Source organism: Aequorivita lipolytica, from assembly GCF_007997135.1.
GTDB lineage: Bacteria > Bacteroidota > Bacteroidia > Flavobacteriales > Flavobacteriaceae > Aequorivita > Aequorivita lipolytica.
The window spans coordinates 56,430-114,100 of the sequence record NZ_VORU01000009.1; the positions used below are offsets into that span (position 1 = coordinate 56,430).

General features: G+C 36.9%; 57 protein-coding genes, 1 tRNA gene and 1 pseudogene (2 of these 59 cut by a window edge). 42 read left to right on the forward strand and 17 right to left on the reverse strand.

Annotated features, from left to right (window positions below; translation table 11 throughout):
- Positions 1–667: the 5' portion of a dihydropteroate synthase gene (gene folP, locus ESV24_RS10950; RefSeq protein WP_111816508.1), read on the reverse strand. It extends 170 nt beyond the left edge of the window; 667 of the gene's 837 nt are visible here — the first part of the coding sequence; its start codon is at positions 665–667; the stop codon falls past the left edge of the window.
- Between the two features lie 116 nt (positions 668–783).
- Here folP and ESV24_RS10955 point away from each other — a divergent pair, with 116 nt between their 5' ends.
- The 7 genes from ESV24_RS10955 (at position 784) to ESV24_RS10985 (ending at position 6,730) form a co-directional block, all read left to right on the forward strand.
- Positions 784–1,359, forward strand: coding sequence for a DUF1599 domain-containing protein (locus ESV24_RS10955; protein ID WP_111816566.1), 576 nt, complete (start codon positions 784–786; stop codon positions 1,357–1,359).
- Between the two features lie 30 nt (positions 1,360–1,389).
- On the forward strand, positions 1,390–3,096 hold the full coding sequence (locus ESV24_RS10960; RefSeq protein ID WP_111816507.1) for a BT_3928 family protein: 1,707 nt from the start codon (positions 1,390–1,392) through the stop codon (positions 3,094–3,096).
- A 1-nt stretch (position 3,097) separates the two neighbouring features.
- Positions 3,098–4,174 (forward strand): ABC transporter permease, encoded by a 1,077-nt coding sequence (locus ESV24_RS10965; protein WP_111816506.1) that lies wholly within the window; start codon positions 3,098–3,100, stop codon positions 4,172–4,174.
- Between the two features lie 63 nt (positions 4,175–4,237).
- Entirely contained in the window at positions 4,238–4,714 is a 477-nt protein-coding gene (locus tag ESV24_RS10970; RefSeq protein ID WP_111816505.1) for a TlpA family protein disulfide reductase, read from the forward strand.
- A complete protein-coding gene (gene tpiA / locus ESV24_RS10975; protein ID WP_111816504.1) occupies positions 4,711–5,466 on the forward strand; it encodes a triose-phosphate isomerase in 756 nt (251 codons plus the stop codon). The genes ESV24_RS10970 and tpiA overlap by 4 nt, the downstream gene beginning before the upstream one ends.
- 127 nt (positions 5,467–5,593) lie before the next feature.
- Positions 5,594–6,421 (forward strand): 50S ribosomal protein L11 methyltransferase, encoded by an 828-nt coding sequence (gene prmA, locus ESV24_RS10980; protein WP_111816503.1) that lies wholly within the window; start codon positions 5,594–5,596, stop codon positions 6,419–6,421.
- Positions 6,422–6,454: 33 nt separating this feature from the next.
- Positions 6,455–6,730 (forward strand): ATP-dependent Clp protease adaptor ClpS, encoded by a 276-nt coding sequence (locus ESV24_RS10985; RefSeq protein ID WP_111816502.1) that lies wholly within the window; start codon positions 6,455–6,457, stop codon positions 6,728–6,730.
- Here ESV24_RS10985 and ESV24_RS15345 read toward each other — a convergent pair.
- Both ESV24_RS15345 and ESV24_RS10990 read right to left on the reverse strand, forming a co-directional pair.
- Positions 6,727–6,885 (reverse strand): hypothetical protein, encoded by a 159-nt coding sequence (locus tag ESV24_RS15345; protein ID WP_170227888.1) that lies wholly within the window; start codon positions 6,883–6,885, stop codon positions 6,727–6,729. The two genes, ESV24_RS10985 and ESV24_RS15345, sit on opposite strands and share 4 nt — an antisense overlap.
- Positions 6,886–6,989: 104 nt before the next feature.
- Positions 6,990–7,063: transfer RNA gene (locus tag ESV24_RS10990), tRNA-Arg, on the reverse strand.
- A 72-nt stretch (positions 7,064–7,135) separates the two neighbouring features.
- Between ESV24_RS10990 and ESV24_RS10995 the strand changes: the two genes are divergently transcribed.
- A complete protein-coding gene (locus ESV24_RS10995; protein WP_111816500.1) occupies positions 7,136–7,648 on the forward strand; it encodes an adenine phosphoribosyltransferase in 513 nt (170 codons plus the stop codon).
- On the opposite strand, the gene ESV24_RS11000 is transcribed toward ESV24_RS10995, so the two are convergent.
- Entirely contained in the window at positions 7,645–7,797 is a 153-nt protein-coding gene (locus ESV24_RS11000) for an SsrA-binding protein (RefSeq protein ID WP_111816499.1), read from the reverse strand. The two genes, ESV24_RS10995 and ESV24_RS11000, sit on opposite strands and share 4 nt — an antisense overlap.
- 66 nt (positions 7,798–7,863) lie before the next feature.
- Positions 7,864–8,760 carry a hypothetical protein gene (locus ESV24_RS11005; RefSeq protein WP_111816498.1) on the reverse strand — a complete coding sequence of 299 codons (897 nt, stop codon included), beginning with the start codon at positions 8,758–8,760 and terminating at the stop codon, positions 7,864–7,866.
- Between the two features lie 131 nt (positions 8,761–8,891).
- On the opposite strand from ESV24_RS11005, the gene ESV24_RS11010 reads away from it, so the two are divergent.
- The 16 genes from ESV24_RS11010 to ESV24_RS11085 all read left to right on the forward strand — a co-directional run bounded on the left by ESV24_RS11010 (position 8,892) and on the right by ESV24_RS11085 (position 29,280).
- Positions 8,892–9,845 (forward strand): calcium/sodium antiporter, encoded by a 954-nt coding sequence (locus ESV24_RS11010; protein ID WP_111816497.1) that lies wholly within the window; start codon positions 8,892–8,894, stop codon positions 9,843–9,845.
- Positions 9,846–9,978: 133 nt separating this feature from the next.
- Positions 9,979–12,165 carry a glutamine synthetase III family protein gene (locus ESV24_RS11015; RefSeq protein ID WP_111816496.1) on the forward strand — a complete coding sequence of 729 codons (2,187 nt, stop codon included), beginning with the start codon at positions 9,979–9,981 and terminating at the stop codon, positions 12,163–12,165.
- A 407-nt stretch (positions 12,166–12,572) separates the two neighbouring features.
- Positions 12,573–14,639 carry a beta strand repeat-containing protein gene (locus ESV24_RS11020; protein ID WP_160110624.1) on the forward strand — a complete coding sequence of 689 codons (2,067 nt, stop codon included), beginning with the start codon at positions 12,573–12,575 and terminating at the stop codon, positions 14,637–14,639.
- 759 nt (positions 14,640–15,398) lie between these two features.
- A complete protein-coding gene (locus tag ESV24_RS11025) occupies positions 15,399–16,850 on the forward strand; it encodes a curlin (RefSeq protein WP_111816494.1) in 1,452 nt (483 codons plus the stop codon).
- A 1,250-nt stretch (positions 16,851–18,100) separates the two neighbouring features.
- Positions 18,101–18,910 (forward strand): hypothetical protein, encoded by an 810-nt coding sequence (locus ESV24_RS11030; protein WP_146743173.1) that lies wholly within the window; start codon positions 18,101–18,103, stop codon positions 18,908–18,910.
- A 44-nt stretch (positions 18,911–18,954) separates the two neighbouring features.
- Positions 18,955–19,512, forward strand: coding sequence for a hypothetical protein (locus ESV24_RS11035; RefSeq protein WP_111816492.1), 558 nt, complete (start codon positions 18,955–18,957; stop codon positions 19,510–19,512).
- Between the two features lie 183 nt (positions 19,513–19,695).
- The gene (locus ESV24_RS11040) at positions 19,696–20,235 is read left to right on the forward strand and encodes a hypothetical protein (protein ID WP_111816491.1); all 540 of its coding nucleotides are present in this window, start codon (positions 19,696–19,698) and stop codon (positions 20,233–20,235) included.
- The gene (locus tag ESV24_RS11045) at positions 20,236–21,039 is read left to right on the forward strand and encodes a CsgE family curli-type amyloid fiber assembly protein (RefSeq protein WP_111816490.1); all 804 of its coding nucleotides are present in this window, start codon (positions 20,236–20,238) and stop codon (positions 21,037–21,039) included. It begins immediately after the preceding gene.
- Between the two features lies 1 nt (position 21,040).
- A complete protein-coding gene (locus ESV24_RS11050; RefSeq protein WP_111816489.1) occupies positions 21,041–21,457 on the forward strand; it encodes a curli production assembly/transport component CsgF in 417 nt (138 codons plus the stop codon).
- A 9-nt stretch (positions 21,458–21,466) separates the two neighbouring features.
- On the forward strand, positions 21,467–22,846 hold the full coding sequence (locus ESV24_RS11055) for a CsgG/HfaB family protein (RefSeq protein ID WP_111816488.1): 1,380 nt from the start codon (positions 21,467–21,469) through the stop codon (positions 22,844–22,846).
- A 16-nt stretch (positions 22,847–22,862) separates the two neighbouring features.
- Positions 22,863–24,386: a carboxypeptidase regulatory-like domain-containing protein gene (locus ESV24_RS11060; RefSeq protein WP_111816487.1), complete on the forward strand. Its 1,524-nt coding sequence runs from the start codon at positions 22,863–22,865 to the stop codon at positions 24,384–24,386.
- A gap of 82 nt (positions 24,387–24,468) precedes the next feature.
- On the forward strand, positions 24,469–25,647 hold the full coding sequence (locus ESV24_RS11065) for an AIR synthase related protein (protein WP_111816486.1): 1,179 nt from the start codon (positions 24,469–24,471) through the stop codon (positions 25,645–25,647).
- Between the two features lie 65 nt (positions 25,648–25,712).
- The gene (locus tag ESV24_RS11070; protein ID WP_111816485.1) at positions 25,713–26,444 is read left to right on the forward strand and encodes a hypothetical protein; all 732 of its coding nucleotides are present in this window, start codon (positions 25,713–25,715) and stop codon (positions 26,442–26,444) included.
- A 114-nt stretch (positions 26,445–26,558) separates the two neighbouring features.
- A complete protein-coding gene (prfA, locus tag ESV24_RS11075; protein ID WP_111816484.1) occupies positions 26,559–27,635 on the forward strand; it encodes a peptide chain release factor 1 in 1,077 nt (358 codons plus the stop codon).
- Between the two features lie 63 nt (positions 27,636–27,698).
- A complete protein-coding gene (gene pyrF, locus ESV24_RS11080) occupies positions 27,699–28,520 on the forward strand; it encodes an orotidine-5'-phosphate decarboxylase (RefSeq protein WP_111816483.1) in 822 nt (273 codons plus the stop codon).
- Entirely contained in the window at positions 28,507–29,280 is a 774-nt protein-coding gene (locus tag ESV24_RS11085; RefSeq protein WP_111816482.1) for an ABC transporter substrate-binding protein, read from the forward strand. The genes pyrF and ESV24_RS11085 overlap by 14 nt, the downstream gene beginning before the upstream one ends.
- 7 nt (positions 29,281–29,287) lie before the next feature.
- Here the strand turns inward: ESV24_RS11085 and ESV24_RS15680 are convergent, their stop codons facing one another.
- The 5 genes and pseudogenes from ESV24_RS15680 to ESV24_RS11110 all read right to left on the reverse strand — a co-directional run bounded on the left by ESV24_RS15680 (position 29,288) and on the right by ESV24_RS11110 (position 32,959).
- Positions 29,288–29,470 (reverse strand): Lacal_2735 family protein, encoded by a 183-nt coding sequence (locus ESV24_RS15680; RefSeq protein WP_111816481.1) that lies wholly within the window; start codon positions 29,468–29,470, stop codon positions 29,288–29,290.
- Between the two features lie 134 nt (positions 29,471–29,604).
- A pseudogene (locus tag ESV24_RS15540) lies at positions 29,605–29,720 on the reverse strand (DUF4197 family protein); the annotation flags it as partial.
- Positions 29,721–29,830: 110 nt separating this feature from the next.
- Positions 29,831–30,748 (reverse strand): T9SS type A sorting domain-containing protein, encoded by a 918-nt coding sequence (locus ESV24_RS11100; protein WP_111816480.1) that lies wholly within the window; start codon positions 30,746–30,748, stop codon positions 29,831–29,833.
- Between the two features lie 518 nt (positions 30,749–31,266).
- On the reverse strand, positions 31,267–31,974 hold the full coding sequence (locus tag ESV24_RS11105; protein ID WP_111816479.1) for a DUF4197 domain-containing protein: 708 nt from the start codon (positions 31,972–31,974) through the stop codon (positions 31,267–31,269).
- Between the two features lie 82 nt (positions 31,975–32,056).
- Positions 32,057–32,959, reverse strand: a complete 903-nt coding sequence (locus ESV24_RS11110) for a T9SS type A sorting domain-containing protein (protein ID WP_111816478.1) — start codon at positions 32,957–32,959, stop codon at positions 32,057–32,059.
- A 165-nt stretch (positions 32,960–33,124) separates the two neighbouring features.
- Between ESV24_RS11110 and ESV24_RS11115 the strand changes: the two genes are divergently transcribed.
- The 3 genes from ESV24_RS11115 to ESV24_RS11125 are packed head-to-tail and all read left to right on the forward strand — an operon-like array spanning position 33,125 to position 37,566.
- Positions 33,125–36,550 (forward strand): methylmalonyl-CoA mutase family protein, encoded by a 3,426-nt coding sequence (locus ESV24_RS11115; protein WP_111816477.1) that lies wholly within the window; start codon positions 33,125–33,127, stop codon positions 36,548–36,550.
- Positions 36,551–36,604: 54 nt separating this feature from the next.
- Positions 36,605–37,105: a type II RES/Xre toxin-antitoxin system antitoxin gene (gene parS, locus ESV24_RS11120; protein WP_235004042.1), complete on the forward strand. Its 501-nt coding sequence runs from the start codon at positions 36,605–36,607 to the stop codon at positions 37,103–37,105.
- A 2-nt stretch (positions 37,106–37,107) separates the two neighbouring features.
- Complete coding sequence (locus ESV24_RS11125) at positions 37,108–37,566, forward strand: RES family NAD+ phosphorylase (protein ID WP_160110623.1); 459 nt, start codon at positions 37,108–37,110, stop codon at positions 37,564–37,566.
- A 67-nt stretch (positions 37,567–37,633) separates the two neighbouring features.
- Here ESV24_RS11125 and ESV24_RS11130 read toward each other — a convergent pair whose 3' ends face one another.
- Entirely contained in the window at positions 37,634–38,029 is a 396-nt protein-coding gene (locus ESV24_RS11130) for a hypothetical protein (protein WP_111816475.1), read from the reverse strand.
- Positions 38,030–38,154: 125 nt separating this feature from the next.
- Here ESV24_RS11130 and ESV24_RS11135 point away from each other — a divergent pair, with 125 nt between their 5' ends.
- Together ESV24_RS11135 and ESV24_RS11140 are read left to right on the forward strand one after the other, a co-directional pair.
- Positions 38,155–38,598, forward strand: coding sequence for an Lrp/AsnC family transcriptional regulator (locus ESV24_RS11135; RefSeq protein ID WP_111816474.1), 444 nt, complete (start codon positions 38,155–38,157; stop codon positions 38,596–38,598).
- 185 nt (positions 38,599–38,783) lie between these two features.
- Positions 38,784–38,981, forward strand: a complete 198-nt coding sequence (locus ESV24_RS11140; protein WP_111816473.1) for a DUF1328 domain-containing protein — start codon at positions 38,784–38,786, stop codon at positions 38,979–38,981.
- Between the two features lies 1 nt (position 38,982).
- Here the strand turns inward: ESV24_RS11140 and ESV24_RS11145 are convergent, their stop codons facing one another.
- Positions 38,983–40,206: an MDR family MFS transporter gene (locus ESV24_RS11145; RefSeq protein ID WP_111816472.1), complete on the reverse strand. Its 1,224-nt coding sequence runs from the start codon at positions 40,204–40,206 to the stop codon at positions 38,983–38,985.
- A gap of 252 nt (positions 40,207–40,458) precedes the next feature.
- Here ESV24_RS11145 and ESV24_RS11150 point away from each other — a divergent pair, with 252 nt between their 5' ends.
- The gene (locus ESV24_RS11150) at positions 40,459–41,064 is read left to right on the forward strand and encodes a DUF1684 domain-containing protein (protein ID WP_111816471.1); all 606 of its coding nucleotides are present in this window, start codon (positions 40,459–40,461) and stop codon (positions 41,062–41,064) included.
- Here ESV24_RS11150 and crcB read toward each other — a convergent pair.
- Both crcB and ESV24_RS11160 read right to left on the reverse strand, forming a co-directional pair.
- Positions 41,061–41,432 carry a fluoride efflux transporter CrcB gene (crcB, locus tag ESV24_RS11155; RefSeq protein WP_111816470.1) on the reverse strand — a complete coding sequence of 124 codons (372 nt, stop codon included), beginning with the start codon at positions 41,430–41,432 and terminating at the stop codon, positions 41,061–41,063. The genes ESV24_RS11150 and crcB overlap by 4 nt on opposite strands.
- The gene (locus ESV24_RS11160; protein WP_111816469.1) at positions 41,433–42,488 is read right to left on the reverse strand and encodes an SRPBCC family protein; all 1,056 of its coding nucleotides are present in this window, start codon (positions 42,486–42,488) and stop codon (positions 41,433–41,435) included.
- A 147-nt stretch (positions 42,489–42,635) separates the two neighbouring features.
- Between ESV24_RS11160 and ESV24_RS11165 the strand changes: the two genes are divergently transcribed.
- A complete protein-coding gene (locus ESV24_RS11165; RefSeq protein WP_111816468.1) occupies positions 42,636–44,675 on the forward strand; it encodes a dipeptidyl-peptidase 3 family protein in 2,040 nt (679 codons plus the stop codon).
- A 72-nt stretch (positions 44,676–44,747) separates the two neighbouring features.
- Here the strand turns inward: ESV24_RS11165 and ESV24_RS11170 are convergent, their stop codons facing one another.
- Complete coding sequence (locus ESV24_RS11170) at positions 44,748–45,548, reverse strand: hypothetical protein (protein ID WP_111816467.1); 801 nt, start codon at positions 45,546–45,548, stop codon at positions 44,748–44,750.
- A gap of 649 nt (positions 45,549–46,197) precedes the next feature.
- Between ESV24_RS11170 and ESV24_RS11180 the strand changes: the two genes are divergently transcribed.
- A complete protein-coding gene (locus ESV24_RS11180) occupies positions 46,198–46,599 on the forward strand; it encodes a pyrophosphohydrolase domain-containing protein (RefSeq protein ID WP_111816465.1) in 402 nt (133 codons plus the stop codon).
- A 105-nt stretch (positions 46,600–46,704) separates the two neighbouring features.
- Here ESV24_RS11180 and ESV24_RS11185 read toward each other — a convergent pair whose 3' ends face one another.
- Complete coding sequence (locus ESV24_RS11185; RefSeq protein ID WP_111816464.1) at positions 46,705–47,775, reverse strand: branched-chain amino acid aminotransferase; 1,071 nt, start codon at positions 47,773–47,775, stop codon at positions 46,705–46,707.
- Positions 47,776–47,886: 111 nt separating this feature from the next.
- Between ESV24_RS11185 and ESV24_RS11190 the strand changes: the two genes are divergently transcribed.
- From ESV24_RS11190 to ESV24_RS11200, 3 genes are all read left to right on the forward strand, one after another.
- Positions 47,887–48,402, forward strand: a complete 516-nt coding sequence (locus ESV24_RS11190; RefSeq protein ID WP_111816463.1) for a DUF4920 domain-containing protein — start codon at positions 47,887–47,889, stop codon at positions 48,400–48,402.
- Between the two features lie 3 nt (positions 48,403–48,405).
- Positions 48,406–49,071: a tRNA (5-methylaminomethyl-2-thiouridine)(34)-methyltransferase MnmC2 gene (mnmC2, locus tag ESV24_RS11195; protein ID WP_111816462.1), complete on the forward strand. Its 666-nt coding sequence runs from the start codon at positions 48,406–48,408 to the stop codon at positions 49,069–49,071.
- A gap of 211 nt (positions 49,072–49,282) precedes the next feature.
- Entirely contained in the window at positions 49,283–50,191 is a 909-nt protein-coding gene (locus ESV24_RS11200; protein WP_111816461.1) for a TIGR01777 family oxidoreductase, read from the forward strand.
- Positions 50,192–50,242: 51 nt separating this feature from the next.
- Here the strand turns inward: ESV24_RS11200 and ESV24_RS11205 are convergent, their stop codons facing one another.
- Positions 50,243–50,896, reverse strand: coding sequence for a YceI family protein (locus tag ESV24_RS11205; protein ID WP_235004041.1), 654 nt, complete (start codon positions 50,894–50,896; stop codon positions 50,243–50,245).
- A 152-nt stretch (positions 50,897–51,048) separates the two neighbouring features.
- On the opposite strand from ESV24_RS11205, the gene ESV24_RS11210 reads away from it, so the two are divergent.
- From ESV24_RS11210 to ESV24_RS11240, 7 genes are all read left to right on the forward strand, one after another.
- Positions 51,049–51,600, forward strand: coding sequence for a nucleotide exchange factor GrpE (locus tag ESV24_RS11210; RefSeq protein ID WP_111816460.1), 552 nt, complete (start codon positions 51,049–51,051; stop codon positions 51,598–51,600).
- Positions 51,601–51,629: 29 nt separating this feature from the next.
- A complete protein-coding gene (gene dnaJ / locus ESV24_RS11215; protein ID WP_111816459.1) occupies positions 51,630–52,745 on the forward strand; it encodes a molecular chaperone DnaJ in 1,116 nt (371 codons plus the stop codon).
- 245 nt (positions 52,746–52,990) lie between these two features.
- Entirely contained in the window at positions 52,991–53,917 is a 927-nt protein-coding gene (locus tag ESV24_RS11220) for an ABC transporter ATP-binding protein (RefSeq protein ID WP_111816458.1), read from the forward strand.
- Between the two features lie 6 nt (positions 53,918–53,923).
- Positions 53,924–55,231, forward strand: a complete 1,308-nt coding sequence (locus ESV24_RS11225; protein ID WP_111816457.1) for an ABC transporter permease — start codon at positions 53,924–53,926, stop codon at positions 55,229–55,231.
- A gap of 63 nt (positions 55,232–55,294) precedes the next feature.
- The gene (locus ESV24_RS11230; protein ID WP_111816563.1) at positions 55,295–56,242 is read left to right on the forward strand and encodes a hypothetical protein; all 948 of its coding nucleotides are present in this window, start codon (positions 55,295–55,297) and stop codon (positions 56,240–56,242) included.
- The gene (locus ESV24_RS11235; RefSeq protein WP_111816456.1) at positions 56,242–57,405 is read left to right on the forward strand and encodes a sigma-54-dependent transcriptional regulator; all 1,164 of its coding nucleotides are present in this window, start codon (positions 56,242–56,244) and stop codon (positions 57,403–57,405) included. Before ESV24_RS11230 ends, ESV24_RS11235 begins: the two co-directional genes overlap by 1 nt.
- A gap of 151 nt (positions 57,406–57,556) precedes the next feature.
- Positions 57,557–57,671, forward strand: the beginning of a protein-coding gene (locus ESV24_RS11240) for a PPK2 family polyphosphate kinase (RefSeq protein ID WP_111816455.1). Its footprint extends 764 nt past the window's final position; the window shows 115 of its 879 coding nt (coding positions 1–115); the start codon lies at positions 57,557–57,559; the stop codon falls past the right edge of the window.

The window sequence follows — 57,671 nt, forward strand, 5'->3', positions numbered from 1 at the left end:
ATTTTCTGGATACGCCCACTAAAACGGGAATATCTAAATTCTGAAAAAGCTCTAGATTGTTTAAGATCTGAAAACTTTGTTCACGTGTTTTTGCAAAACCAAAACCTGGATCGACGATTATATCATCAATGCCTTCGGCCCGGGCCAATGCAATTTTTTCAGATAAATTTTTTAAAACTTCAATGGTTACATTCATGTAATCATTGAGTTTCGCCATTGTTTTTGGGGTGCCGCGCATGTGCATCAAAATGTACGGAACTTTCAGTTTTGCAACCGTTTTATACATTTCGGCATCCAAAGTTCCGCCGGAAACGTCATTTACCATTGCAGCTCCGGCTTCCACAGCTTTTTTTGCAACTTTACTACGGAAGCTGTCTACAGAAATCAATGCTTCAGAAAAAATTTTCAGAATAATTTCGATCGCTTCTACAACCCTTCGCGTTTCTTCGCTTTCAGAAATTTCATCTGCACCCGGCCGTGTGCTATAGCCGCCAATGTCCAGGAACGTAGCGCCTTCCGAAAGCATTTTTTCGGCTTGCTTTAAAATTTCTTTTTCAGTAAAGGTTTTTCCGCCGTCATAAAACGAATCTGGAGTAACATTAATGATGCCCATCACTTTGGGCACAGAGAGGTCTATTAGTTTGCCGTGGCAATTAAGGGTCTGCAATTTTTTAAAATTTGTTTTTTTAAAATCAATATGCTAGTTGCTGAATAACTTTAAGCTTTGAACTTTGAACTTTGAACTATTTAAGCGAAATTTACGCAAAATCTTACACATCACTAATGGCGGATACTTCAAATCAATATAACGACCAGATTGAAAAATGCAGAGCGCTGTTTATCAATAAAATGCACGATTACGGAAGTGCATGGCGTATTCTCCGGCTTCCATCGTTGACAGACCAAATTTTTATAAAAGCGCAGCGCATCCGTGGTTTGCAGAAAAATGCCGAACAAAAAATTGAAGAAGACGAAGCCAGCGAGTTTATTGGCATTGTAAATTATTCAATAATGGCGCTTATTCAGTTGGATAAAGGCATTGTGGAACAACCAGATTTTTCTTTGGAAGAAGCAACACAACTTTACGATGAAGAAGTTTTTAAAACCAAACAATTAATGATGGACAAAAATCACGATTACGGCGAAGCTTGGCGTGATATGCGAGTAAGTTCGTTAACAGATTTGATACTTCAGAAATTATTGCGTGTTAAACAAATTGAAAATAATAGTGGAAAAACGTTAGTTTCTGAAGGAATTGATGCTAATTACCAAGATATGATTAATTATGCGGTATTTGCGTTGATTCATTTGGAAGAAAGACAAGAGAAGAAAGAAGAAAGAAGAAAGAAAAAAGAATAAGAAATTCATTACAGGATAGAAACAATACTTATGAAAATATTAGTTGGAATATCAAGAATAATAGTCGGAGTACTTTTTATTATAAGCGGATTAATTAAGTTGAACGACCCCGTGGGTTTTTCATTTAAGCTGAAAGATTACTTCGCACCTGAAGTTTTGGACCTTGGTTTTCTGGTTCCCTATGCACTGCTTATTGCAATCTTTGTTGTAATTATTGAGGTTTTGCTGGGTGTTGCTCTCATTTTGGGCTATTTAAAAAAGTTTACGCTTTGGGCGCTATTGCTGATGATTGTGTTTTTTACGTTCCTCACGTTTTATTCGGCATATTTCAATAAAGTGACAGATTGTGGATGCTTTGGCGACGCTATAAAACTCACTCCTTGGGAATCGTTTAGCAAAGACATCGTGCTGCTGGTTTTGATCTTGATTCTTTTCTTCGGAAGAAAATATATTCAACCCTTTTTCAGCAGCGCAACACGGAGTATTATCATTTTTGTATCTTTTGTGGGCTGCCTTGGTATAACTTATTACGTGCTACAACACCTACCGATTATAGATTTTCGTCCGTATAAAATTGGGGCAAACATTAAAGATGGGATGACAGTTCCCGAAGATGCACCCGGCCCCATTTATGAATATATGTGGAAATTCAACATTAATGGTGAAGAAAAAGTGATAACCACAAACGGTGAATATCCGCAAGTTGAAGGCGAGCTGATAAGCACTGAAACTGAAATGATCCAAGAAGGCTATACGCCACCAATTCACGATTTTTCTATGGAACGTGACGGAGAGGATTATACAACCCAATTTTTGGAAGAGGAAAATCTAGTTGTAATTATTGCTTACAGCTTAGGAAATACTGAAAAAGACGGTTACATTCCAATCAGGGAGGTTACCGATAAAGCCTTAAAAAATGGCTATAATGTGATCGGTCTATCAGCTTCATCGCAAGAAATGACAGAGGCGCTTGTAGAAAAATACAAATTGAATTTCAAGTTTTATTTCTGTGATGAAACTACGTTAAAAACTATTGTTCGCAGTAATCCGGGTATTTTGGAATTAGATAATGGAACCATTAAACAAAAACTTCATTGGAATGACGCGCAAAAATTGGAACTTCCTACAGTGGAAAATGCAAAGCCCAAACTGGATTTGGATATGAAACGCCGATTGGACAGTATTGCGGTTTTGGATCAAAAATATAGGAAACTGATGCACGAAGAGTCGCCTGAAGCTCGTGCAGAACTCGGAAAAAAAATGGGGCTTTCCGAAGCGGAGTACAGCGGAGATCTTTGGAAAATGCAAGTTGTCATTGACAGTGCGAATATGAATTATGTTGAAAGAATATTTCAGACAAAAGGCTATCCAGGCAAGTCCATGGTTGGTGAACCCACTAACACTGCCGCTTGGTACGTTTTGCAACATTCAACTAAAATAGCGCAATACCTTCCAATTATAAAAAAGGCAGGAGAAGAAGGCGAGATTCCAATGAATTTAGTAGCTATGATGGAAGATCGCTATTTAATGCATGAAGGCAAGCCACAAATTTATGGTACCCAAGGCCAAATGCAGCATGACGAGAAATTTATTTGGCCCATAGAAAACCCCGAAACTGTAAACGAAAGAAGAAAAAAAGCAGGATTTACTAGCACCATTGAAGAATACGCAAAAAGCTTATTTGGAGAAGATTTTGAATATAAAGTATTGACGGTAGAACAAGCAAACCAAATATAATTTGATAGGCTACATACTTCAAAAACTAGGTTATGCAGTACTCACGTTGTTTGGGGTTGTAACCGTGATTTTCTTTCTTTTCACTGTTCTTCCCGGCGATCCCGCACGAATGATGCTCGGTCAAAATGAAACTGCGGAACAGCTTGCAGTGGTGAAAAAAAAATATGGTTTTGATCAGCCAGTTTCCGTGCAATATTTAAGGTATTTGAATGACCTGTCTCCTATTTCGTTTCACAGTAAAACTCCAAACGATTATACTTACTTGGCGGAAGGAAAATACAATGCAGCGAAATTATTTTCAGTTGCAAATACAAACGTAGTTTTAAAAACACCGTACTTGCGCGAATCATTCCAAAAAAACGGAAAAGAAGTGAGCGAAGTAATAGCTGAAACCCTTCCCAACACATTTATTTTGGCAGTTTCAGCAATTGTTATTGCGATGCTAATTGGCGTTTTCCTCGGAATTATTTCGGTGCTTTTTAAGGATGGTTTTATTGATAAGATGATTCAATTAGTAAGCACTTTGGGAATGAGCGTTCCTTCGTTTTTCAGTGCAATTATTTTTGCGTGGATTTTCGGCTTTTTGCTTCACGAGTACACAAATTTAAATATGACTGGAAGCCTTTATGAAGTAGATGATTTCGGTGAAGAAAAATACATTCAGTGGAAAAACTTGATACTTCCCGCAATTGTTTTGGGAATTCGACCACTGGCAGTTGTTAGCCAATTAATGCGCAATTCGTTATTGGAAGTCTTGAACCAGGATTACATTCGCACGGCAAAGGCAAAAGGTCTTTCTTTTTATCAAATTATAAAAAGACACGCGCTTAAAAACTCATTAAACCCGGTGGTTACAGCTATTTCGGGCTGGTTTGCAAGTATGCTTGCAGGTGCAGTTTTTGTGGAATACATCTTCGGGTGGAACGGATTGGGTAAAGAAATTGTGAACGCATTGAATACGTTGGATCTGCCTGTAATTATGGGAGCAGTAATTGTTATAGCAACATTGTTTATTATTATTAATATTTTTGTTGATATAATTTATGGTTGGCTAGATCCTAAAATTAGTAGGCAGTAAATCAGTTATCGGTTATCGGTTATCGGTTATCATTAAATTTGCAATACTATCAAATCTCAAAATATGAAAACATTAATTGCCCTTCTATTATTTGTAACCTTTGCGCAGGCGCAACAAAAAACCTTCACGGAAGCAGCGTTGAGTGAAAAATTTCTTTCAGAAAATAGCGCAGAAATAAGCTTTTCAGAAATACTTCAGCAATACAAAGGCAAAACCGTTTTCATAGATATTTGGGCCAGTTGGTGTAAAGATTGTATTGTGGGAATGCCAAAAGTGCAAAAGTTGCGCGAGGAAAATCCCGAAGTTATTTTTTTATTCCTTTCGTTAGATAAAGAAACCGAGAGTTGGAGGCACGGCATTAAAAAGTATGGCGTAGTGGGCGAAAATTATTTTATACCAGCAGGGTGGAAAGGTGCCTTTTGTTCTTCTATAGATTTAGATTGGATTCCGAGATATATGGTGGTTGATACTGGAGGCGAAATAAGTCTATACAAAGCGATTGAAACGAACGACGAAAATCTTTTAAAAGCATTAAAATGAGAAGAAAAATAGTAGCAGGTAACTGGAAAATGAACTACGATTTAGCCGAAACTGAACTGTTTTTGGTTGAATTGAAAAAGCAAGTTTTCCCCGAAAATGTAATGGTAATGATAGCTCCGGCCTTCACAAATTTGAATCATGCTTTTAATTCGGTGCGTGAGCATCCCGTGACAATCGTTGCCCAAAATATGCATCAAAACAACGAAGGTGCTTTTACTGGTGAAATCTCTGCAAAAATGCTTAAAAGCATTGGGGTGACCACTGTCATTTTGGGTCATAGCGAGCGCCGCGCATATTTTAATGAAAACAGCACTGTTCTTTCCGAAAAAGTAAATACTGCTTTAGAAAATGAGATGACGGCTATTTTTTGTGTAGGTGAGGAGTTAAAGGATAGAAAGGAAGAAACCCATTTTGAATTGATAAAAACACAACTCTCTGAAGGAATTTTCCACATTTCTGACGATGCTTGGAAGAATATAGTTATCGCCTATGAGCCCGTTTGGGCAATTGGTACCGGCGAAACAGCAAGCCCAGAGCAAGCGCAGGAAATGCACAAATTCATCCGGAAAACTATTGCTGAAAAATATTCAAAAGAAATAGCAGATAAAGTTTCAATCCTTTACGGAGGCAGTGTAAAAGCAGACAATGCCACTGAGATTTTTGGACAGGAAGATGTGGATGGCGGATTGATTGGGGGCGCATCGCTGAAAGTAGATAGTTTTATGAAAATAATTAACGCCTTCGGGACTTAAATAACAAATTCCAAATCATAAATAAATTCCAAATCCCTAAAAAGCAAATTTCAACTTTGCTTTTTGCTTTTTATTTGGAATTTGGTGCTTGTAATTTGAGATTTTTTTTCGTCTAGAATTTAAAATTATGAATTATATAGAATACATTTTTAAAGTAGCTCCGCTCCAGCCAGGAACAGAAATCTTGATTGCTGAATTGGGTTACGCAGGTTTTGAAAGCTTCGTGGAAACGGAAGATGGCGTAACGGCATACATTCAAAAAGACGAATGGAACGGTACTATTTTGGACGATATTAATATTTTGGATTCCAAAGAATTTAAAATTGAGTTTACTTTTTCAGAAATAGAACAAATAAACTGGAACGCTGAATGGGAAAAGAATTTTGATTCAATTGAAGTTGATGGAAAATGTACCGTGCGAGCGCCATTTCATCCAACTAAAAATTTTGAGTACGAAATTGTAATCGAACCCAAAATGTCTTTCGGCACAGGGCATCACGAGACTACTTTTATGATGCTGCAGTTTATATTAGAAAATAATTTTGAAAATAAAACCGTGCTTGATATGGGCTGCGGAACTGCTGTGCTGGCTATTTTAGCAGCGATGCGCGGTGCTTCAAAACTAGATGCTATTGATATAGACGAATGGTGTTTTGAGAATTCAACCGAAAATATTGAAAGAAATAATTGTAAAAATATTTCAGTTTTTCTTGGTGATGCGGCATTGCTTTCAGGAAAAAAATATGATGTAATAATTGCTAATATAAACAGAAATATTCTTTTGAATGATATGGAAACATATCGTAAATGTTTAGATGAGGGCGGTGAACTTTATTTAAGTGGCTTTTATAAAGAAGATTTGACCATTATTACGGAGAGTTGCAATAATCTGGGATTCACTTTCGTTAAAAATAAAGAAAAAAACAAATGGGTTGCGGCAAAGTTTAAAATTTAGTAAATTTAAATTGTTAGGAATTTTAAAGATATTATGAGTACCAAAGAAAAAATACAAGAAGATGTTTCGGTTGCTGAAAAGGAAAGTAATCTCAACGAAATTGTGCTTTACAATGACGATGTAAACACTTTTGACCACGTTATAAGCAGTTTGATTTTCGCTTGTGAACACACACCAGAACAGGCTGAGCAGTGTTCCATAATTGTTCATTATAAGGGAAAATGTACTGTAAAGACAGGTGATTTCAACGAATTAAAGCCACGATGTTCAATGCTTTTGGAAGCTGGATTAAGTGCCGAAATAGTTTAAAACCATTCAAAATATACAGCCGAAATGATTACGGCAACTATTAAGATTATTAAGACGGTAATTATAAAACCTGCCCCAAAGCGGGTTTTTTTATTGTCTTGAAGAATATAATCTTTTTCTTTTTCGTTATCTGAATCTTTTACGATTTTAGTCATTTTGATGGTTTTTGAAGAGTACAAATTAATTAAAAATCTGGAATTGTTGTGAAATTTTAGCAATAAAAAAACCACGTTTTTTAGAACGTGGTTTTTTAATTTCGTGACCTTGCCAAGATTCAAACTTGGAACCTCCTGAGCCGTAATCAGGTGCGCTATTCAGTTGCGCCACAAGGCCAATTTATTTTCGCTTTAAGCGGGTGCAAATATATTTCTTTTTAAATTGCAAGACAAATTAAAATAGTAAAAAATGGATTTATCTAAATTTATTCGAAATGTTGAAGACTTTCCCAAGGCTGGAGTTCAGTTTAAGGACGTAACGCCATTGCTTGGTAATAGCGAGGCAATGGAGAGCTGTATTGAACAATTATTGGCTTTAATTGGCGACCAGAAAATTGATAAAGTTGCAGCAATAGAATCTCGCGGTTTTTTCTTCGGCACACTCTTGGCGCAAAGGCTCAATGCCGGTTTCGTTCCTATTAGAAAACCTGGCAAGCTTCCTTATAAAACGCTGAAAGAACCCTATCAATTAGAATATGGACTTAATGCTCTGGAGATTCATGAAGATGCAATTAAAAAGGGGGAGCGGGTTCTGTTGCACGATGATGTTTTGGCGACAGGGGGAACGGCTAGGGCAGCTTGTAATTTAATAGAACAATTGGGTGGAGAAATTGTGCAATGTAATTTTTTACTCGAAATTGAATTTTTAAACGGAATTCAAAAATTACGGAAACATTCGGTGCAATCGTTGCTCAAGTATTAGTTGGCGGCATTTTTTGTAACCCATAACTTATAGGCGAACAGGACCATTTGAAGTTTTGAAGCTTTCGCCAAATCAACTCCTTTTTTCGTGAAGCTGGGCAAAATCTTTTTGTTAGCCTTCGCCAGAAATTGAAAGAATTTCTTTTTCATCTAATTACAATTTGCTGTTGAAATTAAGTATTTTGAAATTAAATTGTTTTAAGAAGACGTTAAAAACTATTCTGCATTTTTTATAATCGTATTCTGTTTATCCACGGCAATGGAAATATTCTTTATGGCTTCTTGACCGTTTCCAAAACCTGAAGTGGAAACCGAACCGTTTTGGTTGTCTATGGTTATGGAAATATGTGTTATTTCGTTATTACCATTACGTTTTAAATCGTTGTAATAGAATGAAATTTTTTCAGCTTCATAGGTTTTTTGAAGTTGCGCTAATTCGGAATCCGTGCTATTTTTGGTTATAATGTGTGTATTTCCATTAAAGTTGGCAGCACTTTTTATAGGATGTTGTTTTTGCGTGCTAATGCTATCTCTTCGTTGTTGCATTCTATTTCTCATTTCAGCTTGTCTTTCTTTCATTGCATCCATTCGTTCTTGCATTTCCTTTTCCATTTGGTCACTTTTTTCCTGCATATATTGTCTGCGGTCTTCATAAGAATTTTCACTGCTTTTAGAAGTTTGTTCTCCACTCCCTTGACTTATAAAAGTTTGATTTGAGCTGCCTGCGCTTGTAACGAAAATTCTGCTTCCTTCAGAAACTATCACAATATCATTTATAGGGTTTTGGCTGCTCACGCTATAATTTCCAGAGTTGTTATTTGCATCCTTATATTGAATGGTGATGGAAATAATTTCATTGTTTTGATTATAATCTACATTCGCATAATTAAATTGTAGTCCTTCATCCACCATTTGTTTTTTGATCTTTTCAAGTTCTTCTTCAGTTGTGTTTTTGGTAATTACCACCTTGATTTGTTTTTCTGTTAAAAAATTATTTTCTGAAATTTTCACAATTAGGTTCTTCGATGCGAACGAAGAAAGCCCGAAAGCGGTAAAAAGCAGAATAAAAAAAAGTGAAAGTTGTTTTGGCGTTCCCATAATATATGTTTTCATAAATATTGTAAATCAAAGATTAGTCCAAAAATAGGATTGTGGTTTTAACAGGTTAAAATTTTTGGGGATAGTAACAAATATACGATTATTTCTTTTTGGCATTTAGTATCTTCGCGGGCAATTACATTTCAATGGATTACGTATTTGTTTTTTTAGGTTTAATTCTTTTGGTTGTAGGGGGCGAGTTTTTAGTTCGTTCTTCCGTTGCGCTTTCGTTCAAGCTACATCTGTCAAAAATGGTTATCGGGCTTACGGTGGTATCTTTTGCTACTTCGGCGCCGGAGCTGTTGGTAAGCTTGCAGGCGGCGCTCAATGGGTTTTCTGATATTGCTCTGGGTAACGTAATAGGTTCAAATATTGCAAACATTGGTTTGGTGCTCGGTATTACGGCTATCATTTCTCCTTTGGCTATCGATAAAGATTTTTACAAGCTCAATTGGCCTGTAATGATGTTACTTTCCGTAGCACTTTATTTTATTTTGAAAAGTGGTCTGCAAATTTCCCGTTCAGAAGGAGTTGCATTGTTACTCGTACTGGGTGTTTATTTATTTATATTAATTAAGCGGGCTAAGAATCAAAGAGGTACTGAGCCTGTTGACGACAGTATTGACGATGGGCTGTCTAAAACCTCGAATTTTAAAATAATTGTTTGGTTGCTAATTGGTGGAGTTGCACTTTATGGCGGTAGCGAACTGTTGGTGAGTGGCGCTGTTTCACTAGCCGAAGGTTTCGGCATTAGCGAGCGCGTAATTGCCGTAACTATGATTGCAGTGGGTACAAGTATTCCAGAATTGGCAGCATCGGTAATCGCCGCGCTTAAGAAGGAGAAGGCAATTTCGCTTGGAAATCTTATAGGTTCAAACATATTTAATATTTCATCAGTATTGGGCATTACAGCTATTATCCAACCCATTGCCGTAAAAAGTAGTGAGGTGTTGACAAATGATATTTTTTGGATGTTGGGCTTTGCTGCAATCTTGGTTCCGCTTGCATTTCTTCCCAAGAAATTTGAATTGGGTAGAAAAAGAGGGATCTTTCTGTTTATAGCTTATGCAATTTTCATAGGGCTTACCATAAAAAGTTAATTTGGGGTAATTGCCCCTAAATTTTAGGGGGTGTTTATAACTTATTTGATTATTTGCATAAATTTAATATTAAGTTTAGGGGGTGTGTTTATGTTTTTTATATTTTTGCGCCATCAAACCCAAAAAAAATATTATGCCAACGCTAAGATTTCATGCCATTAAGGAAACCTATAATAGAGTTCCTATTCCTGTTACCGAACCAGAAAGACGTTCTGAGATCTTCGGAAAAAACGTTTTTAATGAAGCTGCCATGCGGCAGTATCTTACCAAAGATTCTTTTAAGAGCGTAATGGATGCCATTGAAAACGGTTCTAAGATTGAACGCCATATAGCCGATCACATTTCTACCGGGATGAAGGAGTGGGCCATTGCAAAAGGCGCAACGCATTATACTCACTGGTTTCAACCATTAACGGGAGCAACTGCCGAAAAGCACGATGCTTTTTTTGAGACCATGGAAAATGGGCAGGCGATTGAAAAATTTGGGGGTGGACAATTGGTGCAGCAGGAACCGGACGCTTCCAGTTTTCCGAACGGGGGAATTCGAAATACATTTGAGGCTCGCGGTTATACTGCTTGGGATCCAACTTCTCCAGCATTTATTTATGGAACTACTTTATGTATTCCAACCGTTTTTGTTGCCTACACCGGTGAAGCTTTGGATTATAAAACTCCATTACTACGAGCGCTTCAAAGCATCGACGGTGCCGCGACTGCTGTTGCAAAATATTTTGATAAAAGTGTAACCAAAGTGATTGCTACTTTGGGATGGGAGCAGGAATATTTTTTAGTTGACAGTGCATTGGCAGCATCCCGGCCTGATATTACTTTAGCGGGAAGAACTTTACTTGGGCATTCCTCCGCAAAGGGGCAACAGTTGGACGACCATTATTTCGGCTCAATCCCTGCTCGTGTTCTTAATTTTATGCGCCATTTGGAAACGGAGTGTATGCTTTTGGGTATTCCTGTGAAAACGCGCCACAATGAAGTTGCGCCTAATCAATTTGAATTGGCGCCAATCTTTGAGGAAACAAATTTGGCAGTAGATCACAACTCCTTATTAATGGACTTGATGCACAAAATTGCAGAGAAGCATAACTTTAAAGTTCTGTTCCACGAGAAGCCTTTTGCAAATGTAAACGGAAGTGGAAAGCACAATAATTGGTCATTGGCAACCAATACAGGGGTAAACCTTCTTAGCCCAGGGAGTACACCAATGAAAAACCTTCAATTTTTAACGTTTTTCATAAACACGTTAAAAGCAGTAAATGAATATGAGGAATTGTTGAGGGCTTCCATTGCCAGTGCGAGCAACGATCACCGTCTTGGGGCTAACGAAGCTCCTCCGGCAATCATTTCGGCATTTATAGGTTCTCAGCTTACAAATGTATTGGACGAGCTTGAAAAAGTGACAAGTGGCAAACTATCACCACAAGAGAAAACCGATCTTAAGCTTAACGTAGTAGGTAAAATTCCAGAAATTTTATTGGATAATACAGATCGTAACCGTACTTCTCCGTTTGCTTTCACAGGAAATAAGTTTGAGTTTCGGGCGGTGGGTTCTACTGCCAACTGTGCAAATCCTATGACTGTACTAAACGCTATTGTTGCGCGACAACTTATTGATTTCAAAGCTGAAGTGGATGTGCTTATCAAGGATAAGAAGATGAAGAAGGATGATGCTATCTTCAATGTTTTAAAAGAATATATAAAGGATTCAAAAAGAATTCGTTTTGAAGGAGATGGTTATGGCGAGGCTTGGGAAAAGGAAGCGAAAAAACGTGGTTTAAGCAATCATAAAACTACGCCGGAAGCTTTAAAGGCAAAAGTTTCAAAGAAAACTATTGCCCTTTTTGAAGGTCTAGGCATTATGAGCAAGGTTGAATTAGAGGCCCGTCACGAAATAGAAGTGGAGGATTACGCCTTACGTATTCAGATAGAAGGGCGTATATTGGGAGATATTGCACGCAATCACGTAATTCCTACCGCTATACGTTACCAAAATATGTTGATTGAAAACGTTCAAGGCCTCAAAAACATTTACGGTACCGATTTCAAAAAATTCTCTGCAGAACAAATGAGTTTGATAGAACAAATAAGCGAGCATATCGCAAAAATCAACAAAGGAATTACAGATATGATCGATGCCAGAAAAAAGGCGAATAAAGTTGAAGATGCCGAGAAGAAAGCCTTTGCTTATTGTGATGACGTAAAACCATTTTTCCAAGTAATTCGTTATCACTGTGATAAGCTTGAATTACTTGTGGATGATGAGCTTTGGCCGTTAACGAAGTATAGGGAGTTGCTTTTCACGAAATAAATTTTAACTTTTTTTTAACTTTTAAATTTAATGAGCCGTCCAAATATGTTTTGGACGGCTTTTTATGTATTTGGCACCCTTAACACATATCTATCTTGGAATCCTTTTCTTACATGATTTTCTGTAAATTTTTTATAATTCAGAGCGCGGTTTTTTTTAATCAAATAGAGTCTCTACTTTTGAAAAAGTAAAATTTAAGGCAATATAAAATTGCTTTTCACTAATTAAAGTAATCGGTATCTCCCCAACGCCGATGAGACTTTTATCCAAAAGTCTATTTCTAAATAATTTTAAAAATAAGTACAATTTTCTAGGGATACGTATGTCCTTTAAGGAACAGATCTGTACGGCATTTTATGAATTTATTGAATCGGAATATTAACTCAAGTTTAAATTTTAAGTCTTTTATGAAAAAAGTAATTTTAAGTGCAGCAGCATTAGTGTGTGGAACAATGATTTTCGCACAATCAAATGTGAGCGATGTTAACCAGAATGGTAACAGTAATGGTTCCGTAGTTATGCAATCTGGAAGTGGTAATGACAGTGATGTTGTTTCAACAGGAGATAGCAATACTTCTAACGTTACCCAAACAGGGACCATTCACAACTCTACAGTAGAGCAGCGCGGGGAAAGCAATTCCAGTACTGTAACTTCTATTGGTAGAAACAATAATTCAAAAGTAGGTCAAGTAGATGAGCGCAATACAAGCGTGGTACTTCAACAGGGAGGTAACAACAACTCTTCTAGAGTAAGCCAAGGGCAGATTAGTAGTAACGGAACTGTAAGCAGAACTGGTAGAGATAACACCAGTGACGTTTCACAAGATGGAAACAGCAACAAATCTGTAGTTGAGCAGTGGGATTTAAATCTTTTAAGAGGTGAGTTTAATTCATCGACTGTGTCACAATTAGGTGACTCTAATGATAGTAAGGTAAGACAAACCGGCGACAATAATACTTCAGGCGTTGCGCAAGAAGGAGACGCGAATATTAGCGATGTTCTTCAAATCGGAAACCAAAATGGAAGTACGGGAAGCCAAGTAGGAAATGATAATAGCACTACTGTGAGCCAAACAGGCGATGATCACGCGTCAACTGTATCTCAAGAAGGGGATTCAAATGTTGGAAAACTTATACAGCGCAATGGAAACGATAGCAGCTCTGAATTAACCCAAACAGGTTTTGGAAACCATACCAATACAATTCAGGATGGAGACAATCACCTATCTACTATAACTGAAACTGGAGACCGTAACGGAGCAGGTGTTTCCCAATACGGTTCTGATAATGTTAGTTCCACTATCCAAACTGGAAACAATAACGGAAGTTTAGTAGCGCAATCTAGAATGAGCAACGACAGTGATGTGTTGCAAGAAGGAAATTTCAACAACAGCAATGTAAGACAAAATGGTGGAAACGATAATTCTTCAGATGTAGATCAAGATGGAGATAATAATGGATCTATTGTAGGGCAAAACGGGGCTTTAAATGAAAATATAGTTTCACAAGTAGGCAACTCTGGGGAAAGCGAAGTTTCTCAACAAGGAGATTCTAACTACAGTTATGTTAGACAGCGCAAGGATAACAATAAGTCTCTAGTGTCACAAACTGGTACTGATAATTACAGCAGTGTAAAGCAACAAAACGTAGGGAACAATGATTCTAACGTTTCCCAAAACGGTGATGATAACACAAGCCTAGTTTCACAGGAAGGTGGAGAAAATGTTTCCGCCGTTGTTCAAGATGGAATGCAAAACAGGAATGATATTAGACAGCATGGAGACCGCAATAGTTCCGATCTTTCACAAGTAGGTGATTTTAACAAGAGTAAATCCACAACGTTTGGTGATGACAATACGAATGTTGTTGCCCAATTGGGTGCATCAAACGAGGCACTACAAGCTCAAACAGGAAATGAGAATGAGGCTTCAATTATGCAAGGTGAAATTACTAAGCTGGCAACAGACAACGAAGCGACACAAACGCAAACCGGTAATTTGAACAAAGCATTTGTAGTTCAAGCTTCAATCTATGGAACCGGAACCAACAACTCGCTTGTTTCCCAGACCCAAATTGGTGACAGTAACTTTGTAAGAAGCGAGCAGCAAGGAAACAATCATGTTTCTACAACTACTCAAGATGGAAACAATAACGAAGCTCGCGATCTTCAAAAAGGATCAAGCGAAACTTCTACTGTAACCCAAAATGGGAATGGTAACATAAGCGATGTTGTTCAAAACGGTTGGGGTCATAACTCTACAGTTGCCCAAAATGGCGGCCAGAATGAAAGTGATGTTTACCAAACAGGTGGACAGAACACATCAGATGTTTCACAGATGGGAGACCTAAACATGAGTGATGTTATGCAAGATGGTAATAGTAATATGAGTACTGTTGGCCAGAACGGTTTAAGCAATTTGAGTAATGTAAACCAAATGGGGAACATGAATACTTCCACTGTATCGCAAAACTAAGCATCACATAAATATATAAGAAACAGTTTCTTTAAATAAAAGAAGTGTGGACATTGTAAAAAATGTTCCACACTTTTTTTGTTTTCAAAAGTTTTCAAGAAGAAATTGAAAACCCATTGCTTTCAAGAAGATACTAATCTTCGCTAAGCGCATTAATTATGTTCAGTAAATAATTAAACGAAAATCTATTTTAATAACCGAAACGGAGCCAAAATAACTTCAAAGGCCAAATCAATTTTTGTAAAATTTATTTTATTTCCATTGTTTTCTAGAAAAACTCTTTTTTTATTTAACAAAATTTTAACTTTTTTGTAGAAAAATTACTTTCTTTCCCTTAATCGGTATAATTTGGTTTTTTATCCTATATTCTTAACTTTATTGTAAGAGAAGCCTTTTTTTAAAGTGGAGTAAACCTTGTTTTTGAGGCTTGGTATCCCTAACAGCTTGTTTGTTAACATATTTTATTGCATATTTGAGATGTGATTGCAATAGCAAATCATTTACACTCTCCCCAAAAGTGTTAAATAACAAATCTAACCCCTAGTAATTGAGTTTTTTTGGTCTTGAATCAAATAATTCAGAAAACTTAAAATTTTCCCATTAATCCTGAAATGTATCTTTAAGTACATTTTGAATTCCATCCCCATAAATATATTAAAAACCACGTTTGTCGTGTTTTGTTATTTTCCCAAGGAATTAATTCCTTGCTAAGAACTGAATATTCTTTTAACCAAATATTAATCTTTAAATTTCTAACTTATGAAAAAGATAATTTTAGGTGCAGCAGCGTTAGTGGTCTGGGGCTTTGCATTTGCGCAAACACCGGCCCCAACCACGCCACAACAGGCTGAACACATTGCTATTATGCCAGGAGCAGCGTCTACAGCTAACTCTGGACAATCACAACAAAATGGTAATAATAACAAGGTAAAGGTTCTTCAAGCGGGAACAAACCAATCCGCTTCAACGTATCAAGGTGATGGGTCAGGTAGTGGCGGTAACTTAATGTACATAATCCAAGTAGGTGCTGTTTCTACATTTAGTGGAGTACTAAATAATGCTGAGGCACACCAAACGGGTACGGCAAATGAGCTTATTGTGGACCAACAAGGCGATTACAACAGCGCATTGAGCAACCAAGGAACAAATGATGATGGAAGTGCCAACAATAAAGCTTGGATCCGTCAGGGTGACAACCAACAAGCTGAAAACAATGCCTCTGAAGTTAACCAGGATGGAGATAATAACGTTGCAAAGTCACTTCAAACATATGATAACAGTGAGTCTTTGATCACTCAGTTTGGTGACGGAAACATGGCGTTTAATGAGCAAGATGCTGGACCAAATGGATCAGATGGCCACGCTTCAGAAATTAGTCAACTTGGAGATGCCAATCAAGCATATACATACCAAGAAGGAAACGGAGCACGTAATAATGCGGTAACCTTGCAAGAAGGAAACAATAATAAATCCTACCAAACACAAGATAATACAGCAGGCCCACTAGGAACCCAAAATGAAGCCTTCGTTGCACAAGGGGGTGTTTTCTTTAATACAAACTTAGATTTAACTATCGGTAACGATCTTCGTTTAATGGATGATGTGTATGTTGGAACTATTGGTTATCCTGGTTCTGAAGCTGGTGTTGCCTATCAAGACCAAGTAGGTACTGGCAACGATGCTGAAATTCAACAATTCGGCGATTCCGGTATTGCAGGCAATTATGCTGAGCAAAACCAAACTGGAAATAACAACGAAGCTTATGGAATTCAAAATGTTTACAACACAGGAGGTAATAACTATATGAGACAAGATCAACATGGCAATGACAACCAAGCTGGTATAGCGCAAAATGGTCAAGGCCATAAAGCCTATCAAACACAAGATGGTAGTGATAACATAGCTTTATCTACACAAAAAGGAGCTGACAATAAAACCAATATCCGTCAATTTGGGGACCAAAACGTTGGTAAAACCATTCAAGATGGTACTTGTAACGCAGCTTTTTTAGTTCAACACGAGGGACAGAGCTACACTATTAGCCAAAACTTTAACGATCCAACTGGTGGTGGAAATCAAGCGAATATTTTTCAAACAGATCCAGCCGGAACTAATTCTGATGTATCGTGTACATTCCCAGATATGAGAACCGATATGGGAGACTACAGTACTCCAGTACTTACTATAGAAGACGTTTGCCCGGGTTGCTAAGCCTATTATATAAAAATGAATATTTCTTAAAGGGGAGAGGTTTTACAACCTCTCTTTTTTTTATAAGGGTTTTATCTATGAACCAAATACTAATTTTTTAAACAAGTAATTTTAGATGCTACGGCCCTAATGATAGGGGGCTATGCTTTTGTGTAGATTCCATCCGTTGCTTCACCAGCTGACCATATTGCAATTTTTTCCGGAGCCGCTTCTACAGCTAATTCTGGGCAAACACAATATAAATAGGAATGGCAGTCGAAAACAGATTTTTTACAGATGCGGACTTAAACATAAGCCAGGTACGACAAAATTGTAACAGCAATGTAAGTTTGGTTGATCGCGAAGGTTGAAGTGATATGAGTAATGGCAACCAAATAGGGAACACGAGTAGTTCAACTATGACTCAAGATGAAGTATAGCAAAAATACTAACAAATAGTTGCTTTAAATAAACGAAGTGTGGGCATTTTAGAAAATGATCCACACTTTTTATTTTAGGGGTTATATAAGGTGACTTTTGAGAAACGCAAACCCAAAAGTCTTTATCACATAAATAAGATTGATTTTTCACGTTCAGCTTATGATTAATATTGAACAAATAATTGAATGAATTCTGTGAGCTTCCAAAAATATTATATGGTATCTAAAATACTTTTCGTACGATTGTAAATGAGAAGACATTTGCTAATAACAAGATATCCATCTATTTGACATTGTAAAAAACGCAAAATATTATTTTAACAAAATTTTAACATTTAGTGTTAAAGTTCATTTATTTGCATTTCACCGATATTATTTAGTTTTTCATCTAACAAATGGAATTTCTTTGTAGGTAAAAACCTATTTTGAAAAGGGGTTTTCCCCCTTTTTAGGGGGTCACGGTTTGTAACAGCTTGTGTATTAACATATTTTGTCGCATATTTGATTTGTCGTTAAGATAGTAATATCAGAAACGATTCTCCTCATAAGTGTTAAAAATACAAACCTATCCCCTGGTAAAAGAATCTTTTGGTTTTTAATCAAAGTGGTTCATCAAATTAAAGTATCCCTTATTTCTAAAATGTGTTTTAAATACATTTTAAAACATATCCCCTTAATATTTATAAATCATTTATAGTGGTTTATTGATTATCCAAGGAAGCAATTCCTTGCTGAAAATTGAATATTTTTTTAACCAAATATTAATCTTTAAATTTTTACATTATGAAAAAAGTAATTTTAGGTGCCGCGGCACTATTATTAACAGCGGGAATGTATGCACAAGCTCCAAACCCATCTACACCAGATGTGCCAACAAACGCAATTGGTGTTCCTAACAACAGTCCAGACCCACTAGCAAACCGAGGATTGTCAACGCAAAATGGTACTGCTAACAAAGTAATGGTCGTACAAGTCGGAACTCAAAATGGAGTTTGGACTGATCAAGATGACGGAGCTGGTAGTGGTGAAAACCTAGCTAGGATCAGGCAAACAGGACAGATTCAGCCTGGTGTAAGTGCTGAACTTAATCAAGCAGATGTTTATCAGAGAGGTTCAGATAACCAGTCCACTACTTTGCAAGAAGGGGATGCTAACGAAGCTGTAACCAACCAAGGGGCAACGAACACGGCCAGTGCAGATAACAAGGCGTGGATCCGTCAGGGTACCGGTAACCAAGCTCAAGATAACAAAGCAAGTATTAGACAGGATGGTGACGATAACCTTGGGTTAATACGTCAAACATATGACAGCAGTGAAGCAAAGACCACACAAGTGGGAGATGAAAACAAATCTTCCACCGTTCAGATTGCAAGTCCAAACCTAACAGATGGACACCGTGCTGAAACTTACCAGAATGGAATGGAAAATGAATCTTGGATAAATCAACAAGGTAATGGTGCTGAAAATATAGGTGATGTTTACCAAAATGGTAATAATAACTATGCAGATCAACAGCAATTTAACACTTCTCTTTCTGGAGGTACCTATAACGAAGCAGCAGTTAACCAGATTGTAGGAGTTTACGACGGTGATCAACTTGGACTTTTAGGTCAATACAGGGCTTACAAGCTGGGCCATTAGACGGTGCTGGAGTGGGTCAGTCATATGGTGGAATTGCTTTTCAAATGCAAAATGGTACAGATAATGATGCTGAAGCCTATCAAGGTGGATCAGCTGCAGAAGCCAGCAATTACTCAGAACAAAACCAAACTGGTGATAGAAATGTTGGGGTAGTTTTTCAAAACCCAACTACTGATGCCCTTTCCATTGGTGGTGGCAATTATGGTAGACAAGACCAGACTGGAAATGATAACACCGCAGGTTTAGTTCAAGGTGGTACAGATAATAAAGCTTACCAAAGACAATTTGGTAATAACAACATGGCATTATCCTCTCAAATAGGAGATTGCAACGTGGTAAACACTTACCAAGGTGGTAATAATAACTGGGCTTCAACTACTCAGTCAGGTATGGATAACAAGACTTTAATAGTTCAGAAAGGTGGTCACAGCTACTCAGCAGTTCAAGGTGGTAGCAGCAACATAACTAATGTTCTACAGTTAGGTCCAAATGGAAATCCTGCTACAGATGGTGAAGATTGTATAATTCCAGATCAGCTAATTCCTCAAAACCCTCTAACTATTCCTGGTTTTGATATTGCTGACCCATGCCCAGGTTGCTAAGCGACACGAGGTTAATACACTTATTTTAATTTCAAAAAAGGAGGGCAGGTTTATGCCCTCCTTTTATAATAAATTTAATATCTTTAGTGCAGTTTAAAATCAATGCCTGTATAACTTATTGTCTTTAAGTTATATGGTTTTAAAAAATAGATAAAGACAATATGAATAATTAAATTTCGCGTTATGAAGACATTATTTAAAAATTTAGCTTTCGGATTTCTTTTCCTATCAATTATACCAGTAGCGTCAGCCCAAACTTATAAGGAGAATGACGATAACACTGATGGTGAACAGGTTGTGGTGCAAGGACAAAAAATAAGTCCTGAAATGTTAGCAAACTTAGGAATTGTTGGTACACCAAATCCAAGAAACGCAACTGTTGAAGGTAATTCGATTTTTATAAGGCAGATTGGAGATTTTAATACCGCCAGCATCAGAACTGCTACAAATGCGAGTGAAATAAATTTGTTTCAAAATGGTAATTCTAACGATACACAGTTGGATTATTTGGCAAACACAGCAATTGCTGATCTTGTGCAAAATGGAAACAATAACAGAATAAAAGATTTTGTAAACGCTCCAAATGAAGACATATCCTTAGATCTTACCCAAAATGGTAATAACTTGAATTTTGAAAGAAACGGAGTGAATGAACTCACGAAATCTTTAAGGTTTAAGCAAACTGAGGCATCTCCAACCATTATAGTTAGAAGTTATTTCTAAATGAACCAAGTACAAGTACATAAACAAAAATTTTTAAAACATTTTGCAGCTATACTAATCCTTACAATAGGATTTAGCGCAAATGCACAATTCTACAATAAAGAATTTGTTGGTAAAATCTATGTTAAACAGGATAGTGAGTTCTTCACTTTTACAGCAACCGCTGAAAATTTAACGCCAACCGATGTGAATTTAAAGTATGACTTTATAGTTTATAAAACAGATGCAAACAATAACGTTTCAAAAAGTAATCAATCCAACCTTTTCTTTTTAAAGGGGAATGATAAAATAGCACTTTCAAATGCTATAATCAATTACAATGAAGAAGGTAAAATAATATTAGTACTTATTTTATATGATGATGATGGAAAACCTGTAGGTCAGGATAGAATTGAGCTAAATTCCCAAGGAGGCAATCAAGAATTTGTAAATGAAGAAATGACAAATCAGCAGCAAGAGGCAGAAAACTCCGACCAGGCCGCACCCCAAGACGGTGTAATTCTCGATGGTCTTGTTTTGGAAAAAACAATAACAAAAGCAGGGCGTGATTTTTATAAGTATTTTTATTCAGAATATTACAATAGACAAATAAGAACTAAAAAAAATATTTTGATAGAAGAAGTACCTGGTAGATTTCGTAACACGAGAATTTCGGTAAAGATTGATGATCAGTTGTTATGGCAGTTTTTTTCACAACCTAAAAAATCTTTTCTACAAGAAATGGCAACTACGGCATTAGATCGAAGTATTTCGTATCTTCAACAATTACAAAAGCAAAAGGCAAATACTTTAACACGCTATTAAAATGAAAACGATTAAACTATTTTTTGTTACTGTTGTGTTTCTCATGATTGGTTCTGTAGGTTTTGCACAACAATTTTCGTATTCTCCATTAAATCCAGCCTTTGGAGGAGATACATTCAATTACAATTGGTTGTTAAGCTCTGCCACTTCTCAAAATAAGCTTACTGCGCCTGCAAATCAACGCGATCAAGAATCGGAACTTCAAAAATTCGGATCAAATATAAACAGACAAGTATTAAGTCAGATTTCTCGAATTCTTTTACAACAGCAATTGGGAGGCTTGGGAAATCTTGATCAAGAAGGTACTTTTACATATGGCACATTGAATGTTGAAATATTCCAATCAGATGAAGGGTTGGTCATTAATATTCTAGATACTTCTAATGGTGAAGAAACACAAGTTATTGTCCCAAATTAAAAACATTTCATGAAAATATTTTACAAAGCAATTTCGTTATTGGGATTTTTTTTGTTTTCCTCTTGCGCGGCTTATCTTAATCAGCCAATGTTTCAGGCACCTTCAAGAACCGGAGAGTTTTCGAAATCTACACAAACTCTCTTGAATTTGCCACCTGCAGCACAGCCCGTAGAGGTAGCTGTTTATAATTTCAGCGATCAGACTGGTCAATACAAGGCGGTTGAAAATGGTAGCACTTTCAGTACAGCAGTTTCTCAAGGAGGAACCACTATGTTGATAAAAGCCTTGGAAGATTCGGGATGGTTTATTCCGATAGAAAGAGAGAATCTGAACAACCTATCCACTGAACGTAATATAATACGTAACACCAAGCAGGAATATATTAAAAATTTAAATCCGAACGAGCCGCCGTTGCCACCTCTTTTATACGCCGGTTTGATTTTGGAGGGAGGTGTAATTTCGTATGATACCAACATAATTACTGGTGGGGCCGGTGCCCGCTATTTTGGTGTGGGAGGATCTGCAAAATATAGACAAGATAGAATAACGGTTTATTTACGTGCAGTTTCTACTAGTAATGGAGAAATTTTAAAAACAGTTTATGTTTCCAAAACGATTCTCTCCCAAGCAATTGATGCCAGTTTTTTTCGGTTTGTAAAATTTCAAAGATTGCTGGAAGCAGAAACGGGGGTTACACAAAACGAACCTGTTCAGCTAGCAATGAAAGATGCCATAGAAAAAGCAGTGCATGATCTTATTGTTGAGGGAATTCAAAAACAATTCTGGAGTACACAAGGCGGAAAAGAAGTAAATGATCAATTAGTAGCTGAGTATATTTCAGAAAAAGAAAAAGATGAAGCAACGCTGCTTTTAGATAGGTTTAAAGTGGGTCGGGAAGCTCAAAATTCATTAGGAATTTCTGGAGGTGGAAATTTGCCGGACGGCGATTACAAAACTCAGAATTTGGGGTTTATGGGGCGTCTGGAATATAATAGATATTTTGGACATTTTTTTAACGCAAGCCTTGCGGGTACCGCTTTACGGCTTGATAATGGAAAACAGTACGATAACATTTTTGGAAGTGTTGATCTCAACGGTCAGTTTGCACTACTGCCCAACGATAAGTTATCCCCTTTTGTTTATGCAGGGCCGGGAATGATTATAGATATAGTGAAACCTGAAGGAAAGTTTATACGTTTTGGTGAAACTTATTTTAAAATTCAATATGGTGTGGGACTACAATATTTCGTTTCAAACAAAGTTGGAATTAAACTATTTGGTGAACAAAATATTGTTTTCAGCGATGAGCTGGATGGAATCGTCAATGGAAAAAGAGATGATTTTTACTACAATATAGGTTTAGGATTAAATTATTATTTCAAATTGTAATTTTAAAAAACTGATGATGAAAAAATATATAACCTTCATTTGTGCGATTGCCTTCATATTTTTTTGGAGTTGCAGCGAAGATACCCTTGATGTGGTTTTAAAGGGTAATATAACCGGAAAGGTTGTGGACAAAGTGAGTGGGGAAGCATTAAAAAATGCTAAGATTACCACCAATCCTGCATCAACAACTGTGTTTACTGATAGTCTCGGGAAATTTACAATGAACAATGTAGTCGTGGATGATTATTCGGTTCAGGCGGAAATTGCAGGCTATTCTACAGGTTTTGAATCGATAGCAGTTACAGAAGATAATACTTCTGTAGTTTCTTTTGAACTTACAGTTTCGAATACAGATAACCTACCACCTTCAACGCCGATTTTGGTTTCGCCAGAGGACGGTTCTGAGGAGTTGCCTCTTGAGGTCACTTTTATATGGCAGGCATCCGACCCTGAAAATGATGATCTTTCATACACACTCGATTTAAGGAATGGAACTACAGATGAGATGCAGGTTTTTGAAGTTGCCAGCGATACCACTTTTACTGTTGAAAACCTCCAATTGGCAACTAAATATTTTTGGCAAGTAACAGTAACAGATGATACTAATGATCCTGTAAGTTCTATTATAAGTGAGTTTAAAACCTTGACCTTACCAGACAATCCTTATCTATTTGTTAAGGAGAAGAGTGGAAATCTCGTAATATATTCTGGGGCACAGGACACAATAACCGGAGGTAATACGGTACCCGACTTTAATGTACTGCAGCTTACCAGTGAAAATACAAATAGCTTTAAGCCTCGGAAAAGTAACATTCTCAATAGGATCGCTTTTCTAAGAAATTCTGGAGGTAATACACATATTTTCACAATGAATTTTGATGGAACAGATATCAGGCAAGTAACCTCTCAAAAACCCGTTGCTGGTTTCCGTACAGAGGAATTAGAGTTTACTTGGGCGCAAAATGACAGCAAAATATATTATCCATATTTTGATAAATTATATTCCATAAACCCAGATGGTAGTGGGTTTAAATTAGAATACACTACAAGTGATGGTTCTTTTATTTCAGAGGTAGCCGTTCCAGAGTTTGATGATAATTTAGTTTTATTAAAAACAAATAATTCCAGTGGATACGGTGTACGCATTTATACAGCAACACTTAGCCCAGATTCAGAGGTGGATATAATTCTTGAGAATGTTGCTGGAGCAGCGGGAGGAATTGATATTTCTTCAAATGCCGGTGAAGTTTTATATACACTGGACAAGAGTGGAGACCAGAATACTTCATACAGGATTTCTGAAAGTCGTATTTTCATTTTTACCTTAGGAAGCCTTGACCCACCATTAGAGTTAGATACGGATGTTGTGGCTGGAGAAAACGATTTAGATGTTAAGTTTTCGCCTTCTGAAGGTGGGGTTATATTTACCAGAGTGAAGAGTAACTTTGGTGCCATACCTGCTATTTATTCGTACGAGTTTGGTCAAACCCAGGAGGATGAGTTGCTATTTACAAACTCATTTATGCCAGATTGGGAATAATCCAATTAAATATTAAAAAGCCTGAAAGCCCACCTTTGTGGGCTTTTTTTTAATCCGTACTTTTGCAACTTAACACAATCCAATGAATAAAGAAATTTCAAAAAGATATGCACAGCGCGGCGTTTCTGCAGGAAAAGAAGATGTACACAACGCGATTAAAAATGTGGATAAGGGACTTTTCCCAAAAGCATTCTGCAAAATTGTTCCCGATTACCTTACTGGCGATGAGGATTATTGCTTGATTATGCACGCTGACGGGGCCGGAACCAAATCGTCTCTAGCCTATACATATTGGAAAGAAACGGGCGATCTGTCTGTTTGGAAAGGAATTGCACAAGATGCCTTGATAATGAATATTGATGATCTTCTTTGTGTGGGTGCGGTTGATAATATTATGCTCTCTTCAACTATTGGACGGAATAAAAATTTAATTCCAGGTGAAGTTATTTCAGCAATTATTAATGGTACTGAAGAATTAATTTCGGAAATGAAAGAGTATGGAGTTACTATTCATTCAACTGGAGGCGAGACTGCAGATGTGGGTGATTTAGTTAGAACAATCATCGTGGACTCTACTGTAACCGCGCGAATGAAACGAAGTAACATTATCGACAATGCAAATATTAAACCCGGTGATGTTATTGTTGGGCTAGCTTCATTTGGCCAAGCTAGTTATGAAAAAGAATATAATGGCGGCATGGGCAGCAATGGTCTGACTTCCGCTAGGCACGATGTTTTCGAAAAATATTTAGCTAAGAAATATCCGGAGAGTTTTGATTCATCCGTACCGCAAGACCTGGTCTATTCAGGTTCAAAAAAATTAGATGATTCTATTGCTGATAGTCCTTTAAATGCAGGAAAATTGGTTCTTTCACCAACGCGAACCTTCGCACCAGTTATAAAGAAAATCCTATCGCAATTCAGCAAAAATGAAATTCACGGGATGGTGCATTGCAGCGGAGGTGCGCAGACGAAGATTCTTCATTTTGTTGAAAAGCTACATATAATTAAAGATAACCTCTTTGAAATTCCACCGCTGTTTAAACTTATTCAGGCTGAAAGTAAAACGGATTGGAAAGAGATGTACCAAGTTTTTAATATGGGCCATAGAATGGAAATTTATGTCCCGCGAGAGATTGCAAGTGCTATTGTTGAAATCTCCAAATCATTTAATGTTGACGCTCAAATTGTAGGCAGGGTAGAAGCTGCACCTACCAATAAGCTCACTATAAAAACCACAATGGGCGAATTTGTATATTGATATTTTGAACTATCTTCACGCATATTTTGAGCTTATTATGTTCGCTCTCATCTCATAAATAGCGAATGTCTGCGAAACTTTTCTTTAAAAATTACAAACTGGTCTTGGGAATTCTGGCCATTTTCTTCATTCTTTTAAGCATCACCGCTTTAATGTTTCAGAATTACTTTTTGTTCCGTTTATTACGGGGAATTATTTGCTACACAACATTACTTTATTTAATAATTTCCCATGGAAAAAATATCCAAAAGTGGTTGGTAGGGTTTCTTTTCTTTTATGGCGCATCTAGCATTACAACGGTTTGGTATGAAAATGGAACAATGGCGAGTATTTCAATGATATTAAATTTTATTGCTTTTTTAATCCTTCTCTTGTATATTGTTCCAAAAGTGAATTTAAAAAATCTTTCAAAAACGTTTACCTTTCTTTTTATTGTGATTGTAATGGTGAACGGTTATTTGTTTTTTCAATTAATTGAACTTATGAAAGAAATGATCTTGAGCAACACACAATATATCTTCATGATCCTAGATGCCCTCTGTGGAATTTTACTGATTTTTCTAGCTCTTTTATACAATCATTCCGTCAATACTGCACAGTCAATGAATTTTACGATTTTAATTTTTTTATTAATTTTTGGTGAAATATTTCGGGGTATAGCTTATTACAATCTTGTATACAGCACCACATTTGATTATTTGGCAAGAATTTTTTTGGTGCTTAGTCTTTATACGTTTGTGCACTTTTCCTTTTTGGACTTAAAGAATGCAAAGAATATAGAAACTTCTATTACATAACTACGCGTTTAAAATAATTGGGATTTTCTTAAAAGATGTTTAAAAGTTGAAACCCTGTACAATCGTTTTCATTCAACTAAAAAATTGTAAATTTGCACCCATTATAAAATCTATATGTTAGACAGGCTTCAAATAATAAAACAACGTTTTGACGAGGTGAGCGATCTCATTATTCAACCAGATATATTGAGCGATCAGAAGCGTTATATCCAATTAAATAAGGAATATAAAGATTTGAGGATTTTGATGGATAAAAGATCAGAATTTCTGGAACTCACCGACAATACTACTGAAGCCGAAGAAATAATATCTGACGGCAGCGATGCCGAAATGGTTGAGATGGCAAAGCTTCAATTGGATGAGGCAAAAAATCGCTTGCCAAAACTGGAAGATGAAATTAAATTTCTTTTGGTGCCGAAAGATCCGGAAGACGCTAAAAATGCTGTGATGGAAATTAGAGCCGGAACGGGCGGTGATGAGGCAAGTATTTTTGCTGGCGATCTTTTCAGAATGTACACCAAGTATTGCGAAGCAAAGGGTTGGAAGACAAACATCATGGATTTCAACGAAGGAACCAGTGGTGGGTTTAAGGAAGTTCATATGGAAATAGAAGGTGAAGATGTTTACGGAACCCTTAAATTTGAAGCCGGCGTACATCGCGTACAACGTGTTCCCCAAACCGAAACTCAGGGCAGGGTACATACCAGTGCTGCAACCGTAATGGTTTTTCCGGAAGCGGAAGAATTTGATATAGAGGTAAACCCCAAAGATGTTCGCGTAGATTTCTTTTGTTCTTCGGGGCCTGGTGGGCAATCGGTAAATACAACCTATTCTGCGGTTCGTTTAACGCACGTTCCCACAGGCATAGTTGCTCAGTGTCAAGACCAAAAATCGCAACATAAAAATAAAGAGAAGGCTTTTAAGGTACTTCGTTCCAGATTGTACGACATGGAATTGGCAAAAAAACAAGCCGAAGACGCTCTAAAACGCGGCTCGATGGTTACCAGTGGAGACCGTAGCGCAAAAATTAGAACATACAATTATCCACAAGGTCGCGTTACAGATCACCGTATAAATTTTACCTTGTACAATCTTAGCAATATCATGAATGGCGACGTTCAGGAAATAATTGATGAGCTACAATTGGTAAGCAACACAGAAAAATTGAAGGAGACGGGTGAAACCTTCTAAGGTTTCACATAAAATTTTTAGCAATTCTCCGCTTTTGGGAGATGTCATTAGGCAGAGGATATTATGACTACAGAAAATTTAATTTCAGAAATAAAAAAGAAGAAGTCTTTTCTTTGTGTGGGCCTTGATGTTGACCTCGAAAAAATTCCAAGTTTTCTTTTAGAGGAAGAGGATCCCATTTTTTCTTTCAACAAAGCGATTATAGACGCAACGCAACAATATGCTGTAGCTTACAAACCCAATACGGCTTTTTATGAAGCATACGGAATTAAAGGGTGGAAATCTTTAGAAAAAACAATCAATTATTTAAATCAAACTTATCCTGAAATTTTTACAATTGCCGACGCGAAACGTGGCGATATTGGCAATACATCTTCTCGTTACGCCAAAGCTTTTTTTGAAGATTTGGGGTTTGATTCGGTTACGGTAGCTCCGTATATGGGAAAGGATTCTGTGGAACCATTTCTGGCTTTTGAAAACAAACATACCATTCTTCTTGCACTTACTTCAAATGAAGGTGCGTATGATTTTCAAACTAAAAAGATAGCGAAGGAGGAGGTTTACAAGCATGTTTTAAAAATCTCCAAAAGCTGGAAGAATGCGCAGAATCTTATGTACGTTATTGGAGCAACGAAAGCTGAATATCTTGCTGAGGTTCGCAAAATTGTTCCAGACAGTTTTTTATTGGTTCCCGGCGTGGGAGCGCAGGGTGGAAGCTTGAAGGAAGTTTGTAAATATGGAATGACGAAAGATATTAATCTACTTGTAAATTCTTCTAGAGGAATAATATATGCCTCTAAGGAACAAGACTTTGCGGAAGCTGCAGCTGGGGAAGCAAAAATTATTCAAGTTGAAATGAAGGCTATACTTGATGGAATTTCTTGATCAATTAAAAAGAACAGTAAAACTCTCTAAAACACCCGAACGAATCATTTCACTCGTTCCTTCACAAACAGAACTTTTAGTGGATCTTGGTTTGCGAAATAATCTTGTGGGTATTACAAAATTTTGTGTACATCCGTCAGATTTGAAAAGCGAGAAGGCAATCGTGGGCGGTACCAAAAACGTAAACTTCGATAAAATTAAATCGCTTCGGCCAGATATTATTATTTGTAATAAGGAAGAAAATACCGAAGAAATGGTGAAGGTATTGGCAGATATTGCACCGGTTTGGATAAGCGATATTGCAAACATTCCAGAGAGCGTTGTGATGATTAAAAAATTGGGCGAAATTTTTGGAACAATTTCAGAAGCTTCGGAACTAATTTCACAAATTAGTAGCGAAGTGGAGAATTTTAGAAGTTACATTGAACACTCCAAGACTAGAAAAGTACTCTATTTAATTTGGAAAAATCCTTATATGGCAGCGGGAAAAGGAACATTCATTGATTCTCTGTTACGCGAAAATAATTTTGAAAACGTATTCACAGAAGATATAAATCGTTATCCGGAAGTATCAATTAATGATTTCGAAAAGGCAGATTTGATCTTGCTTTCTACTGAGCCTTACCCATTTAAAGACAGTGATGTGATAGCATTACAAAATGAATTTAAAACTGAAGTGAAAAAAGTGGATGGAGAATATTTTAGTTGGTACGGCTCCCGTTTAAAAGATGCTTTTAAATACTTCAAGACACTGCGTTAATACAATTTTACTTATCAGCATGCCTGAAGGAAAGATATTGAATTTCTTGAAAAATTTTCTCTGCCTGAGTGTGTATTTTTTCGCTTTTTTTTGGACTCTTCAATGCTATTTCAAAAGATCGTCTCATTAATGACCTGTATCTTTCTTTTAGTATTTCAATTCTAGATTTTTTCTTAAACCAACTATTCATAATATAATCTTTGCCTTTCACAAAGATAACTTACCAGTTGTTAACACAGGGCTAATAGGAGTTAAGGGTATCATAAAGTATGCTGATTTACAGTTGTTTCGAATATCCTTTTCCTCAACACTGATCATTTTTTAAACTCCATTTAGAGCGTGATTAGTTATATAATCTGTTAAGTCTGGATTCACTTTGGTAAAAAAGGCACAGCGTTGTATTTAGTAATGATACTATTCCAAATTTGATCTGCCCCGAGCATAAATGCAATACTTTTTTAAATATGATGATTGGATTTATGTGGAATTCAGATATAAAAAAGCCCTCCAATATTGAAGGGCTTTATATTAAATTTGACTTGTGTTAAACTTATTTAATAACCTTAACAGTATGAGAAGTACCACCTATAGTTACTTTAACTAAGTAAGCTCCAGCAGCAAGTCCGCTCATGTCAATTTTCGGAGAAACAACATCTGGCTGAATTACAAGAACTGATTTTCCTAAAACATCGTAAACTGTAACATTGTCAACAGCAGTTTTAGTGCTAATATTCAAAATGTCCTTTACAGGGTTTGGATATACGCTGAATGAATCGGTTGCGAAATCTTCAGTTCCGGCTGTATCACTAAATACCACATCATCAATGTAGTACTCATTATTAGCATCGAAAGAGAAAAAATCGATACCTCCTAGAATTGGAGCAGCATCCATTGGCTGCGTTGGAATTTCAACTCCATCAACAGTCATAGTCCAAGAAATGTTGGTTATATCAAAAATAATCGATACATCGAACCAAAAATCTTGAGGATAACTCCAAGTGTATAGAGGATCTGGATCATCAACATTTCCATAAGCGCCAGCTAAACCAGGAGCTCCACTAGTACTTTGAACGTTATTGAAAACTAAGTTTGGAGAAAGGAAAACGCCTGCGTTACCGCCACCTCCAGCACCACCACCTTCAGTTTGTCCTTGAAAGTTAAAATATCCAGATTTTCCACCTGGAATGTACATTTTAAAATCTACTTGCCAAGCACCCGTAGTTTTGTTGTCTAAAAGTAATAATGCGTCTTGAACCAGATCACCAGATACAAAACCTGATTGCGATCCAGAGTTCGCATACTCGTCACTAACGATAATGTCGCCAGCACCGGGAACACCGGTCCAGCTAGACCATTGAGCTTCATGAAGAGGACCTAAGTCATAACTCTCCATATCGTCATTAAATTGTGCATTTGCAGAGAATGTAAAAGCTCCTAAAACAAATGCTAATAAGTAAATTTTTTTCATAATGTTAAATTTTTAATTGTTTAATATTGATGCTGTAAGATACAAAAATATTAAACATCTCCATACATTTCTTAAAAGTTTATGATGCCAAAAGAGCTATCGGAGCACTTTGCTTATTATGTTTTCATTAGACTTTAATTCATTGAATTAATATACTTTACTGTACAATATAAAAAATCTGATAACCAAAAATCATAGCCCGCATTGTTACTGTCGCCTTATTGTTTGACGGCTACAAACTCGGAATCAATATTACTCGTTGTATTCAAAGATACTGCGCGCAGTGGTTGAAGTTATCCATTTAAGTTGTAATGTGAATTTGGAAGAGGTTATGAATACCGTCTGCAGTAAAAAATAAACGCAATCGTTCATACTTTCTATAAACATGGCGCAATGAGTATCTTGAATATATGTACGATTTGTTTATACGAAAAGGAAGTGTTGGTAAAATATTATCAACACGAGAGTAATGGAATGGTATAGTATTCTGATATAGCAATTAATATGTTTAATTTCGTTTAATCCTGCAGCGCAAAAACCTGTCGAAGAAGTGAAGTTGTTCTTGCCGATAGGTTGTTTCGAATATCCTTTTCCTCGACACTTATCATTTTGTAAACCCCATTTAAAGCTTGATTAGTTACGTAATCTGTTAAGTCTGAATTTACTTTGGTAACAAAAGGCACAGCGTTGTATTTGGTAATAATATTCGTCCAAATTTGATCTGCCCCCACTTTAGAAAAAGATTTTTTTATTACAGGGTTAAATTTTGAATAAAGAGCGTTATTGGTTCTTTGTTCCAAATAACTTGTAGCCGCATTATCGGGTCCCAGCAAAATATTTTTTGCATCTGTGAAAGTAATTTGTTTTACAGCATTTATAAATATGGGCGTGGCTTCCTTAACGGCATCTTCTGCCGCCCTGTTCAGTGCTTTTATACCTTCATCAGCTAGACTCCCCAAACCAATATCACGTAGGGTTTGATCTACTTTTTGTAATTCTGGTGGTAACATGATTTTTACCAACTGATTTCCATAAAAACCATCTTTTTGGGTGAGCTTGGTCACTTGTTTATCTATCCCAAAATTCAAGGCTTGTCTTAATCCGTTTCCAATCATTGATGGATCCATTGTTGTTTGATTTGGCAGTGTATTCACTACTTGCTGAAGTTCGGCGCAAGAGGTTAAAGCGAATAAGGAACAGAAAAGAAAGATTTTTTTGAATGTCATGATTTTAATTTATGTGGAATTCAGGTATAAAAAAGCCCTCCAAAATTGAAGGGCTTTATATTAAATTTGACTTGTGTTAAACTTATTTAATAACCTTAACAGTCTTAGAAGTACCTCCAATAGTTACTTTAACTAAGTAAGCTCCAGAAGCAAGTCCGCTCATGTCAATTTTCGGAGAAACAACATCTGGCTGAATTGCAAGAACTGATTTTCCTAAAACATCGTAAACTGTAACATTGTCAACAGCAGTTTTAGTGCTGATATTCAAAATATCTTTTACAGGGTTTGGATATACGCTAAATGAATCTGTAGCGAAATCTTCAGCTCCGGCTGCATCAGTAAACAATACGTCATCTACGTAATATTCGTTATTTGCATCAATTGAGAAAAAGTCTATTCCTCCAACAGTAGCGTCTCCACCAAAAGCAACTGGAACACCAGCTACACCATCAATAGATAGTGTATATGTAAGAGCGTCTACGTCAAATAGAAATTTCACTTCAAACCAAAAATTCTGTGGGTATGCATAAGTATTGTATACAGTTCCATCAGCATCAATGTCTTCAACAACTCCAGGAGCTAAACCCTCCAAGTTGAAAGTAATATTTCCTGAGTTGAATACACCAAGGCCACCATTTCCGGCACCTCCGTTTTCTGTAGCACCTTGAAAGTTAAAGTAACCCGTTTTATCTGAAGGAATGTACATTTTAAAGGTCAATAAATATTCACCGGATGATTGATTTCCTAACAGTAATAAAGCATCTTGAACACCGTCCCCTGAGATAAAAATGGATTGTGATCCAGAATTTGCAAATTCATCAGACACAACCGCATTATCAGGACCAGGTACTCCAGCCCAACTTGACCAATGTGCTTCAAATAGAGGGCCTAAATCATAACTCTCTATATCGTCATTAATTATCTGCGCATTTGCAGAAAAGGTAAAAGCCGCTAAGGCAAAAGCTAATAAGTAAATTTTTTTCATAATGTTATATTTTTAATTGTTTAATATTGATGCCGCAATATACAAAAATATTGAAATAATGCAACGCATTTTTGAAATATTTAGCACATCAATAGGGGTCTAAGGTATTATGTTCGTTAGCTTTTGACTAAATTTGCGGAATAAATAATAATTGATAAACAAATCATGAAACAGGTAAGTCCTTATAAACCAAAATATAAAGTCCGAATCGTTACAGCTGCTTCTCTATTTGATGGGCACGATGCAGCTATAAACATTATGAGGCGTATTATCCAATCCACTGGTGTAGAAGTAATTCATTTGGGCCATGATAGAAGTGTAGAAGAGGTGGTGAATACGGCAATTCAAGAAGATGCCAATGCAATCGCTATGACCTCTTATCAAGGAGGGCACAATGAGTATTTTAAATATATGTATGATTTATTGCAGGAGAAAGGTGCTGGACATATTAAGATTTTCGGTGGTGGCGGTGGCGTTATTCTTCCTTCTGAAATAAAAGAATTGATGGATTACGGAATTACCCGTATATATGCGCCAGATGACGGGCGTGAAATGGGACTTCAAGGAATGATAAACGATTTAGTGCAGCAATCTGATTTTCCCATAGGCGATAAATTAAATGGTGAAGAAGCAAAACTTGCCAAAAAAGATAGTGGGGCTATTGCGCGAATTATTTCCTCAGCTGAAAATTTTCCTGAAATAGCAAAAGAAACACTTGATAAAATTCATATAAAAAATAAGAAAGTCACAACTCCGGTTTTAGGGATTACAGGAACAGGTGGCGCAGGAAAATCATCTTTAGTAGATGAACTTGTAAGAAGATTTTTGATTGACTTTTCAAAAAAAACAATTGGAATTATTTCTGTGGATCCTTCTAAAAGAAAAACAGGCGGGGCATTGTTGGGAGACCGTATCCGGATGAATGCCATTAACTCGCCACGAGTTTATATGCGAAGTCTGGCGACGAGACAGAGCAACCTTGCGCTATCAAAATATGTTTCGGAAGCCATTCAGGTTTTAAAAGCTGCTGAGTATGATTTGATTATTCTTGAAACTTCAGGGATTGGCCAAAGTGATACAGAAATAATTGAGCACAGTGATGTTTCATTATATGTAATGACTCCAGAATTTGGTGCGGCTACACAACTAGAAAAGATTGATATGCTTGATTTTGCCGATCTGGTGGCAATCAATAAATTTGACAAGCGTGGTTCTTTGGATGCTTTGCGTGATGTAAAAAAACAATATGTTCGCAACCATCAACTTTGGGATACTCCGCAAGATGAACTTCCCGTTTATGGAACCATTGCATCGCAGTTCAACGATCCCGGAATGAACAGAATTTACAAAGCGGTGATGGAAAAGATTGCTGAAAAGACCGATTCCGATCTTAAGAGCGATTTTCACGTTTCCGAAGAAATGGAAGAAAAGGTTTTCGTTATTCCACCTGCAAGAACGCGTTATCTTTCAGAAATTTCAGAAAGTAATAGAATTTACGACAAAAGAGCTTCTGAGCAAGCCGAAGTTGCTCAAAAACTCTATGGAATTTTCAAAACAATAGAAACAGTTTCAGGAAAAAGACCGGAATTGGATAAAGCTGGGATTGTTTCTGAGTCGATCGCAAGTTCAGATAAAAATAAAGACTTATTAAAATTATTGCTCGCTGAATTTGATCGCGAAAAATTGAATTTAGATCCTTACAATTGGGAGGTAATTACCGGTTGGGATGAAAAGGTAAATAAATATAAGAAACCAGTCTATAGCTTTCAGGTTCGTGGAAAGGAAATAAATATAAAAACACACACAGAATCGCTTTCGCATTCTCAGATTCCAAAGGTTTCTTTACCAAAATACCAAGCTTGGGGCGATATTTTAAAATGGGTACTTCAAGAAAATGTGCCAGGTGAATTTCCATATACTTCAGGACTATATCCTTTTAAAAGAACAGGAGAAGACCCAGCAAGAATGTTTGCGGGAGAAGGAGGGCCAGAGCGCACAAACAGACGTTTTCACTATGTAAGTATGGGCTTGCCGGCCAAAAGGCTTTCCACGGCTTTTGATAGTGTTACACTTTACGGAAATGATCCAGATTTAAGACCTGATATTTATGGAAAAATAGGTAATGCAGGTGTCTCTATTTGTTGTCTTGACGATGCCAAAAAACTCTACTCAGGGTTCGATTTAAGCCACCCAATGACCTCGGTAAGTATGACTATTAATGGTCCCGCACCTATGTTACTCGGCTTTTTTATGAATGCAGCCATTGACCAAAACTGTGAAAAATACATTATTGAAAATGATTTAACAGAAGAAGTTGAAAATAAAATCGCGGCTATATATAATGAAAAGGGAATTGACCATCCAAAATATCATGGCGAGCTTCCCGAAACTAATAATGGTTTAGGGCTTATGTTACTAGGAGTAACTGGAGATCAAGTTTTGGATTCTGAGGTTTATAATAAAATTAAATATGAGACCTTGGAACAGGTGCGCGGTACTGTTCAGGCAGATATTTTGAAAGAAGACCAGGCGCAGAATACCTGTATTTTTTCAACAGAGTTTGCTTTGCGGCTAATGGGTGATGTTCAGGAATATTTCATTGAGAAAAAAGTTCGCAATTTCTATTCGGTTTCCATAAGCGGCTATCATATTGCAGAAGCTGGCGCGAATCCAATAACACAGCTGGCTTTTACACTTTCCAATGGTTTCACCTATGTGGAGTATTATTTAAGTCGCGGCATGGACATCAATGAATTCGGACCAAACCTATCATTTTTCTTCAGCAACGGAATTGATCCCGAATATGCGGTAATTGGTCGTGTGGCTCGAAAAATCTGGGCAAAGGCACTTAGAGAAAAGTATGGTGCAAATCCGAGAGCTCAGATGTTGAAATATCACATTCAAACTTCAGGACGTTCTCTGCACGCGCAGGAGATAGATTTTAATGATATACGTACTACACTTCAGGCCTTGTACGCTATTTATGATAATTGTAATTCACTGCACACAAATGCGTATGATGAAGCTATAACTACTCCCACCGAAGAAAGTGTGCGTCGTGCTATGGCTATACAGTTAATAATTAATAAGGAATTAGGATTGGCAAAAAATGAAAATCCAATCCAAGGTTCTTTTATTATAGAAGAACTTACGGATCTTGTGGAAGAAGCCGTTTTAAAAGAATTTGACAGTATCACGGAGCGCGGTGGTGTTTTGGGAGCGATGGAAACAATGTATCAACGGAGTAAAATTCAGGAAGAAAGTCTTTATTACGAAACATTAAAACATAATGGAGATTTCCCAATTATTGGTGTAAACACCTTTTTAAGCAGTAAAGGCTCGCCCACAGTACTTCCTGCCGAAGTTATACGCGCTACGGAAGAAGAAAAACAAGTTCAGATTGAAACACTAAAGAATCTTCATAAAATGTATGCCGACAAAGCATCTGATTCTATTGAAAAAGTTCAGGATGCTGCCATACATAATGAAAATATGTTTGAGCATTTGATGGAAGCCACAAAAGTATGTTCCTTAGGCCAAATAACCGAAGCATTATTTGAGGTGGGGGGACAATATAGACGAAATATGTAAAAAAAATTTTCGGTCACGACAAAAATACGTATCTTTGAGTCAAATGTCGTGATTATGAAAAAATATGAAAGCCATACAGATGTTAATTTGATTAAAGAGCCAGAAGTTTTTTATCTCATAGATAATCCTTTTGAAAGAATTGTCGGAGTGCTGGGCGGTATTGGCAATGTAGGGCAAGCGGTAAATAGTGATATTGATCTTATTGCTATTACAAGAAAAGGCCTGCCCAAAAGTGTGGTTTATTCCATTTGTGAAGTACTGAATATTTCTATGGACAGATTGAGTGATTTGCTACATATTTCACACCGAACTTTACAAAGAAAGGCAGATGATGACCTTTTAGGTGTTTCCAGTTCAGAACAACTTTTTGAAATTGCTGAAGTAGTTTCAGAGGGAATTCAAGTTTTTGAAACCCTGGATAATTTTCAAAATTGGCTACACTCAAAGCCCTACATATTTAACGGTCAGCAACCACTGGATTTTTTAGATACTCGATTTGGTATCCAATATGTTAAAAATGTCCTTGGGCGCATTTCTCACGGAATTCCCTCATAATTGTGCGCATTTTCAGAATTTCAAAAATACAATACATTGATGATTTTTCGGGAGAAGGAGCTCGTCTATATGGAGGTAGATGGAATAGAGCAGGAGATTCTATGTTGTATTTTTCAGAAAACCTTTCTTTGAGTTTATTGGAAATTATTGTGCACGTTGAATTTGCCGATTTGCCTTTGGATTATTCATTTGTAGAAGTTGAAATTCCTGATAAAGCTATAAAAACAATCCAATCTGTTGATTTTCTTAAACCCAAATGGACCACTGAAAAGGCGGTAAACCAACTGCAAATGTTGGGATCTGCTTGGCTTGGAAAAAAAGAAAGTCTGGCAATGAGAGTACCTTCTGCCGTCTTGAATCAAGAGAACAATATTTTAATAAATCCATCTCACAAGGATTTTGAAAAACTAAAAGTTATAAAAAAGGCAAAGATGAATTTGGATCCAAGATTGTTCCGCTGATTACCGAACGAATCGGTTTTTTATGATAAATAATTTGTGTTATTTGGATATCTAGAGCTTTTTTAGACTAAAGCGTCAGCCTCCAAGTGTATTGAAGCTTTCTGAATTTTTTTAACTCTTTACGAAGAATCGGTAAAAAATCTTTTCCATTACTGTTTGCTTTTTCCAAACGTTCACAATTTTTATAAAGCAAGTTTGAAAGTCGCAGCACTGAAGCTGCGTATCTATATTTTTCCTCAACAAATAATTGACTTTCGGCTTTCAATATCTGTGGGCCCAAGGATACGGACTGTTGTACTATATCTCCCGTAAAATAAATATTGGGATCTTCAGCACCGTTATTTCGTAACTGTGCTAAATCGTGTCCTATATATGTAGAAATATTTCTAGCCAAAGAAAATATATCTAAGGCTTTTTCATAAATAGCGGACTGCGAATTTTTTCCGAAGGGATGCGACGACATGTTTCTTTCTCTCTTTTTTAAAGCGAATCAAATTTAATCACATCTTTATTCATTTGGCAATCGATATTAATGTAATTAAATATATTTGCTTTAAATATTAATGATTTTTTTCAAATAACTTAAATATGGCTATAGATGTTTTAAATTGGAAAATTTTGAATTGTCTTCAGAAAAATGCGCGCCAGCCTAATACGGTAATTGGAAGACAGGTTGGTATCAGTTCACCCGCAGTTTCGGAACGTATAAAGAAAATGGAAGATTCTGGTATTATAAATGGTTATTTTACCTTCGTCTCTCCTTTTGAGGCGGGCTATCAATTTAAGGCCATTATTACGCTCAGAGCTTTTATGGGAAAGCTGAAACCCTTTCTGGAAATCGTGAAAACATACGAAGAAGTTCTAAACTGTTACAGAATTACCGGAAACGAAAATATTGTGATGGAAGTAGTGCTCAAAAACCAGAAACATTTGGAATCTTTTATTGACCAGCTCATTATTTATGGCGAAACAAAAACCCAGATTGTTCTTTCGCACGTTGTAAAAAACAATGATTTGAAACCTTTAAAGTAAAATGCTGTGTTAAAAATCTAACAATTGGTTACTTTTTAAGAATTCAATACGCGCTTTGCTACTACTTTCGTTTAAAATTATTTCAAAAATAATTTTTTCTTTGAAATGGCGGCTAAAATTTCTGAATTATACAAAATTAGTGAAGTGCATTAAAACAATTCTAAATTCTTAAATATCCTATACTTATGAAAAACTATACTTTCCATTTTTTGATTGTAACCATCGTTACGGCGTTATTAGGTTTTACAGGTTTGGAATTTTTCGGGGCTACCTTCGTTAGGCTAATGTGCCTGTTTGCAGGTATTGGTTTGATGATTTCATGTTTGGATGCAATTATTATTTCACGCAAGCAACGACGCGCAAAGAAGAAACCTCAGTTATAAACTATATATTTCCTGTTTTTGAATTTTTCAACAGAAAATAAAGCCAAATCGTTAGCGCAGCTATAAAAAGTAGAAAGATTGAAAAGAACGTCCAAGTGTTGAAATAGCCAAAGCTATTTACAAGATTCATACCTCCATTATGGCCAATTAAGTGTGCGAAGCTAAAACTCATGCTGTACATACCCATATAACTGCCTTTTCTTCCTTTGGGCGCCATTTCTAAAGCGAGTGCATTTGAAAACGGAAACCCGATCATTTCTCCCAATGTCATCAGCAACATAGCGATTACCAAAATTCCGGTCCAGCTGGTAAAATTCAATACTAGAAAACTAAGCCCTAAAAAGAAGATACCCCAAAATGTAGCCATCGTTTTTGATATCTTTTTTCTGTCCAGCCAAGCAATAAGTGGCATTTCAAAAATTACAATGGTTGCTCCATTTATAAATAGTAACCAGCCAATAACATCTTCGGAAAGAAAATAGGCTTGTTCATAATATACTGGCATCACCGAAAAATATTGAACAAAAGCAAGACTGTTTGTTACCATAATAATAAAAAAGAGAATAAATAATTTATTCAAATATGGAGGAATTCCTTCTTTCTTTATAATAGGCTTTTCTTCACTTTTATCTTTTTGTTTTTTTGGTTGTAAAAGAAGAAATACCCCTAAAGAGGCAATCATGCAAGTAAGTCCGTCAATCCAAAAAAGAGAGGTGTAGCTTATGTGCGCAATAATTAATCCCCCTATCAATGGTCCAATTGAGAAGCCCAAGTTTATTGCCAAACGAATTAGTGCGATACCTCTTGTTATATTTCCTGGTTTGCTATATGCGTCTGCCGCCACAAAGATTGCGGGACGTCCGGCATCGGTCATTAATGTTAGAATAAAAATACCAATACAAAATCCGTAAAAAGTATTTAAATATTGCAGAAATATGAATCCAACACCACCTAAAAAGAGACTGGCAAGAATTACCTTGTAAAAGCCGATGGAGTCGGTTAATCTTCCGCCAATATAAGTTCCTACTAAGGAACCCAGGCCAAAGCAAGACATTATCCAACCCACTTGAGGAAGATCGAACCCCTCAACCTTTATAAGGTATAATGATAAAAAGGGGATAACCATTGCTCCAGCACGATTGATGAAAGTAACCAAAGACAATAGCCAGATTTCCCGGGAAAGTCCGCGAAAGTTTGCTAAATAGTTGGTGTAAATTTTTTTCATCTTTGGTTGGTGGTATAAAAGTAAAACGTCCCGGTTTTAGCCGGGACGTTTTTATATTGTATAAACTTATTGCTATATAATCAATACATACATCGCCGGCATTTCTTCTTTGAAATGACTTGGTATCTGCGGCAGGTGTATGTGTTATTGTTCATTTGTTATTATACTGAAAATCAAATGTAGTAAAAAAAATCATCCAAAAATAAAATGGATCACTAATTGTCTTTTTTCTATTTTTACTAAAAACAACTTATGAAGCATTTAGTCTTTCTTTCGTTTTTAATATTCAGTACTATAATTTCCGCTCAGGACCAAGCTCTTATTTCCGAAAGCAAAGCTGAACAAATTAAACTGAATGAGGAGTTCAGCAATCCTGAAACTACTATTTTAGAACCAAAGGATTTTAAAAAGTTTAAAGGCTTGGAGTTTTATCCGATAGAGGAAAAATTCATTATAAAAGCAGCTTTTGTTCGCACCCCAAACGAGAAACCATTCTTGATGCCAACAACAACATCTCGCAAACCCGAATATGTAAAATATGGCGAGGCACATTTTTCAATCCATGAAAAAGACTTTGTTCTAAATCTTTTCAAGAGCACCGAACCTTATGATGAGCCAGGCTATGAGGATTATCTTTTTCTGCCTTTTACAGATTTAACCAGCGGTGATGGCTCCTATGGCGGTGGAAGATTTTTAGACCAGCGAATTCCGGAAGGTGATACAATAGTTATAGATTTCAACAAAGCCTATAATCCATATTGTGCATATAGTGCGCGCTATTCTTGCCCAATCCCACCAAAAGAAAACGATCTTTTAATTAGAATAGAGGCGGGAGTGAAGGATTTTGGAAAACATTAAATGTATTTTACCAACCATATTCCCAAAAAAACCATTGCAAAGCCTACTACAAAACTTGCAAGAGTATAAAATGCGAAAGACATAAAATCACCACTTTTCAAGAAAACGTGATTTTCATAAGCAAAAGTTGAAAAAGTTGTAAACCCGCCACAAAAACCTGTGGCCAAAAACAGGACTGTGTTTTGGGAAAGTGTTTCGTTTTTTAAAGCGAGGCCGAGAATTATACCTATTAGCAGACTCCCTAAAATGTTTGCGGCAAAAGTTCCGTATGGTATCCCATTTTCGTAGTTGTTTAAATATTTGGAAAACCCATATCTTAAAGTGCTTCCCAAGCCACCACCTAAAAAAACTAATGCTAATTGCTTCATTTATAATCCTTGTTCAACTGGTTCAGGGGCCGTAATTATTGGAATGTAAACTTCCGTCAACCAATTGGCGGGATTTGGCGTTTCTTCGGGGTCAGTAACGTAAACTTCAAACGTTTTGCCCATTGGATCTGCTTGAAGGCTGTTCTTTTCTATGTATTGTCTTCCTTTGGTATATGCTTCGGAAAGGTGCTTGTAATTTCCTTTAAGCGAAACTTTTACAGCTGAGACAGGCTCCATAAATCCGCAAACCACTGGGCTGCCTTCGGGTGTAATTACTCTTTCTTTTACAGGAACTCCTGTTGAAAAAATAACTGTATTGTTTGTATTGTCTATTTCATTGTAAAGGGTGAAAGGCTTGCCTGCCATATTCAAGTTATTATTCGTAATAAAATCCATTACCACGTTCATCATCGGCTCTGTTTTTTCATCGAGCTCGCTAAGTTTTGCCACCGAAGTTGTGTACATATAATAGCCACCGCCGTATTGGGTTACACCATCAACATTTATGGAATATTGCTTCATATCTTCGGCTACTTCTTCAGCAATTCCTTCCAAACCTGATTTATTCATTTTGTGCATTTCAGAATCAAAGTCCATTCCGCTCAATGAATAATAGGCTTTATCAATTAAGGTGTGTTCTCCTTTCATTCCCCACGTTACTTTTGTTCCGCCTTCCGCTTCTTCAAAAGTCCAATATACTTTCGGGTTTCTTTCGCCGGCAGGGGTGTCCAAAGTTAAATCTTGTTCTATTTCTTTATTTGGAATCACTTTCGTAGTAGTCATAGAACCGCTTATTTGGCCATCCCATGAGTAGGAAGCGCCCTCCCCGCTAGTTTTTTCGGCATATGTAAAAGTTATTGTAGAATCTTCTTTTTTCCAAGGTCCCCAATTTTCCCAGCTCTTGTAATCATTCACTTTATTGAAAACAACTTCCGGCGGAGCTTGTATTACCATTGAATCCTGAATGTCATAAGTTCCATCCTTTGTGCCGAAGTAAATAGCACTGCCTATAATAATGATAAGAAGAAGAAAAAATAAATACTTTAAAATTTTCATTTGGTGTGGTGTTGATTGGTGTCGCTAAGATAGTGAAATTTCATTGATGCTTTTAAAAATTAGCCTAGACCATTTTGTGTGATTCTGCCATTATAATATTGCGAATAATATTTTAGTACATTTGCGGGAATCTATAAATTTTTTAAAATGAAGAAGACCTTTTTTATTGCAATGGCAATATGTGGTTTATTGTTTTTTTCTTGTAATGACAACAATACGGAAAAAGACGTAGCCCAAGTGGAAACAACAGCATCCACAGAGTTTGATTATAATGTAGAAACATTCGGTGATGTGAAAATCTTGCGTTACCAAATTCCTGGATGGGAAAAACTTACCTTAAAAGAGCAAAAACTTGTGTACTATCTTACCCAAGCCGGATTGGCGGGAAGAGATATTATGTGGGACCAAAACTACCGTCACAACCTTACTATTAGAAAAGCGTTGGAAAATGTTTACACTAATTATAATGGTGATAAAAACACTGAAAACTGGAAGAACTTTGAGACTTATTTGAAAAGAATTTGGTTCAGCAACGGTATTCACCACCACTATTCAAATGATAAACTGAGGCCTGAATTTTCTTCGGAATATTTAAAGCAACTATTAACAGATACCAATACTACGCTGGAAGGCGAAGCTTTTGAAGTAATCTTTAACGATAAAGATTCTAAAAAAGTAAACCAAGCAAAAGGCGTGGACAATGTAGCGCAAAGTGCTGTTAATTTTTACGGTCCAGACGTTACAAATAAAGATGTGGAAAATTTTTATGCTAAAAAGAAATCTCCGGATCCTAAAAAACCATTGTCTTTTGGTTTGAATTCAAAATTGGTAAAGGAAAATGGATCGCTTAAGGAATTGGTTTATAAATCTGGCGGACTTTACGGTTCAGCAATAGACAAAATCGTTGAATGGTTGGAAAAAGCACAAAGTGTTGCTGAAAACAAAGCTCAGGGCGATGCTATTGGCCTTTTAATTCAATATTACAAAACTGGAGATCTTCAAACTTGGGATGACTACAACGTAGCTTGGACTGCGGCGACCGAAGGCAATATTGATTACATAAACAGTTTTATTGAAGTTTATAACGACCCACTCGGTTACACAGGTTCTTACGAAACTATCGTACAGATTAAAGATTTTGATATGTCTGAAAAAATGGCGGTGCTTTCTGAAAACGCACAGTGGTTTGAAGACAATTCTCCTTTAATGGAAGAACATAAAAAGGACAGTGTTGTTGGTGTTACTTATAAAGTAGTGAACGTTGCAGGCGAGGCGGGTGATGCTTCTCCAAGTACGCCAATTGGGGTAAATCTTCCAAATGCAAACTGGATTCGTGCAACGGTAGGGAGCAAATCTGTTTCCTTAGGAAATATTATTGAAGCTTACAATAATGCTGGAAGTACTGGCAGATTAAAAGAATTTGTAAACGATACCGAAGAACTTGAACTGGAAGAAAAATATGGGCAGAAGGCCGATAAACTTCATACAGCGCTTCACGAAGTAATTGGTCACGCTTCTGGACAGTTAAATCCAGGCGTTGGTGAAACCAAAGAAACCTTAAAAAATTACGCTTCCACTTTGGAGGAAGGTCGTGCAGATTTAGTTGGACTTTACTATTTGTACAACCCAAAACTTCAGGAATTAGGCTTGGTTGATGATTGGAAAAAAGTAGGTATGACGGCTTACGACGGTTACATCCGTAATGGTTTGATGACGCAATTAATTCGCTTAAATATTGGCGATAACGTTGAAGAAGCGCATATGCGTAACCGCCAGTGGGTTTCAGCTTGGGTATTCGAAAAAGGAAAAGCCGATAACGTAATCGAAAAAATTACCCGCGACGGAAAAACCTATTATAACATCAATGATTATGATAAACTTCACGACTTGTTCGGTCAATTGCTTCGCGAAACACAACGCATTAAAAGTGAAGGTGATTATGCTGCAGTGGAAAATTTAGTAGAAACCTACGGTGTAAAAGTTGATCAAAATATTCACAAAGAAATTTTAGAGCGCAACGAACAATTTGATTCAGCGCCCTATAGCGGTTTTGTGAATCCTATGCTTGTTCCAAAAATGAACGATAACGGTGAAATTGAAAGTTTCAGCGTAGAACAGCCAAATGCTTTTGCAGAGCAAATGATGTTCTATTCTAAAAACTACAGCAATTTACCTGCAGTAAACTAAAAGAATTTTTTAATAAAAAAAGCTCTTCGTTAACGCGAAGAGCTTTTTCGTTTTAAACAATTTAAAAAACACTTATAAAGTTAGCTGAAAACGCAAACATGAATCTTCTGTAATGGTTATGGAACCGTCCCAGTTAGATCCTTGACAACTTGCCGTGTAACTATATGTGCCAGCCGTAAGGTCGTTAAAGTTTCCTCCGTAGCCGTCTGGTGTGCAATCTGGTGAGCCGGCATAATAATAACCACTAATGGTGCTATTGCCAACTCCGCTTAGATTTACAGTTATTGGCCCGCAACCGTAATCTTGGTTTGTCCAGAATTTAACATCGCCTTTATTACTTCCGCCGCCGCCAGTTCCGCCGCCACCTCCAGTTCCGCCGCCGCCGGCATCGCTGCAGTCAACGCCATAACCATCTACTATTACATCAACGGATCCATTGGCGTCTAAGTTTGCTTCTAGAATAAATTCAACTCCGTTTATTGCAATGGTACAAGTATTTGGCGCGATATCTCCCAGATTGTGCGCATAGAGAGTAACATAGTTGAATCCGTTATATCCAAAATCGTAATCAACGCTTATTGGCTTAGAAGGGCCGTCAAGTGTTTGTTCATCAATAATAACATTGCCGTTTGCGATTATGGATACAATATCGCCATCAACGGTTCCGTGGTCCCAAACCTGTATATTGGTGATTCTGCTTGAAATTTCAATACACCCCAAATAGTTGTTTTGGCGTCCAAAGGTAGAAGAAGGTATAATAGAAGTTTCATTAATTTCTATTGGTTCTGGCTCTGGTTCAGACTCCTCTTTTTCACAACTTACAACGAGGATTGTAAATACTAATAAGAACGGAAATAGTAATTTTAGTTTCATAATATATTAATTTGGTTTAGGTTACTCTTTTACGAATCTATTTTTTTGATGATTTGAATGTAATTTTTTTAAAATTTCATTGCTCTTAAATAAAAACCTATGGTGCATTGCTTCATTTTTACAATTATTTACTCCCTCCTCAAAGAGAAAAAATTGCTAAAACTATTTCCTCACTCGCAATGCACTCAAGGGTTTTTCCTTTTTTAATAAATAGATTGCCAATTCAATTACGATCAATTTCTCGATATTGAAATTGAACATTTTAAATGAATTGGGACAAAAATAGGATATGGAAGAATCACAAAAAATACCTACTTCGGGGTATTTTTAATAGATGAATTGCGGAAATATTTTGATAAAACGAATTGAGATCACTGTGTGATTCAATAAAACTGGCAGACGCGCCTTATAAGATTAGTTTTTTAAATATGTTTTTATGGCTAATAAGAAAAGAATAAAGGCAATAAAGCCAACGAGAACCCAAAGAGACCCTTTGTATTGTTTTTTATGAAGTTTCTTGTCCCCACGATAGCTATAAACCATTATAATAACGAAGGCAATAGTAGATAAAACAGCGAAAACCAATTGGCCGGTAGTAAACATAATTTTGTAGTTTTACAAAGCAAATTTACAACCTTAAAGTTATAATATGAAGAATAAAATAGCCGCAGTTTCCGAATTTCACAAAGCATTTGGATTGGGGATGAAAGAAACTCCCACCGCCGAACTTGGAATCAAGAAAAATCTGCTTCGTTATGAACTTATGCGCGAGGAAAACGAAGAATATTTAGAAGCAGCGAACAGCAATGATCTTGTTGAAGTGGCAGATGCTCTGGGCGATATGCTCTATATTTTATGCGGAACTATCATCGAGCATGGAATGCAAAATAAAATTGAAGAAGTATTCAGTGAAATACAACGAAGTAATATGAGCAAGCTCGGCGAAGACGGAAAGCCTATTTATCGCGAAGACGGAAAAGTTTTAAAAGGCCCAAATTATTTTAAGCCTAACATTAAAGAAATTCTTGAAAAAGAAAATCCCAAATCATAAGCACCAAAAAAGAAATTCCAAACTCCAAAGGTTCTGACTTTTTGAAATTTGGAATTTGATTTTTTGAGATTTGAAATTTGGTGCTTGGAATTTAAGTTTTGTTTTTTACAAAACTTCGTATCTCCAGCCGAATGGATCCTCGCTTCTGTTGTATTGAATATCCATCAATTCTTTTTTGAATCGGCTTGCGAAACCATTTTCTTGCTTTTCAAGTTCAAAGATAGTTTCCTTATAGCTAAAAGCGCTAACTGGGCTAATAACGGCTGCAGTGCCAGCGCCAAAAATCTCCTTTAGACTTCCATCCTTTGCGGCTTCCACGATTTCTGAAACCATAACAGGTCTTTCCTCAACAGTTATATTGTCTCTTTTTGCAAGCGCAATTACACTTTTTCTGGTAACACCATCTAAGATTCGGTCACTAATTGGTGCGGTGAGTAGTGTATCATTTACACGAAAAAATACATTCATCGTTCCTGCTTCCTCTAAATATTTATGGTCGCTGGCATCGGTCCAGATTACTTGTTGAAAACCTCTTTCGCGAGCTAAATTTGTTGGAAAAAACTGTGCGCCATAGTTTCCTGCAGCTTTTGCCGCACCTACGCCGCCGTTTGCGGAACGGCTGTAATGTTCTGCAATTTCTACTCGCACATCGCCTGTGTAATATGCTTGCGCTGGCGACATTAAAATCATAAATTTATATTCCGTAGAAGGCGATGCCGAAACACCAACTTGGGTTGCAATTACAAAGGGACGGATGTAAAGTGAATTTCCAAGACCAGGTTTCACCCAATCTTTGTCCATTTTTACAAGTTTAGTTAGAGCCTCAAAGAAAAGATCCTCTGTAAACTCTGGTATGGCCATTCTGGTTGAAGACTTATTAATTCGTTTAAAATTTTCCTCAGGTCTAAACAGCCAAACATTTCCGTTTTCATCTTTGTAGGCTTTCATTCCTTCAAAAACAGCCTGACCGTAATGAAAAACTTTTGCCGCTGGCGAAATTGTAAGCGGGCCGTATGGTTTTATGGTTGGGTTCTGCCATTTCCCATCTTTGTAGTCACATTCAAACATGTGATCTGTGAAAGTACTTCCGAAGGTAAGGTTGTTGAAATCTACTTCTCCAATTCTTGAAGATGCAACTTTATGGATATCTAGTTTTTGGGTGGTGGAAGAATTCATTTAAAAAAATGTTTATTTGGTAAAAATAGGTAAAATTTAAACCATATAAAATTCAAAAAATCATTAAAATTGCAATACGTTACCAATCAATAATTTATTAAAACCTTCAAAATGAAAAAAATTCTAATTGTATTTTCACTGATGGCAGCCTTAGTTAGCTGTAAGAACGAAAAAACCGAAGACACACCTGTAGTTGAAACAGAAGAAATAGCGATGAACTATCAAACTTTCGGAGATGAAATAACAGATCAAGATGTTTTACCGAAAGCAGAAATTATCGAAAAATACAATGATCTAAAAATTGGCGATACCATTAATGTGAAATTCACCACCCAAGTGAAAGAGGTATGCCAAAAGAAAGGCTGCTGGATGAAAGTAGATATGGGTGAAAATGAAGCTATGGTGCGTTTTAAAGACTATGGTTTCTTTATGCCAAAAGACATTTCTGGCAAAGACATTATTGCTGAAGGGAAAGCCTATGTTGAAGAAATGAGCGTTGAAGACCAACGTCATTATGCAGAAGACGGAGGTGCCACTCCAGAGGAAATTGCGGCTATTACCGAACCAAAACGCACACTTGCTTTTGAAGCCAACGGTGTACTTATTCCTGAAGAAGCAAAACAATAATTTTTGAAAAGAACTTTATTTAAAACGGATGACGGCTCTTACTCGCTACATATTCCGGAGTGGGATGAACAATATCACTCAAAGCACGGTGCAATAGCAGAAGCCCTTCATGTTTTTATAAAGGAGGGGCTTTATCATTGGATTGCTGAAAACAAAGCTTCGGAGGTTTCTATTCTCGAAATCGGTTTTGGAACAGGACTGAACGCCTTCCTTACTTTTCTGGAAACGGAAAAAAAATCATTTAACGTTGACTATACAGGTGTAGAAGCGTATCCTTTGGAAATGGATGAAATAAATATGCTGAATTATACTATGCTATTAAACGCTTCCGAAGAAAAATTTCTGCAATTGCATAATGTTCCCTGGGAAGAGAAAAGCACTATTTCAAAAAACTTCCAACTTACAAAGCAGCAAAAATTCTTTTCTGAAATAAATTCTGAAAATTGTTTCAATCTCATCTATTTTGATGCTTTTGGAATCCGCGTGCAACCGGAACTTTGGACCGAAGAAATTTTTCGTAAAATGCATACCGCACTGAAACCAAATGGAGTATTGGTAACTTATGCCGCTAACGGTAATGCCCGTCGTGCCTTGCAGTCTGTAGGCTTTAAGGTGGCACGCCTACCTGGACCTCCGGGAAAAAGAGAAATGTTGAGGGGCACGAAGTGATCGCAAACATTCAGCAGAGTGAAATGTTGAGGAACACGAAAATTTTGAATGACAAATTCAAAATATACAAATCTGTAGCAATTCCTTTATAAGTGCCCAATTAACAATCCCGAATTCCGAATTATCGAATCCCGATTTATAAAATCGCAAATTTCACAATCTTCCGTTAACGCCCTTTGCCATTTCTCTTTGAATTTCTAAATTTAAAAGTATGATTAAGAAAGTATTAATAACAGGGGCTACGGGGCTTATTGGGACAGAGTTGGTAAAGCAGTGTCACCGCGAAGGAATTGCTGTTAATTACTTCACTACCAGTAAAGAAAAAATTGAAAACTCCCAAAATTACAAAGGTTTCTATTGGAACCCCAAAAAAGGCGAAATTGATTTAAAAGCATTCGAGGGGACAACGGCAATAATTAATTTGGTTGGAGCCACTATTTCAAAACGATGGACAGATAAATATAAAAAGGTCATTTTAAACAGTCGGACTGAAACAATGGATTTGCTTCACGAAACACTTACCAAAATAGACCATACTATTGTTCATTTTATCTCTGCAAGTGGTGTAAGCATTTACCCCAATTCCAAAACAAAACTATATACTGAAGAAAACAATGAGGTTGACGATACTTTTTTAGCCGAAGTAGTAGTGGCTTGGGAAGCCGCCGCTGCTAGGTTTAAAGATTTGGGAATGGAGGTGAGCAAAGTGCGCACAGGCGTTGTTTTAGCTAAAGATGACGGTGCCTTGCCAAAATTGGCTAAACCAATTAAACTCGGTGTGGGTGCTCCTCTGGGAAGCGGTGAGCAATGGCAATCGTGGATTCACCTGGAAGATATTGCTGGCATCTATCTTTTTCTGCTCAAAAATCAGTTGGAGGGAAAATACAATGCTGTAGCACCAAACCCGGTTCAAAATAAAAAAATGACAAAGTTGATAGCGGCAAAGTTAGAAAATCCACTTTGGCTTCCCAACATACCTGCATTTGTACTAAAAATGGTTTTGGGCGAAATGTCGGTTTTAGTATTGGAAGGGCAGCTGGTTAGTTCACAAAAAATTGAGCAACTTGGCTATCATTTTAAATACTATAACTTAGAAAATGCACTTCAGGATTTGCTCTAAATAAAAAAGAGAGGCGATTCGCCTCTCTTTTTTTGAAATATCATTTATGGATTATGCCTTCGTAGCAACCAATGAAATGGTTACTATAATAGCATCATTTATAAACTTATCACCCAAACTTGGGAATATAGATTTTGAACCGTAATTCACGCCCCATTTTGTTCTGTCAATTTCAAAAGGTTCGCTCTTCAGCATCATTTTATCGCCATCCATAGTAACGGTTGCAGGAAATTCAACAACGTTGGTTTTGTCTTTAATGGTCAAGTTACCTTTTACCATATTGTTTTCAATACCCGTCATTTCAAATTTTGCGGTTGGAAATTCTTTCACGTTGAAAAAGTCACCTTCCTTTCCTTCAACGGTACCTTTTAAATGCGCCTCCAAATTTGCTTTGTCTTCACCTTCTAAATCTTCCACATTAATACTGTTCATATCAAATGCGAAATTTCCAGCTTCAGCTTTTCCGTTGTTTAGAAAAATTGTTCCAGAGGTAAGGTTTATGGTTCCATGATGTTTTCCGGTTGGTTTAGCACCTTCCCACATAATTTGTGATGCGGCCGGATCCACAGAATATTCCGTAGCCATTTCGGTAGCTTCGGCAGCTTCTGCATTCATTGCTTCTGCATCTTTTTCAGTGTTTTTGCAAGAAAATGCACCTACCGTAATAAAGGCCATTAACGTAATTTTTAAAAATGTTGATTTCATATGTACTGGTTTTAGTTTCAAGCTGCAAAAATAAACTTATAGGAGTATATTTCTCTTAAAGAATTATTAAATAAAAGCCTGTGACATTTTGACATTTTCTAACAAATGGCAGTACTTTTGCTCCCTTCAGAAAAATTGAAAGAAACGCTACTATGGGCAAAAACGATAATTTGAAAGAAACCGAGCACGAAAAGGAAACAGGTTTTGACGATCAAGATTTAAATGAACAGGAAATTGCTGCGGAAAAAGTAACCGATGCACTTTCAGAGCTACAAGAAGAATTTCAACGTGAAAAGGATCGCTACCTGCGCCTTTTTGCCGAATTTGAAAATTTCAAAAAACGCACCTCCCGCGAGCGTATTGAAATGTTTAAGACAGCGGGAGAGGATGTTATAAATTCATTGTTACCAGTTTTGGATGATTTTGAACGCGCCTTAAAAGAAATTGAAAAAAGTGAAGACGACAATCTTTATAAGGGAGTTAGACTTATCAACAATAAACTAGGTGAAACTTTAAAGGCTAAGGGGCTTAACTTGATGGAAGTAAAACCGGGTGATGTTTTTGATGCAGATTCGCATGAGGCAATTACGCAAATACCTGCGCCAGAGGATAAACTGAAAGGCAAAATTTTAGATGTGGTAGAAAAAGGGTATACATTGGGCGATAAAATAATTCGCTATCCAAAAGTGGTTATAGGACAATAAAAAGTTACCCGTCTACACGGGCAATAAATATGAAGGAAGATTATTACGAAATATTAGAGATATCAAAAAGTGCTACAGCAGCCGAAATAAAAAAAGCTTACCGAAAAAAGGCAATTCAGCACCACCCCGATAAAAACCCTGGTGATCATGAGGCTGAAGCCATGTTTAAAAAATCTGCTGAAGCCTATGAAGTGCTTAGCGACCCCAACAAACGTTCACGCTACGACCAGTTCGGGCATCGTGCCTTTGATGGCGGCGGTGGTTTCGGAGGCGGTGGCGGAATGAATATGGACGACATATTCAGTCAGTTTGGAGATATTTTTGGTGGTGGTTTCAGTGGTGGCTTTGGTGGCGGTTTCGGCGGCGGCGGTCGCAGAACCGTTAAAGGAAGTAACCTACGCATTCGTGTACAGCTTACATTGGAAGAAATAGCAAACGGCGTTGAGAAAAAGATAAAAGTAAAACGTAAAAAACTTGCCCAGGGAACAACCTACAAAACTTGTTCTACTTGTAATGGACAGGGGCAGGTAACGCGTATTCAAAATACTATTTTGGGGCGTATGCAAACTTCGGCTACTTGTAGTACTTGCGGTGGTTCAGGGCAGATTGTAGATAGCAAGCCAGCAAATGCCGATGCAGAAGGAATGCTGGTTACCGAAGAAACGGTGTCAATAAAAATACCGGCAGGTGTGGTTGATGGAATGCAACTGAAAGTTTCTGGTAAAGGAAACGATGCGCCGGGCGACGGAATTCCAGGTGATCTTTTGGTCGCAATTGAAGAAAAACCGCACGTTACATTGCAACGCGAAGGCGATAATCTGCATTATGATCTATATGTAAGTTTTTCTGAAGCAGCCTTGGGAACTTCAAAAGAAATAGAAACAGTGACCGGAAAGGTGCGAATCAAAATTGATAGCGGTGCGCAGAGCGGAAAAATATTGAGACTTCGCAATAAAGGAATTCCGAGTATAAATGGTTACGGAACGGGAGATTTGCTTGTGCATGTAAACGTTTGGACACCAAAATCCCTTTCAAAAGAACAAAGGGAATTTTTTGAGAGAATGAGCGATGACGAGCACTTTCAGCCAAAACCGGAAAAAGAAGACAAGTCCTTTTTTGAAAAAGTTAAAGATATGTTCTCTTAAATAAACGTTAAATAAATATTTTTGCATATATTTGAAATGTCGCTTCGTCTTAGAAGAGACAATTTTTCTTTTTCATAGCAATTTTTTTTCCCACCCAAGAATTCATTTTTTTGGGTGGGTTTTGTTTTAGACTGTTTCTGTTTTGCGATTTTTAATTTCCTATTAAAACTATCACTTAAAATACTCTTAATGTTTATAACGCTTCGCAGTCAAATTAATATATTTACATACTTCAAATAAAATTTATGGACAAACTTTTAGTGGTCAACAATGTTTCCAAAATCTATGGGGATTACAAAGCGCTCAACAACGTATCCATCGAGGTAGAAAAAGGAAGCATATTTGGCCTGCTGGGTCCCAATGGGGCTGGAAAAACCACCTTAATAAGAATTATAAACCAAATTACCATGCCAGATACTGGTTCAGTGATTCTAGATGGCGAACCACTTAAGCCGCATCATATAAAATATATTGGTTATTTGCCCGAAGAGCGCGGGCTTTACAAAACTATGAAAGTTGGAGAGCAGGCATTGTACCTGGCGCAGTTAAAAGGGCTTACAAAACAAGAGGCAAAAGAAAGACTGAAGTATTGGTTTGATCGATTGGAAATAGGAGATTGGTGGGACAAAAAAATACAGGAGCTTTCCAAGGGGATGGCGCAAAAAATCCAGTTTGTTGTTACTGTACTTCACAAACCAAAACTGTTAATTTTTGATGAACCATTTAGCGGCTTCGACCCTATAAACGCCAACCTCATTAAAGATGAAATTTTAAATTTGCGCGATGAGGGAGCAACGGTAATTTTCTCAACACACCGCATGGAATCTGTGGAAGAAATGTGCGATCACATTGCATTGATTCATAAGTCTAACAAAATATTGGATGGCAAATTGGTAGACATTAAACGTCAATACAGAAACAACACTTATGAAATTGGTTTGATTACCCCGAACCACACGGCAACGTCGGCTTCATTAAAGGAAAGATTCGAGATTTTTCCAGCAACTTTTAAAAGTATTAATGACGAATTGCAGTACAAAATAAAAATACCAGATTCAGTATCGCCAAATGACTTTGTAAGCTATTTAACCTCACTTGGACAGTTGACGCATTTTGTTGAGGTAGTACCTTCGGCAAGTGATATTTTTATTGAAACCATCCAAAAAAACTAACCAGCAATGAATCATCTTCCGCTTATAATTAAAAGGGAATATCTAACCAAAATCCGCAATAAATCTTTTATTGTGATGACCTTTTTAAGCCCGCTTATTTTCGTGGGTATCTTTGCTTTGGTTGCCTATTTGTCCAGTTTGAATAATGATACGGTTCGCAAAATTTCGGTTTTGGATGAAAGCGGTTTGTTTTTGGAAGATTTCAGCAGTACGCCGCATTTGCAGTACAAAATGCTTAGCGACACCAATCTAGAAGATGCAAAAAAAGAGGCCGAAACTGAAGAAGTTTACGGTTTACTTTACATTCCGAAAACTGGAGATCTTGAGGGACTTTCAAAAGAAATCACCTTTTATTCTGAAGATTCACCTTCGCTATCTTTGATGGGAGACATCAATGATATGCTGGAAAGTAAGGTGAATACATTAAAGCTGAAAGAATCTGGAATTGATTCTGAAACCATTAAAGAACTTCATATAAATATTAGTGCGAACCAAGAAACTTTTAAAGGGAAAGAAACCTCAAAACTCGGTTCTGGTTTAAAACTGGCATTTGGTGGCGCAGCTGGCTATTTGCTATTTATGTTTATAATCATTTACGGAAACATGATTATGCGCAGCGTCATTGAAGAAAAAACCAGTCGCGTTATTGAAGTGATTATTTCATCCGTAAAACCACGAGTGTTGCTTTTGGGTAAAATTTTTGGGACTACCCTTGCGGGAATTACTCAGTTTGTGGTTTGGGTCGTGCTTATCTTGGTTTTAATGACCGTTGTAACCTCTGTTTTCGGGATTGACCCCTCAGCGGGCTCGCCTTCACAACAAGTTTTAGAAAATAGTGTAAATGGGGGTACCCAGCAGATTCTGAATGATGTTATGATTGAAATCAACAATTTGCCTATTGCAAATTTAATAATAATGTTCTTGTTGTTTTTTGTGGGTGGTTACCTGCTTTATGCTTCGCTATACGCTTCTGTTGGTGCTGCGGTAGACAGCGAGACGGATACCCAACAATTTATGATGCCTATTTTGATGCCTTTAATTTTGGCTGTTTACGTAGGCTTTTTTACGGTAATTGACAATCCGCATGGAACCGTTTCACAGGTTTTCTCTTATATTCCTTTTACATCGCCAGTGGTAATGTTAATGCGTATTCCGTTTGGTGTTCCGCTTTGGCAACAGATTGTTTCTGTTGTTATTTTATTCGCTTCATTCATTGCTATGGTTTGGTTTGCGGCAAAAATTTACCGTGTAGGTATTTTAATGTACGGAAAAAAACCAACCTACAAAGAAATCTTCAAATGGCTTAAGTATTAAGATAAAAACACGCCGGGCACTGCTATGAATTCGGTCAATAACCTATTAATAAGAAAGAAAAATATGAAAAGAAACATTTTTATAACCGCATTGCTTTTGCTAGTTGCTTTTGGAATGTCGGGACAAACAACAGATTTGGCACGAGTTGAATATTTAGTCCTGCCATTTTCCAAATCAGATAACTCTATCAATCGCTATCGTGCATTGGTACAGGCTCCCATTTCAGTTAGTAAGGAAAAGAAAAGCTTTTTTGTTATTGGCTTGGAGTACCGCTACGTAGATATCAATATTAATGATAATGAAGATCTTTTAGCATTTATGGGTTCGGTTCCACCCAACGAAGCTATTCAGAACAACCTTGTAACCTCTGTTCAGCAAATGGATGGATATTTGGGTTACACTTGGAAGCATAACGAAGATTGGCGTTTCGGTGCCAAAGCGGGTGTAAAGATCCAGAGTGATTTTCAAGGAAGCTTGATGAGTGATGATTTTATTTTTGAGGCCGCGGTTTATGCAATCTTGGATAAAAAGAATGATACGGCTTCAGGCAATAAGCCATACCGTTTCATTGCTGGCCTTACCTATTCCACCACTCCGGGAAGATGGTATCCTTTACCACTTTTGAATTATTACAAAGAATTCCACAAAAATTGGACGTATACACTAGGCGTTCCAAAAACAAATGTTAGACATTATTTAAATGATGGACACAAAGATGCATTACAGGCATTTGCCACTTTGGACAATGTTTACGCGAATATTCAACAAAATTTTGTACCGATTGTTGACCAAGGAGAAGATGGCACTGTCGCCGAAAGCATCCAAATGACCCTTGGACTTTTGGGTTTGGGATATGAGCACTTTTTTACGGACCATTTATTGTTTTATGGTTATGCGGCACATTCCGTTTACAATGATTTTCGACTTGAAGATGGTGACGGGAAAAAGGTCTATAAAATTAATACCGAAAATTCGCCTTATTTTAGGGCAGGATTAAAATTCAAATATTAATGGCGCGAATACTAATTATTGAAGACGAAGCAGCAATAAGAAGGGTTTTGGTGAAAATCCTTTCCGAAGAAAATCAAGGATATGAGGTTTTTGAAGCCGAAGATGGCCTTGCCGGAATGGAAATTCTGAAAAAAGAAGATTTTGATTTGGTGCTTTGCGACATAAAAATGCCAAAAATGGACGGCGTTGAGGTCTTGGAGGCTGTGAAAAAAATAAAGCCCGAAATACCAATGGTAATGATCTCCGGTCATGGTGATCTTGAAACAGCGGTAAATACAATGAAATTGGGCGCTTTCGATTATATCTCAAAACCGCCAGATCTCAATCGTTTGCTAAACACCGTTCGTATTGCTCTTGATAGACAAGAATTGGTAGTCGAAAATAACCGCCTAAAAAAGAAAGTTTCCAAAAATTATGAAATGATTGGCGATTCACCTTCCATAATCCAGATCAAGGATATGATAGAAAAGGTGGCCCCAACAGAAGCACGAGTTCTTGTAACGGGCCCAAATGGAACCGGAAAGGAACTAGTGGCGCATTGGCTTCATCAAAAAAGTGATCGCAGCAATGGCCCTATGATAGAGGTAAATTGTGCTGCAATACCAAGTGAATTGATAGAGAGTGAACTTTTCGGTCACGTAAAAGGAGCCTTTACTTCCGCAATTAAAGATCGTGCAGGTAAATTTGAAGCTGCAAACGGAGGAACAATTTTTCTTGATGAAGTGGGCGATATGAGCCTTTCCGCGCAAGCAAAAGTGCTTCGGGCGCTGCAGGAAAATAAGGTGCAGCGAGTAGGCAGCGATAGAGATATAAAGGTGGATGTTCGGGTTATAACAGCTACGAACAAAGATTTAAAGAAAGAAATAAAAGAAGGCAACTTCCGTGAAGATTTGTACCACAGATTAGCGGTAATACTCATAAAAGTTCCATCATTGAATGATAGAAGGGACGATATTCCATTGTTGATAGATTATTTTTCAGAAAAAATTTCAACGGAACACGGCACAGGGAAAAAGAAATTTTCAACTAAAGCCATTAAACTTTTGCAGGAATATGATTGGACAGGAAATATCCGTGAACTTAGAAATGTAGTGGAAAGGTTAATCATTCTGGGCGGAAAAGAAATCAGCGAGGAGGATGTGAAGCTTTTTGCGAGTAAATGATAAATGAGTTTATAAGTTTATGTGTTTAAGAGTTTATAAGTAAATGAGTTTAAGTGTTTATTAGTTTAAGAGTTTATAAGTTTAGATATCTGTTTAATTTCCAAAAAACAACAGTATCCAAAATAGCAAAAGTATCCAAAGTATCCAAAGTATGAAAAAAGTTAAAATTGAAGATTTTAAAGTAACGGGGCCCATAAAACTAGATGGGACACATAACGATTGGGATTTAAATGCTTCAGAAAAAAAACTTGAGAACCATTTGGAAG

What these genes read in the sequence shown, in the direction of transcription:
- ESV24_RS10955 (WP_111816566.1), top strand. Translation starts at nt 784, where the DNA reads ATGGCGGATACTTCAAATCAATATAACGACCAGATTGAAAAATGCAGA.
- ESV24_RS10960 (WP_111816507.1), top strand. Translation starts at nt 1,390, where the DNA reads ATGAAAATATTAGTTGGAATATCAAGAATAATAGTCGGAGTACTTTTT.
- ESV24_RS10970 (WP_111816505.1), top strand. Translation starts at nt 4,238, where the DNA reads ATGAAAACATTAATTGCCCTTCTATTATTTGTAACCTTTGCGCAGGCG.
- tpiA (WP_111816504.1), top strand. Translation starts at nt 4,711, where the DNA reads ATGAGAAGAAAAATAGTAGCAGGTAACTGGAAAATGAACTACGATTTA.
- prmA (WP_111816503.1), top strand. Translation starts at nt 5,594, where the DNA reads ATGAATTATATAGAATACATTTTTAAAGTAGCTCCGCTCCAGCCAGGA.
- ESV24_RS10985 (WP_111816502.1), top strand. Translation starts at nt 6,455, where the DNA reads ATGAGTACCAAAGAAAAAATACAAGAAGATGTTTCGGTTGCTGAAAAG.
- ESV24_RS15345 (WP_170227888.1), bottom strand. Translation starts at nt 6,885, where the DNA reads ATGACTAAAATCGTAAAAGATTCAGATAACGAAAAAGAAAAAGATTAT.
- ESV24_RS10995 (WP_111816500.1), top strand. Translation starts at nt 7,136, where the DNA reads ATGGATTTATCTAAATTTATTCGAAATGTTGAAGACTTTCCCAAGGCT.
- ESV24_RS11000 (WP_111816499.1), bottom strand. Translation starts at nt 7,797, where the DNA reads ATGAAAAAGAAATTCTTTCAATTTCTGGCGAAGGCTAACAAAAAGATT.
- ESV24_RS11005 (WP_111816498.1), bottom strand. Translation starts at nt 8,760, where the DNA reads ATGAAAACATATATTATGGGAACGCCAAAACAACTTTCACTTTTTTTT.
- ESV24_RS11010 (WP_111816497.1), top strand. Translation starts at nt 8,892, where the DNA reads ATGGATTACGTATTTGTTTTTTTAGGTTTAATTCTTTTGGTTGTAGGG.
- ESV24_RS11015 (WP_111816496.1), top strand. Translation starts at nt 9,979, where the DNA reads ATGCCAACGCTAAGATTTCATGCCATTAAGGAAACCTATAATAGAGTT.
- ESV24_RS11020 (WP_160110624.1), top strand. Translation starts at nt 12,573, where the DNA reads ATGAAAAAAGTAATTTTAAGTGCAGCAGCATTAGTGTGTGGAACAATG.
- ESV24_RS11025 (WP_111816494.1), top strand. Translation starts at nt 15,399, where the DNA reads ATGAAAAAGATAATTTTAGGTGCAGCAGCGTTAGTGGTCTGGGGCTTT.
- ESV24_RS11030 (WP_146743173.1), top strand. Translation starts at nt 18,101, where the DNA reads ATGTATGCACAAGCTCCAAACCCATCTACACCAGATGTGCCAACAAAC.
- ESV24_RS11035 (WP_111816492.1), top strand. Translation starts at nt 18,955, where the DNA reads ATGCAAAATGGTACAGATAATGATGCTGAAGCCTATCAAGGTGGATCA.
- ESV24_RS11040 (WP_111816491.1), top strand. Translation starts at nt 19,696, where the DNA reads ATGAAGACATTATTTAAAAATTTAGCTTTCGGATTTCTTTTCCTATCA.
- ESV24_RS11045 (WP_111816490.1), top strand. Translation starts at nt 20,236, where the DNA reads ATGAACCAAGTACAAGTACATAAACAAAAATTTTTAAAACATTTTGCA.
- ESV24_RS11050 (WP_111816489.1), top strand. Translation starts at nt 21,041, where the DNA reads ATGAAAACGATTAAACTATTTTTTGTTACTGTTGTGTTTCTCATGATT.
- ESV24_RS11055 (WP_111816488.1), top strand. Translation starts at nt 21,467, where the DNA reads ATGAAAATATTTTACAAAGCAATTTCGTTATTGGGATTTTTTTTGTTT.
- ESV24_RS11060 (WP_111816487.1), top strand. Translation starts at nt 22,863, where the DNA reads ATGAAAAAATATATAACCTTCATTTGTGCGATTGCCTTCATATTTTTT.
- ESV24_RS11065 (WP_111816486.1), top strand. Translation starts at nt 24,469, where the DNA reads ATGAATAAAGAAATTTCAAAAAGATATGCACAGCGCGGCGTTTCTGCA.
- ESV24_RS11070 (WP_111816485.1), top strand. Translation starts at nt 25,713, where the DNA reads ATGTCTGCGAAACTTTTCTTTAAAAATTACAAACTGGTCTTGGGAATT.
- prfA (WP_111816484.1), top strand. Translation starts at nt 26,559, where the DNA reads ATGTTAGACAGGCTTCAAATAATAAAACAACGTTTTGACGAGGTGAGC.
- pyrF (WP_111816483.1), top strand. Translation starts at nt 27,699, where the DNA reads ATGACTACAGAAAATTTAATTTCAGAAATAAAAAAGAAGAAGTCTTTT.
- ESV24_RS11085 (WP_111816482.1), top strand. Translation starts at nt 28,507, where the DNA reads ATGGAATTTCTTGATCAATTAAAAAGAACAGTAAAACTCTCTAAAACA.
- ESV24_RS15680 (WP_111816481.1), bottom strand. Translation starts at nt 29,470, where the DNA reads ATGAATAGTTGGTTTAAGAAAAAATCTAGAATTGAAATACTAAAAGAA.
- ESV24_RS11100 (WP_111816480.1), bottom strand. Translation starts at nt 30,748, where the DNA reads ATGAAAAAAATTTACTTATTAGCATTTGTTTTAGGAGCTTTTACATTC.
- ESV24_RS11105 (WP_111816479.1), bottom strand. Translation starts at nt 31,974, where the DNA reads ATGACATTCAAAAAAATCTTTCTTTTCTGTTCCTTATTCGCTTTAACC.
- ESV24_RS11110 (WP_111816478.1), bottom strand. Translation starts at nt 32,959, where the DNA reads ATGAAAAAAATTTACTTATTAGCTTTTGCCTTAGCGGCTTTTACCTTT.
- ESV24_RS11115 (WP_111816477.1), top strand. Translation starts at nt 33,125, where the DNA reads ATGAAACAGGTAAGTCCTTATAAACCAAAATATAAAGTCCGAATCGTT.
- parS (WP_235004042.1), top strand. Translation starts at nt 36,605, where the DNA reads ATGAAAAAATATGAAAGCCATACAGATGTTAATTTGATTAAAGAGCCA.
- ESV24_RS11130 (WP_111816475.1), bottom strand. Translation starts at nt 38,029, where the DNA reads ATGTCGTCGCATCCCTTCGGAAAAAATTCGCAGTCCGCTATTTATGAA.
- ESV24_RS11135 (WP_111816474.1), top strand. Translation starts at nt 38,155, where the DNA reads ATGGCTATAGATGTTTTAAATTGGAAAATTTTGAATTGTCTTCAGAAA.
- ESV24_RS11140 (WP_111816473.1), top strand. Translation starts at nt 38,784, where the DNA reads ATGAAAAACTATACTTTCCATTTTTTGATTGTAACCATCGTTACGGCG.
- ESV24_RS11145 (WP_111816472.1), bottom strand. Translation starts at nt 40,206, where the DNA reads ATGAAAAAAATTTACACCAACTATTTAGCAAACTTTCGCGGACTTTCC.
- ESV24_RS11150 (WP_111816471.1), top strand. Translation starts at nt 40,459, where the DNA reads ATGAAGCATTTAGTCTTTCTTTCGTTTTTAATATTCAGTACTATAATT.
- crcB (WP_111816470.1), bottom strand. Translation starts at nt 41,432, where the DNA reads ATGAAGCAATTAGCATTAGTTTTTTTAGGTGGTGGCTTGGGAAGCACT.
- ESV24_RS11160 (WP_111816469.1), bottom strand. Translation starts at nt 42,488, where the DNA reads ATGAAAATTTTAAAGTATTTATTTTTTCTTCTTCTTATCATTATTATA.
- ESV24_RS11165 (WP_111816468.1), top strand. Translation starts at nt 42,636, where the DNA reads ATGAAGAAGACCTTTTTTATTGCAATGGCAATATGTGGTTTATTGTTT.
- ESV24_RS11170 (WP_111816467.1), bottom strand. Translation starts at nt 45,548, where the DNA reads ATGAAACTAAAATTACTATTTCCGTTCTTATTAGTATTTACAATCCTC.
- ESV24_RS11180 (WP_111816465.1), top strand. Translation starts at nt 46,198, where the DNA reads ATGAAGAATAAAATAGCCGCAGTTTCCGAATTTCACAAAGCATTTGGA.
- ESV24_RS11185 (WP_111816464.1), bottom strand. Translation starts at nt 47,775, where the DNA reads ATGAATTCTTCCACCACCCAAAAACTAGATATCCATAAAGTTGCATCT.
- ESV24_RS11190 (WP_111816463.1), top strand. Translation starts at nt 47,887, where the DNA reads ATGAAAAAAATTCTAATTGTATTTTCACTGATGGCAGCCTTAGTTAGC.
- ESV24_RS11200 (WP_111816461.1), top strand. Translation starts at nt 49,283, where the DNA reads ATGATTAAGAAAGTATTAATAACAGGGGCTACGGGGCTTATTGGGACA.
- ESV24_RS11205 (WP_235004041.1), bottom strand. Translation starts at nt 50,896, where the DNA reads ATGAAATCAACATTTTTAAAAATTACGTTAATGGCCTTTATTACGGTA.
- ESV24_RS11210 (WP_111816460.1), top strand. Translation starts at nt 51,049, where the DNA reads ATGGGCAAAAACGATAATTTGAAAGAAACCGAGCACGAAAAGGAAACA.
- dnaJ (WP_111816459.1), top strand. Translation starts at nt 51,630, where the DNA reads ATGAAGGAAGATTATTACGAAATATTAGAGATATCAAAAAGTGCTACA.
- ESV24_RS11220 (WP_111816458.1), top strand. Translation starts at nt 52,991, where the DNA reads ATGGACAAACTTTTAGTGGTCAACAATGTTTCCAAAATCTATGGGGAT.
- ESV24_RS11225 (WP_111816457.1), top strand. Translation starts at nt 53,924, where the DNA reads ATGAATCATCTTCCGCTTATAATTAAAAGGGAATATCTAACCAAAATC.
- ESV24_RS11230 (WP_111816563.1), top strand. Translation starts at nt 55,295, where the DNA reads ATGAAAAGAAACATTTTTATAACCGCATTGCTTTTGCTAGTTGCTTTT.
- ESV24_RS11235 (WP_111816456.1), top strand. Translation starts at nt 56,242, where the DNA reads ATGGCGCGAATACTAATTATTGAAGACGAAGCAGCAATAAGAAGGGTT.